This is a genomic window from Pantoea sp. AS-PWVM4, assembly GCF_000468095.1.
Classification (GTDB): Bacteria; Pseudomonadota; Gammaproteobacteria; order Enterobacterales; family Enterobacteriaceae; genus Pantoea; species Pantoea phytobeneficialis.
In genome coordinates, this window is the sequence record NZ_ASZC01000004.1 from 1 (window position 1) to 57,671 (window position 57,671).

Genomic DNA, 57,671 nt, shown 5'->3' on the forward strand with positions numbered 1-57,671 from the left:
CCCGCTTCTGCGGGCTTTTTTTTCTTCATATTTTGCACTGTACCGGCGTTGTCTGCGGTTGCTCACCCCGGTCACATACTCCGGTATGCTCCCGGGGATTCGCGCCCTTGCCGCCTTGCTACAGCACAAAATATTTCGAAAAAACCTGTTTACAACAACGTAGCGGCGTTGGCTGCGATTGCTCACCCCGGTCACATACTCAGGTATGCTCCCGTAGCGGCGCGATTTATCGCGCGCCTTTCCAAAACAGCGCGATAAATCGCGCAGCTACGAGTGGGACATGCGCGGGAGTTACCCCTCGTCCCGCACCTGAATCCCGTGCTTCTTCATCATCGCCCGTAGCTGGTGATAGGTCACCCCCAGCAAGTCGGCCGCACGGCGTTGATTATATTTCGCCTCTGCCAGGCTGCGATCGACCAGTTGGCGCTCCTGCTGATTTTGCCATTGACGCAAATCGAGTGGCAGGGCAGGCACGCCACTTTCTCCACTGACCACATCGGGCGCAGGCGTATTTCGCGGCGCAAACGGATTGATAATGATGTTATCCAGTTGAGCGTCGACGCTGTGATGGCGATAAACCGAACGTTCCACCACGTTTTTCAGCTCACGCACGTTACCCGGCCAGCCGTAATTTAATAGCGTCTGCTGCGCCTGTTCGGTGAAACCGGGAAACAGCGGTAAGCCCAGCTCACGGCACATCTGAATCGCAAAGTGCTCCGCCATCACCAGAATATCGCTGCGCCTTTCGCGTAGCGGCGGTAGCTGCACCACATCAAACGCCAGTCGATCCAGCAGGTCGGCGCGAAATTTTCCCGCCGCCGCCAGCGCAGGAAGATCCTCATTGGTGGCACACACCAGACGTACGTTTACCTGCAACGACTGGTTGCCACCCACGCGTTCCAGTTGGCCATATTCAATCACCCGCAGCAGTTTTTCCTGTACCAGCATCGGTGCTGTCGCCAGCTCATCCAGAAATAATGTGCCACCATCGGCACGTTCAAAGCGGCCAAGATGGCGCTTTTGTGCGCCGGTGAATGCTCCCGCCTCATGGCCGAACAATTCAGAGTCGAGCAGGTTTTCATTTAATGCGGCACAGTTCAGGGAGACAAACGGGCCTTGCCAACGGTCGGAGAGAAAATGCAGGCGGCTGGCAATAAGTTCCTTGCCGGTGCCGCGTTCACCAATCACCAGCACCGGTTTTTCCAGTGGGGCAAGGCGGGAAACCTGTTCCAGCACTTCAAGAAAGTTGTTAGATTCGCCCAACAGGTTGTCGTTGCCATTCGCCATGATGAATTTCACTATCAGTTAATCAATTTCACTACCTTAAGGGAAAAAGTGGAGAGTGTAAAATAATCAATTGCAGTTAATTCAATAAGATAAAAATTGGCACGCCTTTTGTATTAGTGATGAGCGCCTTGCGCCAACCTATGACACTTAGAGGAACATCATTATGGGTATTTTTTCTCGTTTTGCCGACATCGTGAACGCTAACATCAATTCACTGCTGGAGCGCGCCGAAGATCCGCAGAAACTGGTACGCCTGATGATTCAGGAAATGGAAGACACGCTGGTGGAAGTGCGTTCCACCTCAGCCCGGGCGCTGGCAGAGAAGAAACAACTGCTGCGCCGCATTGAGCAGGCAGATATTCAGCAGGCCGAATGGCAGGAAAAAGCCGAACTGGCGCTGCGCAAAGATAAAGATGACCTGGCGCGTTCGGCGTTGATCGAAAAACAGAAATTGACCGATTTAATCGCGGCGTTGCAGCAGGAAGTGACGCAGGTAGAAGAGACGCTGGAACGGATGAAAGGCGAGATTGGTGAGCTCGAGAAAAAACTCAGCGAAACCCGTGCCCGTCAGCAGGCGCTGACCCTGCGTCATCAGGCCGCCTCTTCATCGCGTGATGTACGTCGCCAGCTCGACAGCGGCAAACTGGACGACGCGATGGCACGTTTCGAATCATTCGAACGTCGTATCGACCACATGGAAGCCGAAGCTGAAAGCCAGCGTTTTGGTAAGCCGAAAAGCCTGGACCAGCAATTCGCAGAATTGAAAGCTGATGACGAAATCAGCCAGCAGTTGGCTGCACTGAAAGAAAAAATGAATCGCGGCGAATAATTGGGCTGCCCCCGCGACCGGTTAAATGATTAAGGAGAGTCAATGAGCGCACTTTTTCTGGCCATACCGCTGACCATCTTCGTGCTGTTTGTCGCACCGATTTGGTTATGGCTCCACTACAGCAACAAACGCAACGGCGGTGCGGAGCTATCATCAAACGATATGCAGCGTTTGCAGCAGCTGACCCAGGATGCACGCCGGATGCGCGAGCGTGTTGAAGCACTGGAAGCGATTCTGGATGCAGAACACCCGAACTGGAGGCAGCCATGAGCGGAAACAGCCTGAAGGGGCGCAAGCTGTGGCGTATTCCTCAGCAGGGCAAAGTGCGTGGCGTCTGCGCGGGCGTGGCCGAATATCTCGACATTCCGGTGACGCTGCTGCGAGTGATTGTGGTGTTGTCGATGTTTTTTGGTTTGTTCGGCTTCACCCTGATCATCTACTTTATTCTTGGCTTTGTGCTGGATGTGAAACCCGATGATGAACCGGCTGACCGCGCGCCGAGCGCCAGCCAGTTGCTGGATGAGCTGGATGACGCGCTCAAATTCGATGAACGCCATGTGCGGGATATTGAACGCTACGTCACCTCGGAAACATTCAGTGTGCGTAGTCGTTTTCGTCAAATCTGATGCTGGAGGTTGCCTTGTCTGACCAACGTTTTTCTACTCTGCGCCGCCGCGCAGCACCGGCGTTGAAGTCGGCGGGGAAATTTATCATTATCAGTGCAGTCACTTACGCGCCTGGCGGCATTGCGGGCTGGGCGGTAAAATCGGTGGCGCGTCGTCCGTTACGTCTGTTACTGGCGGTCGCGCTGGAACCGTTGCTGAGCAAGGTGTTTAACCGCCTGTCAGCACGCTTCATCAGGGAGAGCGATGAAAAGACTGCAAAATGAATTGATGGCGTTGGTGAATCGCGGTGTCGATCGTCATCTGCGCCTTGCCGTGACCGGTCTGAGCCGTAGCGGCAAAACCGCCTTTATTACTTCGCTGGTTAATCAGCTTCTCCATGTTCACAGCGGCTCCCGATTGCCGCTGTTCAGCGTGGTGCGCGAAGAGCGTCTGTTGGGCGTGAAACGGGTGCCGCAGCGCGAATTGGGTACGCCGCGTTTCACCTATGACGAAGGCCTGGCCCAGCTCTATGGCACGCCACCCATTTGGCCCACACCTACCCGGGGTGTCAGCGAAATCCGTCTCGCGCTGCGCTATCGTCCGGATGAATCGCTACTGCGGCATTTCAAAGATACCGCCACGCTGTACCTGGAAATTGTCGATTATCCGGGAGAATGGCTGCTCGATTTACCGATGTTGGCACAGGATTATGCGGGCTGGTCGCGGCAGATGCTCGGTTTGTTGCAGGGCGATCGCGCGATATGGGCGCAGCAGTGGCGCAGCCTGTGTGCCGATCTCGATCCCTATGCCCCTGCTGATGAAAACCGGCTGGCGGCGATTGCCGCTGCCTGGACCGATTATCTGAATCAATGCAAAAACCAGGGTCTGCATTTTATCCAGCCTGGCCGCTTTGTTTTACCGGGAGACATGGCAGGCGCACCGGCGTTGCAGTTTTTCCCGTGGCCGCAGGTGGAGGACATCCAGCGCCAGGCCCCGGCAGGCAGCAACTACGCGATGTTGCAGCAGCGATTTAACTACTATTGCCAGCATGTGGTGAAGGGCTTCTACAAGCATCATTTTCTGCGTTTTGATCGTCAGATTGTCCTGGTCGATTGTTTGCAACCGCTGAACAGCGGGCCGCAGGCGTTTAATGACATGCGACTGGCACTGACGCAACTGATGCAGAGTTTTCATTACGGTCAACGCACGCTGTTTCGCCGCCTGTTCTCCCCGGTGATCGATAAGTTGTTATTCGCGGCCACCAAAGCCGATCACATCACCGCCGATCAGCACGCCAATATGGTGTCGCTGTTACAACAACTGGTGCAGGATGCGTGGCAAAACGCGGCGTTCGAAGGTATCAGCATGGATTGTCTTGGCCTGGCCTCAGTGCAGGCGACCGAGAGTGGGCTGGTGGATCATCGGGGCGAAAAACTGCCAGCGCTGCGCGGGCATCGTCTTGAAGATGGCGAAGCCCTGACATTTTATCCCGGCGAAGTGCCGCCACGTTTGCCTGGCCACAGTTTCTGGCAGCAACAGGGATTTCAGTTTGAACAGTTCCGGCCGCAGCAGCTCGATGTTGATCGTCCACTGCCGCATATTCGCATGGATGCCGCGCTGGAATTTTTACTGGGAGATAAATTGCGATGAACGATGAAACCCCGTTAAAACCGCGGATTGATTTTGCCCGCCCACTGGAAAGCAACGTGGAGAAACCACTGCGTGCCGCGCAGACCTTCGACGCTGATGCCGAAGGAGCCTTTCTTGCTCTGCGTGAAGAGGAGCCGCTGGAGGAGGGCGCGGGTGAAAAAGCGGTGGAAGCCGCCCTGCGTCCGAAACGCAGCCTGTGGCGCAAAATGGTGGGGGCAGGCCTGGCGATTTTTGGTGTTAGCCTGGTGGCCCAGGGGGTGCAGTGGATGCATGATGCCTGGCTGACGCACGACTGGTTTGCGCTGGGCAGCGGCGTGGCGGGTGGCTTGATTGTCGCTGCGGGTGCCGGAGCGTTGGCTGGTGAGTGGCGTCGGTTGTATCGCTTGCGCCAGCGCGCGGAGGAGCGCGATGTGGGGCGCGAGTTGCTGCACAGCCACGGCATCGGTCAGGCGCGCGCGTTCTGTGAAAAACTGGCGCAGCAGGCCCAACTCGATCAAGCGCATCCGGCGTTGCAACGCTGGCACGCGGCGTTGCATGAAACCCATAACGATCGCGAGATCGTCACGTTGTATGCCCAACTGGTGCAACCGGTGCTGGACCGCCAGGCGCGGCGCGAAATCAGTCGCCATGCCGCAGAAGCGACGCTGATGATCGCCGTCAGCCCGCTGGCGCTGGTGGATATGGCGTTTATCGCCTGGCGCAACCTGCGGCTGGTGAACCGCATCGCCACTGTTTACGGCATTGAACTGGGCTATTTTAGTCGTCTGCGCCTGTTCCGTCTGGTGTTGCTGAATATGGCGTTTGCCGGTGCCTCTGAACTGGTGCGCGAAGTGGGTATGGATTGGGTGTCACAGGATATTGCCGCTCGCCTGTCAGCCCGTGCCGCACAGGGGATTGGTGCCGGGCTGTTGACGGCACGCCTTGGCATCAAAGCGATGGAGTTGTGCCGCCCGCTGCCGTGGCTGGAAGATGATAAACCGCGACTGGGTGACTTCCGCCGCGAGCTGATCGGCCAGTTGAAAGAAACCCTGAGCAAAAGTGAGGGCAAAGCAGGGCAGAGTGCTAAATAATCGCTGCCTGCTCACCTTTCACACTAAAAAGTCTGTGAAAGGTGAGATTTTCTTTGTTAATTGTGATTTTTGACGGGATTAATCGTGGTTGTTCCGTTACAATTTTGCCCATCGCCTGCCTCTGACTGTCAACTTTTCCTGACAGGCCCCTTCTGAGGCGTCGCAAGTTAGCGTATTATCACTAAAATCAAAACCTGATTAAGGCCATCGCAATGCGTTTGGAAGTTTTCTGCCAGGACCGTATCGGTCTGGCGCGCGAGCTGCTCGACCTGCTGGTTGCACGCAATATCGACCTGCGCGGCATTGAAATTGCCCCGCTTGGCCGTATCTACCTCAACTTTTCTGCCCTGGAATTCGAATCTTTCAGTTCGCTGATGGCGGAGATCCGCCGTACACCTGGCGTGACAGATGTTCGTACCGTGGCGTACATGCCGTCAGAACGCGAGCACCGTGCGCTCAGCGCCTTGCTGGTGGCGATGCCGGAGCCAGTGCTGTCTATCGACCTGAAATGCAAAGTCGAACTGGCTAACCCGGCAGCACAAAACCTGTTTAACCTCGACGAACAAAAGATCCGCAACCAGAATGCCGGTTCCTTAATCAGCGGTTTTAACTTCCAACGCTGGATTGAAAACGATCGCGTGGAAGCGGAAGTGCAACATGTGGTGATTCAGGGGCGTGATTTCCTGCTGGAAGCACGGCCAATCTATCTGGCGGAAGAAGAGGGCCAGAGCGATCAGCCGGTTGGCGCAATGATCACCCTGAAATCCACCGCCCGCATGGGACGTCAGTTGCAGAATCTGACTGTGACGGATGAATCGGAGTTTGATCATATCGTCGCGGTGACGCCGAAAATGCGTCAGGTGCTGGACCAGGCGCGCAAGCTGGCGATGCACGATGCCCCGTTGCTGATTGTGGGTGACACCGGCACCGGCAAAGATATGCTGGCGCGGGCCTGCCATCTGCGCAGCGCGCGCGGCAAGAAGCCGTTCCTCGCGCTGAACTGCGCCTCGTTGCCCGATGACGTGGCGGAAAGTGAACTGTTTGGTCACGCCGCAGGCGCTTATCCCAATGCGCTGGAAGGCAAAAAAGGCTTCTTCGAGCAGGCTAACGGCGGTTCGGTGTTGCTGGATGAAATCGGTGAGATGTCACCGCGTATGCAAACCAAACTGCTGCGCTTCCTTAACGATGGTACTTTCCGCCGGGTGGGTGAAGAACACGAAGTGCATGTGGACGTGCGCGTGATCTGCGCGACGCAAAAGAATCTGGTGGAACTGGTGCAGCGCGGCGAATTCCGTGAAGACCTGTTTTATCGTCTCAACGTGCTGACGCTCAATCTGCCGCCGCTGCGTGAGCGCCCGCAGGATATCCTGCCGTTGACCGAGATGTTTGTCGCGCGCTTCGCCGATGAACAGGGGTTGCCAAGACCGCGGCTGTCACCGCAACTGACGGCTTTCCTGACACGCTACAGTTGGCCCGGCAACGTGCGACAGCTGAAAAACGCGCTGTATCGCGCGATGACGCAGTTGGAAGGGTACGAGTTGCGCCCACAGGATATCGTCCTGCCGGAACAGGCGTTGGATGTGTCCATGGGGGAAGAGGCGATGGAAGGTACGCTGGATGAGATCACCAGCCGTTTTGAGCGTTCAATCCTGACGCGGCTGTATCTTTCTTATCCCAGTACGCGCAAGTTGGCGAAACGACTCGGTGTATCGCATACCGCGATTGCCAACAAGTTACGTGAATACGGCTTGAGCCAGAAGCGTAACGACAGCGAATAACCTGGAATGATCCCGTAACGGTGCGATTTATCGCGCGATTCTTTATCAGACGCGCGATAAATCGCGCCGCTACGGGTCAGTGCCGTGACTTAGTTCAGTGCAGCCAGCGCCGCATCGTAGTTCGGCTCGCTGGTGATTTCGTTCACCAGTTCGCTGTAAATCACTTTATCGTTTTCATCCAGTACCACCACCGCACGGGCGGTCAGGCCTTTCAGCGCGCCATCGGCAATCGCCACACCGTAATCTTCTTTAAATTCTGCACCGCGCAGCGTTGACAACGTCACCACGTTGTTCAGGCTTTCAGCACCACAGAAACGTGACTGCGCAAACGGCAGGTCAGCGGAGATGCACAGCACCACGGTGTTGTCAGCTTTGCCAGCCAGTTCGTTGAACTTGCGCACAGAAGCGGCACAAACGCCGGTATCAATGCTCGGGAAAATGTTCAGGACTTTACGTTTGCCTGCATACTGAGAAAGGGTCACATCAGCGAGATCTTTAGCTACCAGAGAGAACGGTTTAGCCTGTGCGCCTGCCTGTGGGAACTGGCCTGCTACTGGCACCGGGTTGCCCTGGAAGTGAACATTCTGAGACATACGATTTCCTTTTAACGATGAAAAAATCTGACTTTTACTTGGTCAGAACAGGTATAGCCGTTGTTTATGACATATTTTTTAAGGGTTTTCGAGGGCAAATCGTAGCGGAAACTGCGCCAGCTCGCATTTAAGTGATGGATTTAAGGAGAAATAATGAGAAAGGTAAAAAGTTATCCGGAAGCCTGGCCGCTGCATTCCCCTTTTGTGATTTCGCGTGGTAGCCGCACCGAGGCGCAGGTGGTGGTGGTGGAAATGGAAGAAAATGGCGTTCGCGGCATCGGTGAGGCCACGCCTTACGCGCGCTATGGCGAAAGTGAAGCCTCGGTGCTGGCGCAGATTGCCTCGGTGCTGACGCCGTTGCAGAACGGTATGACGCGCGCGGCGTTACAGCAGGCGCTGCCGGCTGGCGCAGCACGTAACGCGATTGATTGCGCCCTGTGGGATCTGGAGCGCCAGCAACAGCAGCAAAGCCTGGCTGAGTTATGTGGCGTCACTCTGGCATCGCGCATCGTCACCGCCCATACCGTCAGCATCGATACCCCTGACGCTATGGCCAGTAGCGCGCTGGCGCTGTGGCAACATGGCGCGCAGCTTTTGAAAATCAAGCTGGATAATAACTTTATCAGCGAACGTCTGGTCGCCATTCGCAGCGCGGTGCCGGAGGCCACGCTGATTGTCGATGCTAACGAATCGTGGCAGGCAGAAGGTCTGGCGGCGCGCTGCCAGTTGCTGGCCGACCTCGGGGTGGCAATGCTGGAGCAACCATTGCCCGCCGCGCATGACGCCACGTTAGCGAATTTTATCCACCCGCTGCCGATTTGCGCCGATGAAAGCTGCCACACGCGTGACAGCCTGGCAGCCCTGCGCGGGCGTTATGACATGGTGAATATCAAACTGGATAAAACCGGTGGCCTGACGGAAGCGCTGGCGTTGGCGGTCAGTGCGCGGCAGCAGGGCTTCGCTATTATGCTCGGCTGTATGCTGTGCACCTCGCGTGCAATTCGGGCGGCCTTACCGCTGACGCCGCTGGCGCAATTCGCCGATCTCGACGGCCCCACCTGGCTGGCCGCAGATGTGGAACCGTCGTTACGCTTTGCCAACGGTGTGCTTATGCCTGCGGCTGCCAGCGTAGCAGATTGATCATGGTTTCCAGATAGACTTCGGTGGCTTCGTCCACCGAAATCGGTGGCATTTCGGCGGTGATGCACAACAGGCCGATATCGTCGCACCAGCTACCGAAGGAACCTGGCGTGGCATAACCGACGCTGCTCACCACCGGCAATTGGGTTTGCTGCGACAGCCACTGCGCCAGCTCGCTGTGATGGGGATCGTCAATGCAGGCGAGTGGTTCATGCCATGTCACCACCCAGCGCGGTTTAAGTTGATGGATTAGCTGGCACAACGCCTGGGTTTCCGGTTCGGAAGAGGGATGCTCGCCAGTCGACAACACCACATCGCGCTCATCCGCCACGCTGTTCCAGCGATACACGGTGTCACCGCTTTGCCAGTTGGCGGCCGGGAAATTACGGTTGAGATCGACACCGCGTGCATTGGCGCGCAGCCCCAACTGACATCCGTCAGGATTCACCGCCAGAATAACGTGATGACGGCGCAGGGATTCCGGCAGGGTACGCATGGCACCGGACAAGGTGGCGACCGCCGCGTTCTCATCGCCGTGGGTACCGGCAATGATCAAACCGCTATCGGCGTCTGCCGCTGGCGCAGGAAACCACAGCAGCGGGGCACCCAATACCGATTGCCCATATTGTTGCCAGACAGCATCCAGCTTGCCGCGCAACGGGCGCGGGTGTAGTGACGACATAAGCAAACTTCCTCGTAGCAGCGCGGTTTATCGCGCGTGTTTTAATGTGCCAACAATTCAAGACATGACGCGAAGTGTGACCGTGGCTCCAGCCTCAACATAACGGTAAACAGCACATCAGAAAATAGCTATTTATCAATCATCAATCTGCGATAAAGTGCCAAAAGTCGCTGGCGGCGCCTCCCTTTTTCGCAGCCGCCTTTTTTCGGGTAAAAGGAGTGGTGATGAAAATAGCGTTTCGCAAGACCCTGGCCGCCTTAATGGTTATCGGTGCTATCACACCGGCGTTGGCCGCTTCCGTGCCATCCGGGGCGCAGTTGGCCCCGGTGCAGGAAATCGTGCGCCACATCAAAGATGAACCCGCCTCGCTCGACCCGATGAAGGCCGTCGGTCTGCCGGAAATCCAGGTGATGCGTGACCTGTTCGAAGGACTGACCAATCAGGATGCGCAAGGTCATATCGTGCCGGGTGTGGCGCAAAGCTGGAGCAGTAACGACAACAAAACCTGGATTTTCAACCTGCGTAAAGATGCGCGCTGGTCCAATGGTGATCCGGTGACCGCCCAGGATTTTGTGTACAGCTGGCAGCGCCTGGTTGATCCGAAAAACAGCTCCCCCTCCGCCTGGTTCGCGGCCCTGAGTGGTATCGAAAATGCCGAGGCCATCACCAAAGGCCAGATGAGTGCCGATAAACTTGGGGTGACGGCACTGGATGGCAATCGACTGAAGGTGACATTGTCACGACCAGTCCCCTGGTTCCCGAGCATGGTTGCCAATGCCGCTTTGTTTCCGGTGCCGGAAAAAGTTATCGCCGAGTCCGGTGATGGCTGGACGGCGCCGGGCAAGCTGGTCGGCAATGGTGCCTATCAGCTTCAGTCGCGGGTGGTGAACGAGAAAATTGTGCTGGTGCGCAACCCGCATTATTGGGATGACGCCCATTCGGTGCTGACCAAAGTCACCTTTATCCCCATCAATGAAGAATCAAGCGCCACCAAACGCTACCGTGCTGGTGATATCGATATCACCGAATCCTTCCCGAAAAACATGTATGCGTTGTTGAAGAAGGAGCTGCCGGGCCAGGTCTATACCCCGGACCAGCTAGGCACTTACTATTACGCCTTTAACACCGAAAAAGGCCCAACGGCGGATGTACGGGTGCGCAAAGCGCTGACATGGACTATCGATCGCCGCATCATCGCGGAAAAAGTGTTAGGTACCGGTGAGAAACCGGCCTGGCATTTCACGCCGGATGTCACCGCAGGTTTTACCCCGCAGCAGAGCTACCTGCAACAGCACAGTCAGCAGGAGTTAAACGCTCAGGCCAAAGCGCTGCTGAGTGCCGCCGGGTATGGTCCGGCTAAACCGCTGCACCTGTCGTTGTTGTATAACACCTCAGAAAGTCACCAGAAGATCGCTATCGCGGTGGCGTCGATGTGGAAAAAGAATCTGGGGGTTGATGTCACGCTGCAAAACCAGGAGTGGAAAACCTACATCGACAGCCGTAACAGCGGCAACTTCGATGTGATCCGTGCCTCCTGGGTGGGGGACTATAACGAACCGTCCACTTTCCTCAGCCTGCTGACCTCCAGTCATACCGGTAATATCGCGCGTTTCCGTAACGCGGATTATGATGCGGTGATGGCAAAAGCCAGTAACGAGACGAGCGCGCAGGCGCGTAATCAGGACTACAACCGCGCCGAGCAAATTCTGGCGATGCAGGCCCCGATTGCGCCGATTTATCAGTACACCAATGGGCGTCTGATTAAGCCGTGGGTGAAGGGCTACCCGATCACCAACCCGGAAGATGTGGCCTACAGTCGCGAACTGTGGATTGCTAAACACTAAGTTACCTTTCTGGCGGCCTTTCTGGCCGCCTGTCATGTTTGCTCACAGCCTGAAGATTGCAACTCGTCGCCGCCACGCTAGACTGTATCGTATTGATTTTGATAGAGAGGCGAGTACGTGAACGTCATTGAAGGTAAAGCATTGCAGGTTTCGGATGCCATTGTGGCTTGTCAGCTTGACGGTCAGGGGGGATTGATCGCCATTGAGGACACTGACGTCGTCAATTGTGAGCGCCCCTGCTGGTTGCACCTCAACTACACCCAGCAGCAAAGCGCTGAATGGTTGCAAAACACCCCGTTAATTCCCGACTCGGTGCGTGATGCGCTGGCGGGCGACAGCATGCGCCCGCGTGTTACACGTCTGGGTGATGGCTTTATGATTGTGCTGCGCAGCGTCAATCACAACAGCGACTCGCGCCCGGATCAACTGGTGGCGATGCGGGTGTTTATTAATGACAAACTGATTGTCTCGACGCGACGTCGCAAGGTGTACGCGATTGATGAAGTGCTTACCGATCTGCAAAACGGTAACGGTCCGGTGGACGGTGGTAGCTGGCTGGTTGACGTTTGTGATGCACTTACCGATCACGCCAGCGAATTTATTGAAGAGATGCACGATAAGATTATCGAGCTGGAAGATGCGCTGATGGATCAGCAGATCCCACCACGCGGTGAGCTGGCGCTGCTGCGCAAGCAATTGATTGTGATGCGACGTTATATGGCCCCGCAGCGCGATGTCTATGCGCGACTGGCGAGCGAGAAGCTCGGCTGGATGGATGATGATGAACGGCGGCGTATGCAGGATATCGCCGATCGCCTGGGTCGTGGACTGGACGATCTGGATGCCGGTGTGGCGCGCACCGCCGTGCTGACCGATGAAATTGCGTCGGTGATGGCGGAAGCGATGAACCGTCGTACTTACACCATGTCTCTGCTGGCGATGATTTTCCTGCCGACCACTTTTTTAACCGGCCTGTTTGGTGTCAACCTTGGTGGAATACCGGGTGGCGCGTGGCATATGGGCTTCAGCGTTTTCTGTTTTTTACTGCTGGTGTTGGTGGTGGGACTCGCCTGGTGGTTAAGACGGCGTAAATGGTTATAAGTGCATTGCGAATGTTAACAATGGGTTATCGAAAGGTAACTCGCTGTAAATTAAGGCCAGAAGGGCAAAAAAGCGGAAAAAAACTGATCGACGTCAATATCCGCAACCGACAACAGGGGCAAACTCTCTCTCGCAGGTGAATGCAACGTCAAGCGATGGGCGTTGCGCTCCATATTGTCTTACTTCCTTTTTTGAATTACTGCATAGCACATTTGATTCGTACAACGCCGGCTTATCCGCCGGCTTTTTTTTGCCCGTTTGCCAGTGCCGGTGACCTTTTCCTATGCTTAAAGGACATTCGCAACCAGGAGAAGGGCATGCAAACTTTCCACGCCACCGATCCCATTCCAACCGATCCACCTCCCATCCCGGAGCCGATTCCGCGTCCACAACCGTTGCCGGAACCTGATCCGCCATACGATCCCGAATATCCACCGATCATTGATCCACCGCCACATCGTTAATAAAAAAGGCGCGTAGCCGAAGCGACGCGCCTTTTTTTGTGCCGGGAGAAATTACTTAATCTGCAACACGTCGAGACGGGCGCTTAAATCGGGTGCGTCTTCCTCTTCCGGCTGCCAGCCCGCAGGTTGTACCGGCAGCGATTCGCGGTCAAACGCCAGATCGCCACCGTCAACCACCGCATCACCGTGCTGAATACCTTTGAAATCAAACAGATTAATATCGGCCATATGCGAAGGGACGATGTTTTGCATCGCGCTGAACATGGTTTCGATCCGTCCCGGATAGCGTTTATCCCAGTCACGCAGCATATCCGCCACCACCTGGCGTTGCAGGTTAGGCTGAGAGCCGCACAGGTTGCACGGAATAATCGGGAACTGACGGGCTTCGGCAAAGCGGATGATGTCTTTCTCGCGGCAGTAGGCCAGCGGGCGGATCACGATATGTTTACCATCGTCGCTCATCAACTTCGGTGGCATACCTTTCATTTTGCCGCCGTAGAACATGTTCAGGAACAGGGTTTGCAGGATGTCATCGCGATGATGTCCGAGCGCGATTTTAGTACAACCCAGTTCCGTCGCGGTGCGGTAAAGAATGCCACGACGCAGGCGTGAACACAGCGAACAGGTGGTTTTTCCTTCCGGGATTTTCTCTTTAACGATGGAGTAGGTGTCTTCGTTAACGATTTTATACTCAACGCCCAGTGCATCCAGATAAGCTGGCAGCACATGTTCCGGGAAACCGGGTTGTTTCTGGTCGAGATTGACCGCCACCAGGGAGAAGTTAACCGGCGCGCTTTGTTGCAGATTGCGCAGAATTTCCAGCAGGGTATAGCTGTCTTTACCTCCAGACAGGCACACCATGATGCGATCGCCTTCTTCAATCATATTGAAATCGGCAATCGCTTCGCCCACGTTACGACGCAGACGCTTTTGCAGTTTGTTCAGGTTGTACTGCTCTTTTTTTGTATTATCTTGATTATGTTGCATTATTTACTGTCTCAGCCAGCGATTTTCAGCAAAAGGGGCATGACGGGGGCACTATCCACTACCAGGCGACTGTAGCGTTCAGTATTTTAACCTGCTTGCTATTCATCTCTTCAATCCCCGTAGCATTAATCTGGTACACCCTCTGCGCATTCTCGAACCCCATCTGATTCGCAATAAACGACGGGACCGCACCTGCTGGCATCAGCCAGCAGGCAAAAAGTATGCCGCGTATGGTACGGATTACGGCGGCGAATGCCAGCACGTTTTATAGCAGCATTCCAGGCTGCCTCCGATCATGCTCGGTGCTGAAGGGTGACGTTAACGATAAGCCGTTTGGTAACGTGGAATACACCCTTGCAAAAAGTAATAAGTATCATTATCTTTCGCGATCTGCGCGCATAGAATGTAGTAGTAAAGCGAAAAATACAGGCAAAAAAAGCAAGGTTAATTTCAATTTGTCGATGATTGTCCGGCAAGGTAATCTCAATTTAAAGCAATGAAATATAAATATTTATTTGTATTGTTAACATCCATTTTGTTGCCAGAGGAGTGGAGAGGGCATCTGTAGCGGAAAAGCTAAAATTTATATTTACTACTACATCCCCTCATGTTTGAATGATTATCAATTACATTATCAACTGCGCCTTGTCTTGATAACAATACCGGACCTGCCGATCACGCACTTCCGCGCAACAACAGCCGGCAGCATGACAGGATTGCGTCAGAGTATGAAAAATCAGTTTGTGATAATTGCCAGGGAAAAAAATCAGAAATGAATGAATATAAAAATATTCAACACCACAAGCGCCCTTTGGGGAAAATATGGCTTGCGGTATATAGTGGTGCGTTAATTTCTTCAGGTGGCAGCTATGCCGCTACCGACAATAATACCTTGACGGTGACTGCCGCCCAACAGACCGAACAACCCGACACCGGATATTCCAGCCCAACTACGTCGGTCGCCAGTAAAACGCCCACCTCTAAACTGAATGAAGCGCAGTCGGTGAGCGTGGTGACAAATAAACAACTGAGTGATTATCAATCCACCACCCTGTCCGATGCTATGCGTTTTGTTAGTGGCGCTGCGCAGGCGAATACGCTGGGCCAGACGGAAGATGGTATTGTTCGCCGCGGTTTTGGTTCAAACTCCGATGGTTCTGTGTTCCGTGACGGTATCCGTAGTAGCCAGGGACTTAATCTTGATGCCACCACGGATCACGTTGAAGTGTTGAAAGGGTCGTCTTCGCTGTTATACGGTATTTTAAATCCCGGTGGGATGATTAATGTCGTGAGTAAAAAACCGCAATATGAGTGGCACACCATTGTTGGTGGACACTACAACAGTACTGGAGGCGGTGCAGGAAATATTGATATTACCGGCCCACTGGGCAATGGTTTTGCTTTCCGTCTGATTGCCGAAAAACAAGCGCAGAATTACTGGCGCGGATACGGCAATGAAAAGCATAATCTGCTGGCACCTTCATTACAGTGGTATGGCGAAAAAGCCAGTTTTAATATCAGCTATGAAAGTTATCAGTATGATATTCCGTACGATCGCGGCACGGCATTTATTAATGGGAAACCGATCAATATCGGTTATAAAACCCGGCTGGATGATTATTCCAACCATGCGTGGGGGCGTAATCAGACCTTCAACAGCTACTGGGATTATCAGTTCAATGACATTTGGTCGACCCGCGTTACCGTAGGGATGAACCAGCGCAAGTACAACAGCAATACCGTGACAACCACCGCCATTAATACAACCACCGGTGTCGTTACGCGACGTCCAGATGCCTTCCGCGGCTTTAACCACAAAACAAAATATGTTTCGTGGGATGCCATCGGTACGCCCGAAATATTTGGCATGACGCATAACCTGGTGGTCGGTACTGATTATGAAATGAACCAAACCTACCGTGCACACGCTTATAACGGTACAAAAAATACTGACTTCACTCTGAGCAACCCGGTTTATGGATTAGCAACCATCACCGACAGCAGTACGGAAAAAACTGCCGACAGTAATCTGCTCAATCGCATTCACAACCGCTCGGTCTATTTTAAAGACAATATTGACCTGACGTCGCAATGGACCGTGGTAGCTGGCGCCCGTTATCAGCACTTCGAACAACGCGAATCAAGAGGCAGTGATTCCACACTGACTTATAGCGATGAAGGTAATAAGTTTTTGCCTCAAACAGGGCTGATTTATAAGCTGACACCGACAGTATCTTTCTATGGCAGTTTGAGTAAATCGTTTACGCCATCGACTAATCCGGATGACAACGGCGACGTTGAAGCTCCTGAACAGGGTACGACCTATGAAGTCGGCAGCAAATGGCAGATGACACCGGCACTGCTTGCCACGGTTGCGCTCTACCGTATAGATGAGCGCAATGTTGCCTTAGCATTAAACGATGGAACCTATGCCGTAGATAAAGCTCGTTCCAGTGGCATTGAATTAGAGGTTAACGGTGAGATTTATCCTGACTGGGATATTAGCGCCAATTACAGTTACAACGAGGCGAAAATCGTTAACGATAAAACCGACCCGACTAATAATGGCAACCGTCTGCAAAACGCACCACGAAATTCCGGTGCGGTCTATTTAAGCCACGATCTGCGCTTCAATCTGTTGCCGGGCAGTTTCCGTATCGGCGGCGGGGTTCGTTATATGGGCACGCGTGCGGGTGATCCGAGCAACAGTTTCACCCTGCCTGCTTACACCGTCGCGGACAGTTTTATTGGTTGGGACAATCAACTGCTGGGTAAAAAAACGCATTTACAATTAAACCTCAACAACTTGTTTAACAAGCATTATTACACCTCCAGTGGTGGCAATTTGCGCGTTGCTGAAGGTGAAACGCGCAACCTGGTGCTCAGCGCAAGCGTCGAGTTCTGAGGCTGAGGTTCTTCACCGTTATTGCAAAATAGTTCAGGAATACCAAACGGCTCTGTCGGATCGGGAGCCGTTTATTATTACGACCATGACGTCATGGGTGGACATTAAGCCCCGCAGCACCAATCGCTATACACAAATGATAATTATTATCATAAACTCTGGTGGTGCTGACCAAGGAGCGATAATGAAGCCTGAAGCGAATGCGATCCTGAACACCGATTGCTGCATTGTTGGCGGCGGTCCGGCCGGGTTGATGCTGGGGTATCTGCTGGTGCGTGCCGGTCTGCGGGTGGTGGTGATTGAAAAACATGCCGATTTTCTGCGTGATTTTCGTGGTGATACCATTCATCCTTCGACCCTGGAGATCATGCATCAGCTTGGTCTGGTGGAGGAACTGCTGCAACTGCCGCATCAGCGTGCCGAAAAGTTACAGGCGGAAATCGCCGGTCAGGAAGTGACGATGGCCGATTTCTCCCGCCTTCCCGTCCAGTACCGTTTTATCGCCTTTATGCCGCAATGGGATTTCCTCAACTTTCTCGCACAGCAAAGCGCGCGCTTTGCCGGATTTACCTTGCTGCAATCCACCACGTTTGATCGCTTCATCGACAATCAGGGGCGCGTGGGTGGCATTCACGCCATCACCGAACAGGGGCCGGTGGAGATCCGATCGCAGCTGGTGGTCGGCGCTGATGGACGAAACTCCGCCGTCCGTGCCGCTGCCGGGTTAACCAGCCAGGCGTTTGGTGCGTCGCGCGATGTGGTTTGGTTCCGGCTGGATAAGCAGCAGGGCGATCCCACCTGGGGCATGGGGCATAAAGGGCCACGGCAAAACTTTATCGTTATAGACCGGGGTGAGTATTGGCAATGTGGCTACACCATCCCCAAAGGAGAGTTTGCTGCGCTGCAAACGGCGGGTCTGGAGCCATTCAAGGCGGCGATTGCGCAAGTCGCGCCCTTTGATGTGGCACGACTGTCTCAGATTGACGACTGGCAGCAATTTAAGTTGCTGTCGATCCGTATTGACCGCCTCGATAGTTGGATGAAACCCGGCGTACTCTGCATCGGTGATGCGGCGCACGCCATGTCGCCGATTGGCGGTGTTGGCGTGAATCTGGCGATACAGGATGCGGTCGCCGCCGCCAATTATCTGACGCAGCCGTTGCGCAGGGGAGATGTCACCCTGCGTGACCTGGCGAGAGTCCAGAAGCGGCGTCAGTTCCCGACGGTGGCCACCCAGTTCCTGCAAATTAAAATGAGCAGCAATAAACGCAACCCCGGTAAGAAAAGCCCGATGCCGACCCTTATCCGTCGTTTCCCGTTCCTGCGTTTTGTGTTTGGTCGCCTGATCGGGCTGGGATTCCGTATGGAGAAGCCGCGTTTTTCCGGTTAATCACCGCTCAGAATAAAGATCAGCATTCTTTGCCCGAATTATTTGTGCATTTATTGATCTGCGCGAAGATTTTGCATGCGCCACGCTGACAGGATGAAGGCATGAGTTACTTTAGTTTCTAAAGGGTGAGGAGAGGCGGATGCAAACTTACGATATGGTTTTTGAAGAAGCGTGCCGGTTAGTCGGTCAATGTTATCTGGAACTGGCACAGCGTGGCGTGGCAACAGAAAAAGATGTGTTGGCAACGGAGTTACAAAATCTGCAACTCCGTTACCGCGAATTAACCGGTTCCCCCAACCGGGCGGTGGAGATGGCAATCACCCAACTCAAGCCCTGTTAATCATCATCAAGCCCGGCCATCTGTGCCGGGCTTTGTTTATCACTCGCTTTTCTCCGCTTTGCCAGCCAGCTCCGCTAACCGCTGATAACGTTGGTTAGCGGCCTCGCTGGCATCCCGCCACAACTGCGCAGCGGCTTCCGGTTGTTCGGTTTGCAACTGGCGGAAGCGCTGCTCATTCATCAATGCCTGCTCCAGCTCGGAAGTCGGTGGGCGCGAATCCAGTGACAACGCAGCTTTTCCCTGTTCCGCGCGTTGCGGATCAAAACGATACAATGGCCAGAATCCACTGGTGGTCAGCAGGCGCATCTGTTCATGGCTATACGCCAGGTCATAACCGTGTTCTTCGCACGGGCTGTAGGCGATGATCAGCGAGGGACCGGGCCAGGCTTCGGCTTCCTGTATCGCTTTCATGGTTTGATTCAACTGCGCGCCGAGGGAAATCTGCGCCACATAAACATGCCCGTACAACAATGTCGCCATGCCGAGATCTTTACGTGCCTTGCGTTTTCCCTGCTCACCAAATTTGGTGACCGCGCCGAGCGGGGTGGCTTTTGACGCCTGACCGCCGGTGTTGGAATAACATTGCGTATCCAGTACCAGCACATTGACGTTCTCGCTCAGGCTCATCACATGATCCAGCCCGCCGTAACCGATGTCGTAGGCCCAGCCGTCCCCGCCGATTAACCACACCGATTTATCGACCAGCGCATCGGCCGCAGAGATTAACGCCTGAGCAGCGGCGTGCGGCGCATTCTTCAGCTCAGCACGTAGCTGACTAATCTGTTCGCGACGTTGCGATGTGGTGACATTGTCACTTTTCAGAGCCGCCACCAGCGCTGCTGGCAACGCAGAGGCGCACTGATCCAGCAAGCGCAGGGCACGCTGGCGCTGCTGATCAACACTCAGGCGGAAGCCAAGGCCGAATTCGGCGTTATCTTCGAACAGCGAATTGGCCCACGCCGGGCCGCGCCCTTCGGCGTTGGTGGTGTAAGGCGTGGAAGGCAAATTGCCGCCGTAGATGGAGGAGCAACCTGTTGCGTTGGCAATCAACAGTCGATCGCCATACAGCTGCGTGAGGATCTTGATATACGGCGTTTCACCGCAGCCGGAACAGGCTCCCGAATATTCAAACAGCGGGGTAATCAGCTGTGAGGTACGGATATCAATACGCTCCAGTTGTTCTGCGGTGATCTCCGGCAGGGCGAGGAACGCGTCATAATTGATTTTCTCCGTTTCAACGTGTTCCAGCCGCGATTGCATATTGATGGCTTTGATTTCCGGGTGCTGGCGGTCGCTGGCGGGACAGACTTCGACGCACAGATTACATCCGGTGCAGTCCTCGGGAGCGACCTGCAACACGTATTTTTGTCCGCGCATATCACGCGATTTGACATCCAGCGACGCCAGGCTGGCGGGGGCACCCTCCAGCGCTTCCGGTGCCACGACTTTAGCGCGAATGGCAGCATGTGGGCAGGCGGCGACGCAATGGTTGCACTGGGTACACAGGTCGGGCTGCCAGATGGGGATCGCTTCCGCAATATTTCGCTTTTCCCACTGCGTGGTGCCGGTAGGCCAACTGCCATCCGGCGGCAGGGCAGAAACCGGTAACTTATCGCCCAGTCCGGCCAGCATGGCGGCGGTGACGGTTTTAACAAAGTCGGGGGCATTGTCGGCAACCACCGGTGGGCGATGTGGGCTGCTCGCATCCACCGCCTGCAACGGCACTGCTTCCAGCGCCTGTTGTGCCATTGCCAGCGCCTGCCAGTTACGCTGCACCAGCTCCTCGCCTTTGCTGCGATAACTGCGGGCGATGGTGTTTTGCAGTTCGGTCAGGGCGCTGTCGCCTGGCAGAATTTGTGTCAGTTGGAAGAACGCCATCTGCATTACGGTATTGATACGCGCGCCGAGCTGGCATTCCCGCGCAATTCGCGCTGCATTAATCACATAAAAACGCGCCTGTTTATCGTTGAGCTGCGTCTGCACCTCCTGCGGCAGGCGATGCCACACTTCATCGGCGGCATAAGGGGTATTCAGCAGAAAAATGCCGCCTGGTTTCAGTTGATCGAGCATCGAATATTTGTCGATAAATTGTAATTGGTGGCAGCCAATAAAATCGGCCTGCTGAATCAGATAGGCCGACTGAATCGGTTGCTGGCTGACGCGTAAATGTGAAACCGTCAGCCCGCCTGCCTTTTTCGAGTCGTAAACGAAATAGCCCTGCACCTGCCACGGTGTGGCGTTGCCGATAATTTTCAGGTTGTTTTTGGTGGCACTGACGCTGCCATCGCTGCCCAGCCCGTAGAACAACGCTTCAAGATGGGCGCGATTCGGCACAATGTTGGCTTCAGGCGGCAACGAGAGATGGGTGACATCGTCATAAATCCCCACGGTGAAGCGTGCAGGCGGCTGTGGGCGTTGCAGAGCACGAAACACCGCCAGCACCGCGTCGGGGGCAAACTCTTTCGACGACAAGCCATAACGCCCGCCACACACCTGCGGCAGGGTGCTGCGCTCGCCACGACTAAAGGCTTCTGCCAGCGCGGTCATCACATCCAGAAACAGCGGTTCGCCCAGCGCGCCAGGTTCTTTGGTGCGATCCAGCACCGCCACACGTTGCGTCGTTGTCGGCAACACGCTTAACAGATGCTGAGCCGAGAACGGTCGATACAGACGTACCTTGACCAGCCCGACTTTCTCACCGCGTTGTAGCAACTCATCAATGGCCTCTTCAGCGGTACCGCAGCCGGACCCCATCATGACAATCACCTGTTCCGCCTGCGGATGGCCATAAAACTCAAAGGGTTGGTAGCGGCGGCCCGTTTGTTCCGCAAACGCCATCATGGCGTTTTCGACATGTCCGGTGCAGGCGTCATACCAACGGTTGGTTGCTTCACGCGACTGGAAGTACGTGTCCGGGTTGGCCGAGGTGCCGCGAACGGTGGGGTGATCCGGCGTCAGGGCGCGGGCGCGATGCTGCGCAATCGCCTGCTGCGGCATTAGCGCCAGCAATGTTTCGTCACTGAGCGGCACGATTTTGTTGATTTCGTGTGAGGTACGGAAGCCATCGAAGAAATGGATAAACGGGATGCGGCTGTTGAGTGACGCCATTTGGGCGATCAGGGCAAAATCCTGCGCTTCCTGCACGCTGGAGGCGCAGAGCAGCGCACAGCCGGTCTGGCGCACTGCCATCACGTCGGAGTGGTCGCCAAAGATGGATAACGCATGGGTGGCAACGGTACGCGCAGCGACATGCAGCACAAACGGCATCAACTGCCCGGCCAGTTTGTACAGGGTGGGGATCATCAGCAGCAAACCCTGCGATGAGGTGAAGGAGGTGGATAACGACCCGGTTTGCAACGCGCCATGCACGGTGGCTATCGCCCCCCCTTCGGATTGCATCTCAACCACGCGTGGCACATCGCCCCAGATATTGCGGCGGCCTTCCCCGGACCAGCCATCGGCCAGTTCAGCCATGGTTGAACTGGGGGTTATGGGATAAATGGCGATAACTTCGCTGGTGCGGAAGGCGACAGAAGCCACTGCGCCATTGCCGTCGACGGTAATCATAAATCGTCCTTTGCTTCGCTGAGAATGCCCGTAAACATTACGTCATGCTTTATCGCGCGATACGGATTGCCATAAAGTTTCCGGGGTTAATTATCTCAGTCTAGCAAAGCGGGCAGGCATCACTTTCTCATCCGTGTGATGTCAGTAGCTCGCCGCACCACTGACTAAGGTTGCTGCTTTTTACATCATGACGGGTGCGGATAAGAGGTGAAAAAAGGCTAATCAGGATAATTCTGGTTGCAAAGTGTGAAAGAAAATTTTGTAAAAAGCTGTGTCGCCTCTCGACCCCTTGCTGCGCCTGACATATGCTGGTTCGAATTTTTCCCCCGAACCGCCCGGAGCCTGATCGATGAAAGCCGCTTCCTTCCTGCTGGCCGGTGTTGCGCTGTTACTTTCCGCTTGCAGCAGCAATAGTGATAATGAACCGCCACAACAGGCGACCGCTGCGCATATTCAACCGCAGGTGGTGATGTCGTCATTGGCTGAAACTAACTGTGCCAATGCCGGGGGAACACTGGCGTTTTCACGCCAGTTAGATGGTTCGCGCATCGGCATGTGCCAGATGGCGAATGGCCGTCGCTGCGATGAGCAGGCGCTGATCGGTGGAAGCTGCGCCCGCTAACGCAGGCGCCGGGTGTCAGGCTTTCACCTGGTTAGGGCAAGTTTCACCGCGTTCCAGCTGCCCCAGATTGTTTAACGTGGTTTCGGAGATGGCGGTCAATGCTTCCGCCGTCAGAAACGCCTGATGGCCGGTAAACAGCACGTTATGGCAGGCAGAGAGACGACGGAACACGTCATCCTGAATCACATCATTCGATTTATCTTCAAAGAACAGATCGCGTTCGTTTTCATACACGTCCATCCCCAGTGAACCGATTTTCTGCTGCTTCAGCGCATCGATTGCCGCCTGTGAATCAATCAAGCCGCCACGGCTGGTGTTGATAATCATCACGCCATCTTTCATCTGGCTGAAGGCCGCGGCATTCAGCAGATGGTGGTTTTCTGGCGTCAGCGGGCAGTGCAGGGTGATGACATCCGATTGTGACAGCAGGGTTTTGAGATCAACATATTCGGCTCCCAATTCCAGTGCCTGGGCGCTGGGATAGGGATCAAACGCCAGCAGGCGCATACCAAACCCTTTCAGAATACGCATCGCCGCCACACCAATCTTGCCGGTGCCGACGATCCCGGCAGTTTTACCGTACATATTGAAGCCGGTTAAGCCATCCAGCGAGAAGTTCGCATCACGCGTACGTTGATAAGCGCGATGGATACGCCGGTTGAGCGTCATCATCAGGCCAACTGCATGTTCCGCAACGGCTTCTGGCGAATAGGCGGGAACACGCACCACCTGCAAACCGAGAGCGGCGGCAGCCTCCAGATCGACGTTATTAAAACCGGCACAGCGTAGCGCGATATATTTCACGCCCAGCGCGGCCAACTCCTCCAGCACCACTTTGCCGCCATCATCATTCACGAAGATGCACACCGCATCACAGCCTACGGCGTTCTTGGCTGTGGTTTCCGTCAGCAGAAAGTCGAAGAACACCAGCTCGAATCCATAGCTGGCGTTAACATGTTCAAGATACTTCTGGTCATACTGTTTGGTACTGTAAACCGCAACTTTCATTGTTTCGCTCCTGAAAAATGGCATGTTGGCAGAGGACAGGATAACGTTTTCTGGTCGAAACAGCGCGCAATGATCGCATGCCACCGGGTAAAACCTTCATTTACCCGGCATAACATGCCATCATCTTCGTCAGGATTTTGTAAGGAACAGGAACGTTAGCTGCCATGACGCGGGGCCTTCGCCGAACACTTGCTGCGCTACTGGCGCTGATACTGCTGCTACTGGGACTGCTGCTGACGGTGACGCAATGGTTACCCCGGCTGGCAGGCATCTGGCTGCCGGAAGATACCCGCGTGGAGCTGAACGGCGCGCCAGGCTGGCAGCAGGGTGGCCTCTATTTCCCGGCAGTGCGTTACCTGGCGGGCGATTGTGAGCTGGCGAAAGTCAGCAATGTCAGCCTCGGTTGGCATCAGCATCGCTGGCAACTGCACGCCCGGCAGGTACAACTCGACAGCAACTGCCTGCAATCGCTGCCGCAAAACACCACCCCGAACGATGCGCCACGTACGCTGGCGCAGTGGCAGGCATTGCTGCCCGGCGCGGATATCCACCTCGACCAACTGGTGTTACTGCCGTGGCAGCAATATGCCGGGCAGTTTGATCTCACTCTGGATAAATCCGCACAGCAACTGCGTTATCAGGGCGAGAATCTTACCGTTGACGCCCGTCTGCAAGGACAACAACTGCAACTCTCGCGGTTGACGCTAACGCAACCGTTGCTCCCCAAACCGCTGGATCTACAGGGTACGCTGACGCTGCCCACCTTTGCCGACGGCCTTCCGGTCGCGGGTGAGTTAACGGGGGATGCAAGTCTGAGCCAATGGCCGCAGCCACTGCGGCTGGCGCTGAACTGGCAGCAGCAGCAAGGGACGTTAACCGTGAGTCAGCAGGGCGACGATCAGCCGTTGCTGCAACTACCGTGGCAGGTCGATCAACAACACATTCGTATTACCCAAGGACACTGGCGCTGGCCACAGCCCGATCAGCCGTTGTCGGGCGGTCTGGCATTGACCTTAACCGACTGGCAGCAGGGACTGGATCTCACCCAGGTTCAGGGACGATTTAACCTGCTGACACAAGGCAAAGGGGGCAAGGGCAACCTGGTGTTGAGTGTCGGGCCAGGGACGCTCAGCCTGAATAACAGCGCCTTGCCGTTCCAGCTTACTGGCGAAAGCAAATTCGCCCGGTTGCAATTATATGGCGCCATCCCCGGCGAGTTGCAGGGGATGCTGACCGACCCGCAACTGGTGTTGAAACCGGGTGCCTTGTTGCGCCTGCGTGGTCGGTTGTTGTCAACGCTGGAGGTGGATGAGGCGCGCTGGCCGCTGGCGGGCGTGACCCTGAGCAGCAAGGGGATTAACGGACGTTTGCAGGCGATTCTGCAAGCCCATGACCCCAGCTTTGGCCGTTTGCGGCTGCACCTCGACGGGCGCGCCACGCAATTCTGGCCGGACAGTGGACGCTGGAACTGGCGCTACTGGGGCGATGGCATGATGCAGCCGCTCAACGCCAAATGGGATGTCAAAGGGACCGGCAGTTGGCAGGATACCCTGATTAGCCTGGATACGCTGGACACCGGATTTGACCAACTGGCATATGGTATGGCGCAGGTGAGCAAACCGCGTTTGACCCTGACCGCACCGGTACGCTGGCAGCGCGATGCGCAGCAACCCAGCTTTGCTGGTGGCTTTGTGTTGAAATCCGGCCAGACGCATTTCAGCTATGGCGGCTGGTTGCCGCCGTCAGAGCTTGAGTTTGCGGCCAAAGGCAGCGACCCCAGTCAGTTTATCTGGCATGGCCAGCTTAAGGCGGGTGAGATCGGTCCGTTGCGGGTGAATGGTCGCTGGGATGGTGAGCGTCTGCGCGGCCAGGCCTGGTGGCCAGCACAATCGCTGGCGGTATTTCAGCCGTTGCTCAGTAGCGATTTGAAGATGCGCATTCAGTCTGGTCAACTTCAGGCACAAGTGGCTTTCTCCGCCGCTACCGATCAAGGTTTCGAGGCGGGTGGTCACTGGACAGTGAAAAATGGCGGCGTCTGGATGCCGGATAGCGAAATCAACGGCATCGATTTCTCGCTGCCGTTTCGACTGAAGGCCGACCAGTGGCAGTTGGGACGACGTGGGCCGGTTTCTCTGCGCATTGCCGAGATAAAAAACCAGTTTGCCTTGCAGAACATCACCGCCGATTTACAGGGGCATTATCCGTGGCAGGAACGTCAGCCGTTGCGGCTATCTAACGTCAATCTTGACCTGCTGGGCGGCCATGTCAGCCTGCCAGAACTGCGCCTGCCGCAGCACGAAGCGGCGCTGATTTCTCTGCGTGACATTGATCTCAGCCGCCTGATCACCGCCATCAAACCAAAGCAATTTGCTATGTCCGGCAAGGTGAATGGCGAGCTGCCGCTGTGGGTCAACAATCCGCGCTGGCTGATTGAAAAAGGCTGGATTGCCAATGGGGGACCACTGACGTTTCGCATGGATAAAGATATGGCCGATGCCATCACCACAAACAACATTGCCGCAGGCGCGGCGATGGACTGGCTGCGCTATATGGAGATCTCCCGCTCATGGGCCACGCTGGATCTGGATAACTTTGGCAATCTGACTCTGCAATCTGAGGTAAAGGGCACCAGCCAGTTCAGCAACCGGCGGCAGTCGGTCAATCTTAACTACCGTCATCAGGAAAACCTGTTCCAGCTGTGGCGCAGCCTGCGCTTTGGCGATAATTTGCAATCCTGGGTGGAGCAAAACGCCACCCTGCCATCCAAGAAGGATCCCCAACCATGAGCCTGAGGGCATTACTGGTGCTGGCAGCCGGGCTGCCGCTGATCGGCTGTGTGCCGCGCATTGAAGTTGCTGCGCCGAAAGAGCCAATCACCATCAATATGAATGTGAAAATCGAGCATGAAATCCACATCAAGGTCGATAAAGATGTGGAAGCGCTGCTGAAAAATCAGAGCGGTTTATTTTGAGGAGGGCAGCGATGAAACAAAAAGGAATCGCGTGGTTGCTGGCGATGCTGTTGGTACCTTCCGCCTGGGCACTGACGCTTGATCAGGCACGTCAGCAGGGGCGCGTAGGCGAAACCCTGAGCGGTTATATTGCGGCGCGTCAGCAGGACAGCGAAACCCTGGCGCTGGTGAAACGTATCAATGAGGGACGCAGCCAGCAATATCAACGCGTGGCGCAGCAGAACAATCTCACCAGCGGTGAGGTGGCACGCATTGCCGGGGAAAAACTGGTGGATCGTGCCGGTGCTGGCGAATATGTGCAGGGCATCAATGGACAATGGTTGCGCAAATAGCCAAAAAAAACCGGGCACTCAGGCCCGGCAAAAAGATAGCATTCTTTTTTAAAGCTTACGCAGCAACAATCTCTTTGATCGCGTCTTTCGCATCGCTGGCCGCTTTGGTCGCCACTTCCGGACCGTAAGCGATACCTTCTGCGAACACGAAGTTCACATCAGTGATGCCGATGAAGCCGAGGAACAGCTTAACGTACGGCGTCAGCAGGTCAGTCGGGGTATCTTTGTGGATGCCGCCACGGCTGGACAGAATCACTGCACGTTTACCTTTCACCAGACCTTCCGGGCCTGCTTCGGTGTAACGGAAAGTCACGCCAGCACGGGCAATCAGGTCGAAGTAGTTTTTCAGCTGAGTCGGGATGTTGAAGTTGTACATCGGCGCAGCGATAACTACGACGTCATGAGCTTGCAGTTCAGCAATCAGTTCGTCTGACAGAGCCAGCGCTTCTTGTTGACGCGGAGACAGCGGTGCATCAGACGGACGCAGCGCACCCACCAGCTCACCGTCCAGAACCGGGATCGGATTCGCGGCCAGGTCACGAACGGTGACGGTATCACCTTTGCTCTGTGCCTGTTCAACATAGAAATCAGCCAGTTGGTTGGACTGAGAGTAACCGGCTAGGATGCTGGATTTCAGAACTAATACTTTGCTCATGGTGTTTTCCTGTTTGTTACGCGGAAGGCTTACCGCTCAATGCGTTACACTCTACGGAGATCCCCCTGCGGTGAAAAGCGCAATATTTCGAGAGCTATGTTCGAATTTATTGAATAAGGCCGCACGCGCGGTCAGGGCGGCAGGGGCAAATTATGCTATGATGCCGTCCATTATTTGATGGAATCCGCCGTGATTTTCGGCCGGCAGCGCACCGGTTGCCCTGCCACAACAGGTAACTCATTACTATGTCATCATCCGTTACTTCTCCTTTAGCGCCGCTCTGGACGCGACTTGATAACCTGATGTTACGCGATCGCCAACGGTTACAACGGCGACTCCAGGGCGCGACAAAAGTAAAAAATCCTGAAGCACAACAGGGGATTGCGACCGAACTGGCCGCCGAGTTCACCCTCGCGGAGCAGCGCGTGGCGCAACGTATGGCGGCTACGCCGCGCATTACCTTTCCGGAAAATCTGCCGGTCAGCCAGAAGCAGCAGGCGATCGCTGAAGCGATTCGCGACCATCAGGTGGTGATTGTTGCCGGTGAAACGGGTTCGGGGAAAACCACGCAGTTACCGAAGATTTGTCTGGCGCTGGGCCGTGGGGTTAAAGGGTTGATTGGTCATACCCAACCCCGCCGTCTGGCGGCGCGCACCGTAGCGAACCGCATCGCGGATGAACTGGAGACGTCACTCGGTGGTTGCATCGGCTACAAGGTGCGTTTTAATGATCAGGTCAGCGACACCACCCAGGTGAAGCTGATGACCGACGGTATTTTGCTGGCAGAAATCCAGCAGGATCGCCTGTTGTTGCAATATGACACCATCATCATCGATGAAGCGCATGAACGTAGCCTGAACATCGATTTTCTGCTCGGTTATCTACGCGAATTGCTGCCACGCCGTCCCGATTTGAAGGTGATCATCACCTCGGCGACCATCGATCCCCAGCGCTTTTCACGCCATTTTCACAATGCGCCGGTGATTGAAGTTTCCGGGCGCACCTTCCCGGTGGAGGTGCGTTATCGTCCTGTGGTTGAAGAAGCCGAGGATACCGATCGTGACCAGCTTCAGGCTATTTTCGATGCGGTGGATGAACTGGGACAGGAAAGTCGGGGTGATATCCTGATCTTTATGAGTGGTGAACGCGAAATTCGCGATACCGCCGATGCGCTGATGAAGCGCGACTTGCCGCATACCGAGATTCTGCCGCTGTACGCGCGATTGTCGAATGCCGAACAGAACCGGGTGTTCCAGTCGCACAGTGGACGCCGCATCGTGCTGGCGACCAACGTGGCGGAAACCTCACTGACCGTGCCGGGTATTAAGTACGTTATCGACCCCGGCACGGCACGTATCAGCCGCTACAGCTACCGCACCAAAGTGCAGCGCCTACCGATTGAGCCGGTTTCCCAGGCATCGGCTAATCAGCGTAAAGGCCGCTGTGGTCGCGTCTCGGAAGGTATCTGTATCCGTCTCTACTCAGAAGACGATTTCCTCAGCCGTCCTGAGTTTACCGACCCGGAGATTCTGCGTACCAACCTCGCGTCGGTTATTTTGCAGATGACTGCGCTCGGGCTGGGCGATATCGCTGCCTTCCCGTTTGTCGAAGCACCGGATAAGCGCAATATCCAGGACGGGGTGCGTCTGCTGGAGGAGCTGGGGGCGATCACCGTCAATGAGGATGGTCACTACAAACTGACGGCATCAGGACGGCAACTGGCGTTGCTGCCGGTCGATCCGCGTCTGGCGCGCATGGTGCTGGAAGCGCAGAAATTTGGCTGCGTACGTGAAGCGATGATCATCACCGCTGCGCTGTCGATTCAGGATCCGCGTGAGCGTCCGGTGGAGAAACAGCAGGCATCGGACGAAAAACATCGGCGATTTGCTGACAAAGAGTCAGATTTTCTCGCTTTCGTTAATTTGTGGAACTATCTCCAGGAACAACAAAAGGCGCTGTCGGGCAATCAGTTCCGTCGCCAGTGTAAAAGCGACTATCTCAACTATCTGCGTGTGCGTGAATGGCAGGATATTTATACCCAGTTGCGTCAGGTGGTGCGTGAACAAGGTATGCCGGTCAACAGCGAACCTGCGCTTTATCGAGAAGTACACTGCGCGATGCTGACGGGCTTGCTATCACATATCGGGCAGAAAGACGCAGAAAAACAAGAGTTTACCGGAGCCCGCAACGCCCGCTTCTCCATCTTCCCCGGTTCCGGGCTGTTTAAGAAGCCGCCCAAGTGGACCGTGGTGGCGGAGCTGGTGGAAACCAGCCGTCTGTGGGGACGCATTGCGGCACGCATCGATCCTGAATGGATCGAACCACTGGCGCAGCATTTGCTGAAGCGCAGCTACAGCGAACCGCACTGGGAAAAAGCCCAGGGCGCGGTAATGGCCAGTGAAAAAGTGACGCTGTACGGTTTGCCGATTGTACAGGCGCGCAAGGTCAACTACGGCCAGATTGATCCGCAGCTAAGTCGTGAATTGTTTATCCGTCACGCGCTGGTGGAGGGGGACTGGCAGAACCGTCACGCCTTCTTCCGCAGCAACCAAAAACTGCGTAGCGAAGTGGAAGACCTGGAACATAAATCACGCCGCCGCGACATCCTGGTTGATGATGAAACCTTGTTTGCTTTCTACGACCGACGTATCGGCAGCGAGGTGGTTTCCGCGCGCCATTTTGACAGTTGGTGGAAAAAGGCCAGCAAAGAAAACGCGGATTTGCTCAGTTTTGATAAGCAGATGCTGATCAAAGATGGCGCGGAAAAGGTCAGCCAACTCGATTACCCGAATTTCTGGCATCAGGGCAACCTGAAGCTGAAACTCAGTTACCAGTTTGAACCGGGCGCAGATGCTGACGGGGTGACGGTGCATATTCCGCTGCCGCTACTCAATCAGGTGGAGGAAGGTGGCTTTGAGTGGCAGATCCCGGGCGTACGCCGCGAGCTGGTGATTGCGTTGATTAAGTCATTACCGAAACCGGTTCGACGTAATCTGGTGCCCGCCCCGAACTATGCTGAGGCCTTCCTGGGACGCGTTACGGCGCTGGAGCTGCCGTTGCTGGATGCGCTGGAGCGTGAGTTCCGCCGCATGACCGGTGTCACCATTGACCGCGAAGCCTGGCAGTGGGATCAGGTGCCCGATCACCTGAAAATGACATTCCGCGTGGTTGACGAACACAACCGTAAGTTGCAGGAAGGCAAGGACCTGCATCAGTTGAAGCAGGCGCTGAAAGGCAAAGTACAGGAAACCCTGTCGAAAGTGGCGGATGACGGGCTGGAGCAGAGCGGCCTGCATATCTGGAGCTTTGGTGATTTGCCACAAAGCTATGAACAGAAGCGGGGCAGTTATCAGGTCAAAGCCTGGCCTGCGCTGGTGGATGAAAAAGACAGCGTTGCCATCCGCCTGTTCGACAGTGAACAGGAACAACAAAAGATGATGTGGCGCGGTCAGCGGCGTTTGCTGCTGCTCAATATCCCGTCACCGATCAAATATCTGCATGAGAAGCTGCCGAACAAAGCCAAGCTCGGTCTGTATTTTAACCCTTACGGCAAAGTGCTGGATCTGATTGATGACTGCATCGCCTGTGGCGTGGATAAGCTGATGGGTGAAGCCGGTGGTCCGGCGTGGCAGCAGGAGAATTTCGAGCAGCTACGTGACAAAGTGCGTGCCGAACTGAATGAAACGGTGGTCACCATCGCGAAGCAGGTGGAGCAGATTCTGACCTGCGTATTCAATATCAACAAACGCCTGAAGGGCCGGGTGGATATGTCGCTGGCGCTGGCGTTGGCTGATATCAAAAATCAGATGAATGGCCTGGTATACCGTGGTTTCGTCACCGGCAATGGCTGGCAGCGGCTGGCGGATACCTTACGCTATTTGCAGGGCATCGAACGCCGTCTGGAGAAGCTGCCGGTGGACCCGCACAGCGATCGGGCGCGGATGTTGAAAGTGCAGGCGGTGGAGCAGGCGTGGCAGAGCTGGCGTAACAAGCTGCCGCCGCAACGTCAGGATGATGCAGAGGTGCTGGCGATTCGCTGGATGCTGGAAGAATTACGTATCAGCTACTTTGCCCAGCAACTGGGCACCCCTTATCCGATTTCGGATAAGCGTATTGTGCAGACTATGGAGCAGATGGGATGACCTTCGTATCGGCGCGATTTATCGCGCCGATACGGGGCATTAGCGCAATGCTATTGCGCTAATGCTTCCAGCTTGTCCCGGAACGAGGTGACGGCAATCGCACGGTTATCCGCACGATAACGGTCGGCCGGGGCAGGTGCCGAGCTTTGTACCGCAATCAGCTGCCAGCCATCATCTTTCTTCAGCAACAACGGTGAACCGCTGTCGCCGGGCAGGGTATCGCATTGATGCGATAGCACCGCGCGTTGCGCCCAGCCAGTCACCAGGCAATCGCTGTGTGAATACAGCGTATCCAGATGATCTTCCGGGTAACCCGCCTGTGTCACTTTACGACCGGTGGCTTTCAACGCATCGGTTAAATCGCCGCGTGATCCATCAAACAAGGGAATCGGGGTAATCGCCGAGGGTGGATTGTGCAGAATCACCAAACCGTAATCATAAGGGGCGGCGTCAGGCGGGACGATCCAGCCTTCGCCATCGGCTTTTAACTTACGCGCCAGCGACGGTTCGACGCGGGCGTCGATATCATGGATTTCATAACGCCAGCCTTTGCTGCCTGCCATAAAACGCAACGCCACCGGTTTATCGAACTTACCGGGCGGGGTGAGCAGGCAATGACCGGCGGTGAGCGCCAGATGGGCAGAGATCAGCGTCGCGGTGCACAGGTTGCCACTTTCGGTCTCCAGTTGACCAATGGCGTCCCAGGGGGCAGCGCTGACATCGCTGATCGCTTTGCGGTGATCCTTGCCAAAGAACAGGGTTTTGATGTCATCAGGGCTTGGCCCGTCTTCATCATCGGCATGTGCTGCGAGGTTAAAGCTGAAAATACCAACAAATAACAGGATAGCCAGGCGCATAGTTCTCTCAATGGCGAGAATAAGTAGAGGTTTTTGTCATCACGCTTGAGCGATAACTATAGTCGGAGAGCGGTAAAAAAGGGAGAAATATTGGAATAATCAGCACGCTACAACGACTAAATAAAAAAACTGGCTGCGACAATGCCGCACAGGATCACCACAATCAAAATGATTTCGAAGCGATAGCGACGCACCATATTCCGCTACTCCAGTAAACAAACACCCGGCAGAACCGGGTGTTTTCAATCATTAATGCAAGGTCGGGCGCGCGAAGGCAACCTTATTTAGCGGCTTTTTTGGTCGCTTTTTTGTGGTGCTTTTTAGCAGCCTGAGCTTTCTGTGCAGCTGGTTTAGTTACTTTTTTGTGGTGCTTTTTAGCAGCCTGGGCTTTCTGTGCAGCCGGTTTGGTTGCTTTTTTGTGGTGCTTTTTAGCAGCCTGGGCTTTCTGTGCAGCTGGTTTGGTTGCTTTTTTGTGGTGCTTTTTAGCAGCCTGAGCTTTCTGTGCAGCCGGGGCTTTCTTAGCTACTTTTTTGTGCTTCTTGGCAGCCTGAGCTTTCTGAGCAGCGGCTTTCTTGTGTTTGTGCGTAGTTGCTTTGTGCTTAACCGGTGCAGCAGTAGTGGTTGCAGCAGCAGCCGGAGCCGGAGTAGCAGTGGTTTCAGCTGCGAAAGCTACAGAAGACAGACCCATAGCAGCGGCGATCACCAGCGCAAATAATTTTTTCATTGCAAATTCCTCGAACTATTTTTTCATGTGTAGCCCACTGCGGGGCCGGTGAAATGACTATATGTAATCGCAACAGTTCTTTCCGTGAGGGATTGGTATCGGCGTGTAACGGAATGTACAAAGGTAGCGGCGCGATTTATCGCGCGGGTGTTTATACGGCGAAAAAGGCGCGATGAATCGCGCCGCTACGAAAACGCCGCGCAGTTTAATCAGTCAGGTAACGTTGTTCAAGATGCTGACGGAAATAGGCCGGATTTAAGGTTTCTCCGGTGGCGTTCACCAGTAACTGTTGGGTGGGGAAACGACTGCCGTGTTGCCAGATGTTTTGTTGCAGCCAGTCAAACACCGGTTGCAGCTCGCCGTGCTGAATCAGCTCGCTAATCTGTGGAAGCGCGCGTTTAACCGCCTGGAACAGTTGAGCGGCATACATTGCGCCCAGGGTGTAAGTCGGGAAGTAGCCAAAGGCACCGTCTGTCCAGTGAATATCCTGCATGCAACCGTCGCGGTAATTACCCCGGGTGTCGATACCCAGCGACTGCTGCATCTTTTCGTCCCACAGCGCCGGAATGTCATCAACTTCAATCTCGCCTTCAATCAATGCGCGTTCGATTTCGTAACGCAGGATGACATGCGCCGGATAGCTCAGTTCATCGGCATCGACGCGAATGAAACCAGGCTTCACGCGTTGGGTCAGCCGAATAAAGTTTTCACTGCTCAGGGCAGGTTGATCACCTATCAGGGCAATAACCTGCGGCTGGATATGCTGGAGAAACTCGCGGCTGCGTCCAAGTTGCATCTCCATAAACAGGCTCTGCGATTCATGCATCGCCGTGGAACGCGCAAGCGCGACCGGCTGGCCGCGCCACTGCTGCGGCAGGTTTTGCTCATAACGGGCATGACCGGTTTCGTGGATCACCCCCATCATGGCGCTGAGGAAGTCATTCTCGTTGTAGCGCGTGGTGATACGCACATCTTCGGGTACCCCGCCACAAAACGGGTGAGCGCTGACGTCGAGGCGGCCATGATTAAAATCGAAGCCCAGCGTCGCCATCAGGCTCAGGCCAAGCTGCTTTTGTGCCTCAATGGCAAAGGGACCAACCGGGGCGAGGGTGGTCTGATGCTGTTGCTTTGCCACCACCTTTTGCAGCAGATCCGGCAGCCAGCTTTTTAAATCACCAAACGTCTGGTCGAGTTGGGCGCTGGTCATCCCCGGTTCGAACACATCCAGCAGGGCATCGTAGCGCGAGATACCTGACGCTTCGGCGCGCAGTTGCGCTTCTTCGCGGCTTAATTTCACCACTTCCTTCAGATTGGCGGAGAAACCTTGCCAGTCGTTGGCCGGACGCTGGGTACGCCAGGCATGTTCGCAGCGTGATCCCGCGAGAGACTTGGCTTCCACCAACGAGGCGGGCAGCAGGGTAGCCTGCTGCCAGGCACGCTGCATTTCCGTCAGGTTTGCCTGCTCAACATCGTTGAGCGACTCCTGCTGCGCCGCCGCGAACAGGCCACCAAGGCGTTTATCGGTCAGCAGTTCGTGCATAAACACGCTCAGTTCCGCCATCGCTTCACCCCGGGCACGGCTGCCTCCGGCTGGCATGGCGGTTTGCATATCTACGCCAGCAATGGCACCTAAATGACCAAAACGAGACAGGCGCAGAAAAGTGCGGCTAAGTTCCTGATAAGCTGAGGACACAGGCAAACTCCTTGTTAAGTTAAGCGCGAGGGGATTTCCCGCAACGGTAAGTCAACCGGCCAGCAAAAGCGAACGCTGGCTCCGCCCAGCGGGCTGCTTTCAATGGTGACGTTGCCCTGCAACGCCAGCGCGATGGAGTGGACAATCGCCAGCCCCAGACCACAACCCCCGGTGGCGCGATCGCGGCTGGGATCGAGTCGTACAAAGGGTTCAAACACGCGTTCGCGTTCTTCCTGCGGGATGCCGGGGCCATCATCCTCCACCTGCAAACAACCAACGCTGCCGTCAAACCACAGGCTGACACGCAACCGTGACTGGGCGTAGCGCAGCGCATTGTTGACCAGGTTATCCAGTACGCGTTCCATCAAACGGGTGTCGGCAACGCCGTAGTTTTCACGTTGCGGAATGTCGAGATCGATTTGCGCCTGCGGATTGATCGCCTGTACATCTTCAATATGCAGCCGCAGCCATTCGGCAAGATCGAACGATTTCAGGCTCAGGTCGACCCGAGGGCGGTCAAGACGTGCATAGGTGAGCAACTCTTCAATTAGACTCTCCAGCTGCCCGATGTCACGATTAAGCGCGGCAGATTCGCTTTCGCTGAGGTTTTCGCTCATCTCCAGGCGGTAACGCAGGCGTACCAGCGGGGTGCGTAATTCGTGGGCGATGCCGTCAATCAGCTGCTTTTTGCTGGCGACCAGCGTGTTGATGTTATCAGCCATCTGGTTGAAAGCCACGCCGAGACGGAACAGGCTGGAGGTGCTGTCGAAATGGGTACGTACGTCCAGCTCGCCGCGGCCGAAGCGCTGCGCGGCTTTTTCCAGCCGCAGCATCTCTTTCCAGTGCGGGCGCATCCAGATAAACACCGGCAATGCCAGCGACATGCCGATAAACGCCAGCAGCGCGATATCCAGCAGGCGCATCTGGTGCAGATAAAACAGATAAGGGATCGGGCCGACCGACAACACATAGTGGCTGCGCGGGATGTGTTGCAGGAAGGTGTATTGATCGTCGAGCGCGACGATTTCCCCCGCGCGCAACCGCTTCATATTCAGCTCATCAAGTTCATATTTACTCATTGGCTCGATGTGCAGGTCAAACGAGAGGTTGAGATCGAGACTACGAATGGTTTTGTTCCAGTCATGCGGCGGGATCTCGCGCAACTCGCTGCGCATCAGAAACAGTGAGCTGGCCATCAAATCGTTCATCGACTGGCGTCCGGCGCGTTCGGCCGTGAATTTGTACACCAGCCCAACCAGCAGGGTCATCACCAGAAAACAGACAAACAGCAGCAGATAGAACTGGATAAAGAGCTTTCTCATGCGGTTCGGGTATCCCAGGCCTGCGGCGCGAACAGATAACCTTTGTTACGGATGGTTTTGATGCGAAACGGCTCGGTTGCGCTGTCGTACAATTTTTTGCGCAGGCGCGAAATTGCCACATCAATGCTGCGATCCATCCCGTCATAGCTGACGCCACGCAGGGTTTGTAACAGCGCATCGCGATTGAGGATCTGTCCGGCGTGGTTCGCCAACTCCCACAGCAGATCGAAATCAGCGGTCGACAGGGTGATGTTTTCATCAAACAGCGTGACCTGACGATTCAGCGCATCGATGGTCAGCGAGCCAAAGCGCAACACTTTTTGCGAGCTTTGGACCGCCGGCGTGATTTCCGGCTGGCCGATATGCGCCTGGCGTAAATGGAGACGCAGGCGTGCCAGCAGCACAGCGGGTGGGGTGGTTTTGAGAATATAGTCGTTGGCACCCATTTCCAGCGCCAGAATGTGGTTCATATCGCTATCCAGCGAGGTCAGCAACACAATCGGGCCTTGCCAGCTGGCGCGTAAGTCGCGACACAGGGTCATACCGTCTTTCCCTGGTAACATGATATCCAGCATCACCAGGTCAGGATCCGCAGCGGCAATGGTGGCTTCAGCGCGATCGCCGCGCGTTTCCACGATCACGTCAATATCATGACGCCCAAGGTAGGCGGCAATCAGTTCGCCGACTTCCGGTTCATCTTCCACATATACAATCTTGTTCATAATCCACTGCGACTGGTGAGTATGGACAGCAGCATAGCTTTTTCGGCCTTTCAGCTCTATGCTACAGCACGAAATATCCTTTGCTCTCTGGTATCCGCACGGTGAAATGTGCCATTATTACCGACGCGTTGTAGCGCAAGGTTCGGAACCGTAATGAAAAACAGGAGGAGTGCGAGGGTGTCTGATAAAGAGCTGGCTTCAGCCGGATACAGTGACCGCATCTGCTTCAATTACAGTGATTTCCTTTCCGCCTCGTGTAAAAAACGCTGGAGCTTCGTCGACGCTATCTATGGCGTGTTGCCGATTTTCGGCATGGTCACCCGTAAATCAGCGCACAGTTTACAGGCCAGCGATGACCATCTGAAAGAATTAGCATTACAAATCATTTCAACCCAGGTCAGTGACGAGATTAACATTGCTCGCCTGATTACCCTTGCTGAACAGCAGCACATCAGCCGCTTTGATATCCAGTTACCTTATCCGCTGTCGGCGGAGCAGCTTGACGCTATCCATCATGAATACCGTAAGCCGCTCAACCTGACACAGCAGGGCGACCTGCTATGTGTCACCATTCCCGGCAAGCCGCATTAATTCGCCAGCTGCCACACGGCGGGCAGGGACGCGGCCATCAACATCATAATCGCGATACGTTCCAGCTGTGACAGCGCGTTGCTGGCACGGCCGCCACGGCGCGCATAGAGAAACAGCAACACGCCCGGCGCGTACAGCACCACCGAAAGCAGCAGATGCAGTGGACCAGAGGCGTACAGCAGCCAGATGCCATACAGGCTGGCACCGATGCCGGTCAGCATCAATAACGGTTTCTGCTGGCCGCGTACCACCTTGATCAGGTAAAGGCCAACCAGCAGATAGGGCACGAGGATCATCTCGGACGCGATGGTCAGCAAGGTATTGTAATCGGCGCCGGTGACGGCAATCAGAATCAGACAGACCTGAACGCTAGCGTTGGTGAGCCATAGCGATGCCGCAGGCGCGTTGTGGCGATTCTGGCGGGCGATGCTGCGCGGGAAGGCCCCTTGCTGCGCCGCGAGGAACGGCACTTCGGCTGCCATAATGGTCCAGCTCAGATAAGCGCCGCACACCGAGATAATCAACCCGATGGCAATCACCGCGTCACCCCAGTGGCCGATCAGATGCTGCATTAAGCCCGCCATCGAGGGATTGCGCATCTGCGCCAGTTCGGCACGCGGCACCACGCCAAGCGACAGCAACGTCACCAGCAGATAAACCAGCAGCGCCGCCAGCACTGCCAGCAGGGTGGCGCGTCCGACATCTTTCTTATGGCGGGCGCGAGCTGACACCACCACTGCACCTTCCACGCCGATAAATACCCACAAGGTAATCAGCATGGTCTGCTTCACTTGTTCCCACAGCGGTTTGCCCAGGGCAACGCCAGTGAAATCGAGACGGAAACGGTCGAGGTTAAACGCCAGCACAGCCAGCACCACAAACAGCAGCAACGGCACCAGTTTACCCAGAGTTGCCAACAGATTGATGCTGGCTGCCGTCTGCACCCCGCGCAGCACCAGGGCGTGGACCAGCCACAGCAGCACCGATGCACCGAGCATCGCCTGCCAGGTGTTACCGTCACCAAAGACCACATGACCCGGACTGTCAGTGAAAAAACTCAGGGCGGAAAAGACAATCACCAGATAGGAGACATTGGCTATCACTGCGCACAGCCAGTAGCCCCACGCCGAGCAGAAGCCCATCAACTCGCCAAATCCGGCACGCGCATAGGCGAAGATGCCGCCATCCAGTTCCGGTTGCAGACGCGTCAGAAACAGCATCGCCAGTGAGAGCAACAGAATTCCGACGCCAGTGATTAACCAGCCAATCAGCAATGCCGCAGGACCGGCAACTGCGGCCATATTTTGTGGCAGGCTAAATACCCCTGCGCCGAGCATTGAACTGAGCACCAGCGCGGTGAGCGCGCTAAGACCTAATTTTTTATCCAAAACGCCATTCCTGAACAGCAGAGTCTGCTGGGTAAAAACGATTCCGCTGGAGATTAATGCGACGAATTGCCGTCATTAACACGGAATACCCTGAAAATCAGGCGGCAGATTCTACGGAGTGCAACACGGGAAGGCAATGCATGATGATGCAGAGATGCTCAGCATTTATGCAAATAGCAGGGCGACGGGTGTCGCCCTGTGGGGAGATTACTTGAACAGATCAGCCGTGACGGTCAGGTTACCGCCGCTCTGGTTCTGCCACTGACGGGTGACATGGTAGAACTTCGCCCCTTTATCCGCGGCGCGTTTTGCCACTTCTTCAGAGATCTCAGTCGGTGAACCGAAGTGGCCAGTAAAGGTCACGGTATCAAACGGCTGCATTTGCGCTGCCGTGATAGCGTTCACTTCCTGAATTTTGGTGCCGTTTGGCAGGGTGACGGTATAGCGCTGCCCGGTGGAGGATTGGGTTTCAAAGAAACGACCTACACTGTTGCTTGGCGTTTCTGATGAAGCAACACCCGGGATCTCCACTTTCTTCGCTTCTGCGCCACCGGCTGCCAGCGCAGCTTTACCGGCTTCAGAATCGGCCGGAATCAGGTTCGGGCTTTGTACCTTACGTTCTTTGGCATCGGCCTTGTAGACATAGGCCGTCACGTACTGGTTGCCGCCGTTGTTGGCGTCAATTTGACGAATAATAAAGAAGGAAGCCGCACCTTTCTCTTTGGCCGCTTTTGAAATGGCATCGTTGACGTCCGGCTGGCTGGAAAAGAAGCCGTTGACGGAAACGGTATCGAACGGTTCCAGACGGTAGGCTTCCGCTTTCGGCAGCGCTTTAACGCCATTGTAGGTCAGGTATTCCGTCGTTTTGGACGCTTCTGGGGCATCGGCATGATACAGGTCAGCCGTCACACGCCAGTTACCACTGTTACCGGTGGCATCATTGATACCCTGGATATAAAAAGAGGCTGCGCCCAGTTCGTCTGCACGTTTTGAGACAGCGTCAGCAGCGTCGCCAATGGCGTTGAAACGGCCGGTGATATTAATACGTTCGAATGGCTTCAACGCGGCCGCTTTTTCCGGCGTCAGTTCCTGCGCAGCAAACGCATTGGCTGCCAGCAGAGATAACAAGGTGGACGCCAGAATGGTGTTCTTCAGCTTCATAAAAATGATCCTTCGCCTTACGCAAAAATGAGTACGAAAACGTGCTGGACTCTTGATGTATAACAGATTAGCCGCTGATTATTGCATGTAATAATCAGCCTGTCTCAGCCAATTTATGCGGCCTGAATTGACAATCATCCCGAATTATTCATTTGGTTGTCATCACTATCTGCTATGGCGTTTTTTTGTGCGCGTTACCACTAAATCTGGTAACACTTAGTACCGCAATAGTTAAAGTATTGTTAAATAAAGGTTTTTAATAACACTTAATTCGCCGTGACACGATTTTGCTCAGCATATAATTTTTTATTATGGCCGAAATCTAGTGGCAAAACGCGGCAATCAATCTTTGCTTCTGAATATTTGTGTGAATGTCATAAGTATGCATTATCGCTGTGGATCGCTATTCATATTTTCAGTAGGTTATAAAGACTTTGTTACATTGCGCATTTCGCTCATAAGTAGCTGAAACATTGTTTCAGTTGCATGAGCTTGTGCCGCTTACAGACCCTCATCCTTTAACCGATGAAAGGAAACAGTATGTTAATTGGGATACCCAAAGAGCGGTTAGCCAACGAATCGCGCGTGGCTGCCACGCCGAAAACCGTTGAGCAACTGATCAAGCTGGGATTCAGCGTAACCATCGAACAGGGCGCAGGTATTCGGGCCAGCTTCGATGATGACAGTTTTGTTGCCGCAGGCGCGACCATCAGCAACACCGAAACGGTGTGGCAGTCTGATATCGTGCTGAAAGTGAATGCACCTGATGATGACGAGATTGCCCTGACGCGTGCAGGTAGCACGCTGGTGAGCTTTATCTGGCCTGCGCAGAACCCGGCGCTGCTGGAGAAACTCGCGGCACGTAACGTGACCGTAATGGCAATGGATTCAGTACCGCGTATTTCGCGTGCTCAGGCACTGGACGCACTCAGCTCTATGGCGAATATTGCGGGCTATCGCGCTATCGTTGAAGCCGCCCACGAATTTGGCCGCTTCTTTACCGGACAGATCACCGCCGCAGGTAAAGTGCCGCCCGCCAAAGTGATGGTGATTGGTGCAGGCGTGGCGGGTCTGGCTGCGATCGGTGCGGCGGGCAGTCTTGGCGCTATCGTGCGTGCCTTTGATACCCGTCCGGAAGTGAAGGAACAGGTGCAGAGTATGGGCGCCGAGTTCCTTGAGCTGGACTTCGAGGAAGAAGCGGGCAGCGGCGACGGTTACGCTAAAGTGATGTCAGAAGCCTTTATTAAGGCAGAGATGGAGCTGTTTGCTAATCAGGCGAAAGAGGTCGACATCATTGTCACCACCGCCCTGATCCCTGGCCGTCCGGCACCGAAACTGATCACCAAAGAGATGGTCGCCAGCATGAAACCGGGTAGCGTGATCGTCGATCTCGCGGCACAAACCGGCGGTAACTGCGAGCTGACCGTGGCGGATCAGGTCACACTGACCGAAAACGGCGTGAAGATCATCGGTTATACCGATCTGCCAAGCCGTCTGCCGACCCAGTCATCCCAGTTGTACGGCACCAACCTGGTGAACCTGCTGAAGCTGCTGTGTAAAGAGAAAGACGGTCAAATCACCGTTGATTTCGAAGACGTGGTGATTCGCGGTGTCACCGTCATCCGTGAAGGCGAAGTCACCTGGCCGGCTCCGCCGATTCAGGTATCTGCTGCGCCAAAAGCGGCACCGGCTGCCGTCGCGCCGAAAGAGAAAGTCGAGCAGAAACCGGCGTCACCGTGGCGTAAGTTGGTGCTGCTGGCGCTGGCCGTGGTGTTGTTCGCCTGCCTGGCGAATGTAGCGCCACCGGAGTTCCTGTCGCACTTTACCGTGTTTGCGCTCTCCTGCGTGGTGGGTTACTACGTGGTGTGGAACGTCAGCCACGCGCTGCACACGCCGTTGATGTCGGTCACCAATGCGATTTCCGGCATTATCGTGGTCGGTGCGGTGTTGCAGATGGGCCACGGTGGTTGGGTTACGCTGCTGGCGTTTATCGCGGTGCTGATCGCCAGTATCAACATCTTTGGTGGCTTTACCGTCACCCAGCGCATGCTGAAAATGTTTCGTAAGAATTAAGGGGTAACAACATGTCTGGCGGATTAGTCACTGCAGCATACATTGTTGCCGCGATTCTGTTTATTTTCAGCCTTGCAGGTCTCTCGAAACACGAGACGTCAAAGCAGGGTAACATTTTTGGTATGAGCGGGATGGCGATTGCGCTGCTCGCTACGATCTTTGGCCCCAACAGCGGCAACGTTGCGTGGATCCTGCTGGCGATGGTGATCGGTGGTGCGATTGGCGTACGTCTGGCGAAGAAAGTCGAGATGACCGAGATGCCGGAGCTGGTGGCGATTCTGCACAGCTTCGTGGGTCTGGCGGCGGTACTGGTGGGCTTCAACAGCTACCTCGACCACGCACCGGGTCTGTCGGCGGTGATGGAAAATATCCATCTGACCGAAGTGTTCCTCGGTATCTTTATCGGTGCGGTGACCTTCACCGGTTCGATTGTCGCCTTTGGTAAGCTGCGCGGTAAGATTTCATCTCGCCCGCTGATGCTGCCACATCGTCATAAGCTTAACCTGCTGGCGTTGGTGGTATCGTTCCTGCTGCTGGTGTGGTTTGTTCGCACCGAAAGTACCGGCGCACAGGTGTTCGCGCTGTTGCTGATGACCGTGATTGCGCTGGCGTTTGGCTGGCATCTGGTGGCTTCTATCGGTGGTGCCGATATGCCGGTCGTGGTGTCGATGCTGAACTCCTACTCAGGCTGGGCAGCCGCAGCCGCCGGTTTTATGCTGAGCAACGATCTGCTGATCGTCACCGGTGCGTTAGTGGGGTCGAGCGGTGCCATCTTGTCGTACATCATGTGTAAGGCGATGAACCGTTCCTTTATTAGCGTGATTGCCGGTGGTTTTGGTACTGACACCAGCGTCGGTGGTGAAAGCGAAGAAGCCGGTGAACACCGCGAAATCAACGCAGAAGAAACCGCTGAACTGCTGAAAGCGTCATCTTCGGTGATCATCACCCCAGGCTACGGCATGGCAGTGGCGCAGGCGCAGTATCCGGTGGCGGAAATCACCGAGAAACTGCGTGCGCGCGGCATCAAGGTGCGTTTCGGTATCCACCCGGTGGCAGGGCGTCTGCCTGGTCATATGAACGTGTTGCTGGCGGAAGCGAAAGTACCGTACGACGTGGTGCTGGAGATGGATGAAATCAACGATGATTTCAGCGATACCGACACCGTACTGGTTATCGGCGCGAACGACACCGTCAACCCGGCCGCGCAGGAAGATCCGCGCAGCCCGATTGCGGGTATGCCGGTCCTGGAAGTGTGGAAAGCGCAGAACGTTATCGTGTTTAAGCGTTCCATGAATACCGGCTATGCCGGGGTGCAGAACCCGCTGTTCTTCAAAGACAACACCCAGATGTTGTTTGGTGATGCGAAGGCCAGCGTAGAAGGCATTCTGCGCGCGTTATAAAACAAAAAGGGCGACATACCGTCGCCCTTCATTATCCGTAACGGCGCGATAAATCGCGCACCTTAATCCGTAGCTGCGCGATTTATCGCGCGGCTTTTTCTGCCAGCGAGCACAGCACGTTAGTCGTCATCATCCTCTTCGTCATCATCATCAAGCTCGATCGGCGATTTAAAGTCATCAGGTTTGATGGCCAACAGATCGCAGCGCAGATGATCAATCACCTGTTCCGCTGTATTTCCCAGGAACGCCGCCGACAACCCGGTGCGACCGATGGTGCCAAGCACCACAATACCGGCACTAAGATGGCTGGCGATATCCGGGATGACTTCTTCCGGTAAACCTTTCGCGACGTGGGTAAACTCTTCGCTAATCGAGAACTTCTGCCGCAGCGCTTTCATCGCCACCAGATGCTGACCGCGAATGGCGTCGTTATATACGCTGGGGTCAAAATCCGGCAGTTCGATAGCGATATTGATTGGGGTAATCGGGTAAGCACCGACCAGATGCACTTCGGTATGGTTGACCATTTCGGCCAACTGGGTGGTTTCGCGAATCAATTTTTGATTGAGGGCGTCATGATGGGGTTCTTCGCTGGCGAGGTTCACCGCCACCAGCGCTTTACCGCCTTCCGGCCACGGCTGATCTTTTACCATCCATACCGGGCAAGGGCATTTACGCAGCAGATGCCAGTCGGTGGGGGTAAAAATTACCGCTTCCAGCCGATCGTGCTGATGCGCCATCTTCAGCACCAAATCGTGATGATGGGTCATCACCTCATGAATAATCGCTTCGTACGGACGGTTGTGCCAGATAACCTTAATTTCAATATCAACGCCCGCCTCCAGATAAGCGTGGGCCTGCTCGCGGATCCATTCGGTACGCTGGCTGATCACGCCTTTACGCATGTTGGCGCGCTCATCCGGCGACAGTAGGGTGGTCATTTCGTAGGAGAAATCATAGATAGGCAGGAAAGCTTTGATTTTTCCGCCGATACGTTGATTGAGATAAACCGCACGCCGCAGCGCGGGTTGATCATCCTGTTGTGCGTCAATCGCGACCAGAATATTTTGGTACCGGGACATAGGGCAATCTCCTCAAAACCAAAGCAAGTTGGGTTAAAGATAGCCTAAGTTATGACAGTGCTGAAAGGAAAAAGTTGTTGCCGGATCAATAAAATAACAATTATTGATCCGGCTGAGTATCAGGCGGCTTGCTCAGTCTGACCAGCAAGTTCTGCCAGCATTGAGTGGTTTTCGATAGTGATATATTTGCCTTTTACCGCCAGCATGCCACTTTTCTGGAAACGACCGAGTAAACGGCTGATGGTTTCTACGGTTAGTCCCAGATAGTTACCAATATCGCCACGCGTCATGGTTAAGCGGAACTCACGTTGGGAGAAGCCACGTTGACCAAAACGGCGCGACAGGTTCCAGATAAAGGCGGCGAGACGCTCCTCAGCATTCTTCTTGGACAGCAACAGAATCATGTCCTGGTCGCCTTTGATCTCACCACTCATCAGACGCATCATCTGCTGACGCAGTGCGGGCATTTTACCGGAGAGATCATCCAGGGTTTCGAACGGGATTTCGCACACCATCGCGGTTTCCAGTGCTTGCGCAAAGCTGGGATGATGGGCGCTAACAATGGCGTCAAAACCGACCAAATCACCTGCCAGATGGAAACCCGTAATTTGCTCGTCACCCTGTTCGGTGATGGTGTAGCTTTTGATGGTGCCCGAGCGAATGGCATACAACGATTTCAATTCATCACCGGCTTTGAACAACGTCTGGCCTTTTTGAATTGGCTTTTTGCGTTCAATAATATTATCCAGCTGATCCAGTTCGTGTTCGTTCAGCGTGAAGGGAATACACAACTGGCTGATACTGCAATCCTGGCAATGGATGGCACAACCGCCAGACTGAATACGTCGAATGCTGCGTTTTTCCGGGATCATAATATGTACGCTCGATGATTATTGACTGCCGTCAATTTTAACATTTTTTCATGCAAAGGGCACTCGTCCGAGCTGTAATAATCCTCAAAAAAAGTGTGGCTGGCGCAAAAATAGTTGATCAGCGCTAACTCCGCTATTTGCGGATAATTTCTACAACGGGAATATTGATCTGGAACGTTTTGTTGACACCGGGTGCGCAAAACGCGCGGATATTTAGCGCGAAAAGTGACAGATGTGATGCCAGAAAGCATTTGCTAAGCTTGCATCGCAAAATTGTACTGTGGGAGAAGACCATGAACCTCGATGATGATGACCTTTTCCGGGATGCCATGGGTGACGTAACCCCGTTGAAAGATTGCGCCAACACCCAGTGGTTGCGCGATCCCTCGACAAAAGCGCCGCGCGCGCTGCAACGCAATGATGCAGAAGAGAACTTTTTAACGCGGGGTTTTCTGGAGATCATTCCGTTAGCGACGCCGCTGGAGTACAAAGCAGATGGGATCCAGCAGGGGGTGCTGGACAAATTGCGGTCAGGGAAATATCCGCTGGACGCCAGCCTGAATCTGCTACGTCAGCCGGTTGAAACCTGCCGTCAGTCGCTGTTCAACTTTATGATGCAGGGGCGCAAGCAGGGGTTGCGTAATTTGTTGATCATCCACGGCAAGGGACGTGATGACGAGTCACATGCCAATATCGTGCGCAGCTATGTGGCGTGCTGGCTGACACAATTCGACGAGGTGCAAACCTTCTGCGTCGCGCAACCCCACCACGGTGGGGCCGGGGCGCTGTATGTTGGCTTGCGTAAAACCGAACAGGCCCGCCTGGATAACCGCGAACGGCACGCCAAGCGCAGCCGTTAGCTGTGGAACTTACGGATGGTGGCCATCAACACCTCTGCGCTCAGGCTCAGGGTATTGCCGGTTCGGGTGATAATACCGACCGGCTCGCCTGGCCCGGCTGACGAGATGGGCAGGGCGCACAACGCATTATGATTTAAATCCTCTTTAACCGCCCCGGAAGGCACAAACCAGACATAGTCGTAGCGTAGCGCCAGTTGGCGTGCCAGGGACGTTGAGGACGTTTCCACGCAGTTGGCGGGGAGTGAACAATCTTGTTCATCCAGCATTTGTTGCGCGATACGACGAGGGGCCGTGCCCTCCGGGGAGATCACCACGGGCCACTGCATCGCGCGCGATAGCGTGACGTTGTCACTTAACAGCGGATGCTCCGGGCGTACCACCAGCTTTAACGATTCAAGAAACAGCAACTCGTAAGTCAGGCCCGCCATCATTTCACTGTCGGCCATACGGCCAATACCGATATCAAATTCGCCAGCCCGCAGGCCCGCTAACAACACATTATTATGCAGCGTCGCCACCTGTACCGTGGTGTTGGGTTGCTGCTGGTGAAAGCGATCTAAAATTTGCGGCAGCATACCCATTGCGGCGGTGGTCAGCGCGCCGAGGCGGATGACCATCGGGCGTCCGGGTAACGGTGAGTTAAAGCTTTGTCCGGCATGATTCAGGGCATCCAGCACCTTAATCGCGTGGGTCAGGAATTGTTCGCCCAGGGTGGTCAGTTGGGCGCCGAGACGACCGCGTTCAAATAAACGTGCTCCAGCCAGTTCCTCCAGCTCATTAAGGGTTTTCGAGAGTGCAGGCTGGCTCAGGTTCAGCGTTTCTGCTGCCCGACCCAGCGTGCCTTGTTGCGCGACGGCAACAAAGGTATGTAAATGGCGCAAGCGAATGCGCTGATTGAAAAGGATATTTTTGTCCATAACCTCACACTTAATGAGATTTCCGGGTTGCAGGCAACTGGCAAAACGAAATTTTGTTAACTTACCTGCAAAATTATATTAACAATTTTAGCTTGCGATACGGCAAACGCATAAGCTGCTGTTATCACAATAAATCCCGAATATTCATCTAGTTGAGTCGTTATCAGCTTCTTAAGTTTCAGATGCTTAAGATGGCTAAGCCTGAATAATTCTCAGTTACATCCAAAAATCCTGCCCGTTATTATTAACAATGCGCTATCATAAGCGCCGTTTTTTTTACCAAAACTGATGTTTAAAAGCAGGAGTTCGGCCGTGACCAGCGTTGAAGCAGTAGATGTACGCCAGCTGATTAATCAGAGCACGCTGAGTCGCTGGCAAAAGCGCTTAATTGCGCTCTGCTTCCTCGTCGTGGCGCTGGATGGCATGGACATCGCGCTGATGGGATTTATCGCGCCGACGCTGCGCGCGGCCTGGGGTGTCAGTAATCATCAACTGGGTATGGTGATCAGTGCGGCATTGATTGGACTGGCGCTGGGCGCGGTGTTCGCCGGGCCGCTGGCGGATCGCTATGGCCGCCGCATGATGATTCTGCTTAGCGTCCTGTTCTTTGGCTTGTGGACGTTGGCCACAGCGATGGCGCAGAACATCGAACAGATGATGCTGTTTCGTTTTCTCACCGGGCTGGGATTAGGCGCGGCGATGCCGAATGTCGGTACCCTGGTGGCGGAATACGCGCCGGAACGCCGCCGCTCCTTCATTATTACCGTGGTGTTCTGCGGGTTTACCTTTGGCGCGGCCTCCGGTGGTTTTGCCGCTTCCTGGCTCCTGCCTCGTTATGACTGGCACTCGGTGATGTTGTTGGGCGGCTTGCTGCCGCTGGTGGTGTTGCCTTTTCTGCTGCGCGGCCTGCCGGAGTCGGTACGTTTTCTCATCAGTCGTCAGGCCCCGGCGGCACGTATCCACGCCATTCTCGACCGCATGTTGCCGGGCGCGGTGCAGGCCAACAGCCATTTCCACAGCGTTGAACCCACCACCGTGCGTGCTGGCGCAATTGCCACCGTCCTCTCACGCCGTTATTTGTTTGGCAGCCTGATGCTATGGGGCGGCTACTTCATGGCGCTGTTTCTGGTCTACCTGGTCGGTAGCTGGTTACCGTCGCTGGTCCATACCCTTGGCATGTCAGTGACCGCAGCCGCGATCATCACCGCGATGTATCAGGCGGGCGGCACCCTCGGCTCGCTGTTTACCGGTTGGCTGATGGACCGTGTTAACGCGAATCTGGCGCTGGCGGTGATCTACTTCTGTGGCGGCATCGCCATTGTCGCGATGGGTTTCTCACCGGCGCGGGTCGACCTGATGAGCGCCATCGCTTTTTGTAGCGGTTTTTGTTTTAACGGTGCCAACACCGGGATGAATGCGTTATCCGCCAGCTATTATCCCACGCATGCACGCGCCACGGGTTCCAGTTGGATGCATGGCGTGGGGCGGGTCGGGGCGATCCTCAGTGCCTTTATCGGCGCGGAACTGCTTTCCCTCGGCTGGTCATTCAGCCATATCTTCCTGATGCTGGCGCTACCGGCGCTGCTGACCACCGTGATGCTGTTGCTGAAATGTCGCTTTGGTGACCCGCGAGCCGCCGACGAGTGACAGCGCGATCACACTTCGAGGAAATTGTTACCCGGCGCTAAAGGGTTGATCTACATTAGCATCACCCCCGTAGCACAAGGTGATGACCATGGACAATTTCCTCACCAGCGATGCCATCCGCACGCTGTTTTCCCAGGCCATGTCGGCGATGTACCAGCAGGAAGTGCCGCAGTACGGTGTGCTGACCCAACTGGTCAGCGCCGTGAATGAACGCGTGCTGGAAGCCAATCCTGATCTGAAAAACCGTCTGGCGGCGGCGGATGAACTGAGCCGCCTGAGTGTGGAGCGCCACGGCGCGATTCGCGTGGGCACCGCAGCAGAGTTAAGCATGTTGCGCCAGATGTTTGCGGTGATGGGGATGTATCCGGTGGGTTATTACGACCTGTCGCAGGCCGGTGTTCCGGTGCATTCCACCGCGTTTCGTCCGGTCAGTGACAGCGCGCTGCGACGTAATCCGTTCCGGGTATTTACCTCGTTGCTGCGGCTGGAGTTGATCAATGATGAGGCGTTGCGTGCGAAAGCCGCCGACATTCTGGCGGTACGCGACATCTTCACGCCACGTTGCCGGGCGTTAATCGCCCAACATCAGCAGCAGGGTGGTCTTAACGCGGCGGATGCGGCGCAGTTTGTCAAAGAGGCGCTGGAAACCTTCCGCTGGCACGCCGATACCACGGTCGATAGCGCCACCTATCTGGCACTCAGCCATCAACACCGTTTGATAGCCGACGTTGTCTGCTTCCGCGGCTGTCATATCAACCACCTGACGCCCCGCACCCTGGACATTGACCGGGTGCAGACGCTGATGCCGACACGCGGTATCGATCCCAAAACCCTGATTGAAGGTCCACCACAACGTCAGGTGCCGATCCTGCTGCGTCAGACCAGCTTTAAAGCGCTGGAGGAACCGGTGCATTTTCGCGATGGTTTTCAGGGTACCCACACCGCCCGCTTTGGTGAAATCGAACAACGTGGTGTGGCGTTAACGCCGAAAGGTCGCGCCCTGTACGACAAACTGCTGGCGGAAGCAGGTACCGGTAAGGACAACCAGCAGCATCAGCAGCATCTGGCGGAGGTGTTTCGCGCCTTTCCCGATGATGAAGTCAGCCTGCGCCGCGAACAACTGGCGTGGTTCAGCTATCGGCTGACGGAAAAGGGGATTCAGTCACCGCCCGGAGCTGAAGAGAGTATGGAACAGTTGATGGCAGAAGGGCGCTTGCTGGCGGAACCGATCACCTATGAAGATTTTTTGCCGGTCAGCGCGGCGGGGATTTTTCAGTCCAACCTGGGTGATGAGGCGCACGTCCGCAGTGCCGGTCATGCCAGCAAGGCGGCGTTTGAAACGGCGCTCGGTGCGACTGTGCAGGATGAAATGGTGTTATATCAACAGCTGCAACAGCGCAGCCTGGCGCGTTGTGGCCTGGCATAAGATAAAAAAAAGCCGGTCTGCGTCAGGCAGACCGGCGGTTTTTTTCATTATTGCAGGCGCGGGTTGCGCACCAGCGTATACTTCCCGGCACCCAAAAACATAATGGCGAGTGCGCCTAGCGTGTAAAGGGCTTCCGTCTCCAGGGACCATGCACCGACATCCGTCAGATGCCAGACAACCCCCATTTTTACCAATAGCGTGGCGACAATCATGTTGATCACAATAATGAAGGCCGCAGGGCGCGTCATTAAGCCAACGATCATCATAATGGGTGCCAAAATTTCCCCGATGTAAGCACCGTAAGCGATGAAACCTGGCATGCCTCTGACGGTGAGCAGATGTTCGATCCATGCCACTCCGTGGACCACTTTAAATTCACCGTGGAACAGCAGCAAACCGCCAAATGTCAGGCGGAGCAGCAGCTTAGCGAAATCCGGGTGATCACACATCCGGGTAAACAGTTGGTTAATTCCACCAAACATCGCGCTTCTCCGTCTCGCCAGGTTAACGTGTAACCTTAATGTAGACTGCCAAACGTTTGCCAGCCAAAAAATTTGAACGAGATGTTCAGCATTTCGCGTGATGATTCAGCTTAATCTGCAAATTCCTGAGCGACATGGACATTCGCCCCGGTCCTGCAAATAATGGAGAAATGATGATCAGGGAAGCCGAAATGAAAAACCAACGACGTCTGAGGATCTTGACTGCGGAAGGAGAACTCAGAGGCTCAATGGATGATGAGCTGTTTGTCTTCAAAGGTATACCCTATGCCGCGCCCCCGGTTGGCGCGTTGCGCTGGCGGCCGCCGCAGGCGCTGCAACCCTGGCAGGGCGAACGTGACGCCACGGCATGGGGGCCGGCCAGCTGGCAAAATCGGGACTATTGTCTGCTTGCCGGTGGTGGCGACCCGGGTCATTTCAGCGAAGATTGTCTCTACCTTAATGTCTGGACGCCAGATATTGAACCCGTGCGCCCGCTCCCGGTGATGGTGTGGCTGCACGGCGGTGGATTCAGCATCGGCGCAGGCAGCCTGGATCCTTATCGCGGCAAGGCGCTGGCAGCGCAGGGCGCGGTGGTGGTGACGCTCAACTATCGCCTCGGCCATTTCGGCTTTTTTGCCCATCCGGCGCTGGATGCAGAGTATCCCGGCGACAGCGTGGTGAATAATTTCGCCCTGCTTGATCAGATCGCGGCGCTGCAATGGGTGCAACGTAATATCCCGGCGTTTGGCGGCGATCGCCGCAATATCACGCTGTTTGGCGAATCGTCAGGCGCGCGTAGCGTGCTGTCCTTGTGCTGCTCGCCATTGGCGGAGGGGTTATTTCATAAGGGCATAGTACAGAGCGCCTACAGCCTGCCAGATACGCCGCGCGTGCAGGCGCAGCAGGTAGGTCAACAGGTGGCGGCCCATTTTGGACTGGCTGCGAATGCCAGCGCCAGCGATCTCCGTGCGTTACCGGCGGATGGATTCTGGCCGCTGCAACGCCCGCTGGCGCTTGGTCCGGTGCCGATCAGCGGCGATATCGTCCTGCCACAACCGATGTTGGCGACCTTTATGGCTGGCAGGCAGCATCGGGTTCCCTTGATGATCGGCAGCAACAGCGATGAAGCCAGCGTTCTCGATTTTTTTGGTGTGGATGCCACCCAGGTTCTGCAACAGCTACGCCAAAAAAATCGCCTGAGTTATCAGTTGATTAAATGGTTATATGATATCCACGATGATGCCCTGCTCGGGCGCGCCGTGGCCCGTGATATGGCCTTTTCCGTGCTGCCATTATTGGTGGTGCAGGCACAACACAATATTGGTATGTCTGGTTGGCGCTATTGGTTCGATTACGTTTCCGAACAGTCGCACGACCTCTATCCTCACGGTGCCTGGCACGGTAATGAAGTCCCCTATGTGTTTAATACCTTAGATACGCAGACGCCAGCCGAGGGCCGCAGTTACACCGCCGCTGATTATGCTGTTGCGACGCGCCTAAGCGCCCTGTGGATCACCTTTGCCCGCGATGCCAGCGAATTCAGTTACCAGTTGCGCAGTGAGATTGACTGGCCGGTGTGGCGTTCAGATAACGATGTCACCCTGATGGTTGGCCGTGATGCGGAAAAACCGTTCAGTTTGCAGCACCGGTTTATGCGCGGGCGGCTGCGTCTGTTCCGCCTGATGATGCGCAGCATGGTGAAACTTTAGTTCACTGGCTAATGGTTAAATTTCGCAAACCTTTTTTTAAAACAAATTTTCCTGCATCCCCCTGATTTCATTAATACAATCTTTTCCTTTGCCCGTGCGAACCAGCAATTTATTAGCTTACGAAAGCGGTACATTTTCTGAATCTGCTGCCGATAAACGCAATATGCCCGATTTTATCGGGCCTCCATTGCGGTTCACATCAAGGGATTTCGTATGGGTATCTTAAAAAATTTTACTATTCGCGCCGTTATGCTGACCATTCTCGGGCTGTTTTGCCTGTTATGGTGTGCCGTCGGCTTATTTAGCGTCCATTCTCTCAATGCTCTGGGTGAGGGTAACGAAGTGGATCGTCAACTGGTGAATCAGATGACGGTGCTCAGTAAAGGTAATGATCAATATTTCCGGGTGGTGACGCGTCTTTCTCGCGTGATGGAAATGCGTGCGGCGGGCACCGAGTTGCCTGCTGATGCGTTTGCTACGGTCCAGCAGGCGCTGGACAGCATGAAGCAGCAGCTCGAACAATTCAAAGCGATGGCACCCGGTCCGATGGATGCCGACACCGCCAATAGCGTGATTGCCAACTGGCAAAAGTTGTTGGATGAGGGGATTGCCCCGCAGGTTTCACTGGCCCAGCAAGGGACGCTGGACGCTTACCGCGCCCAGGCCAATAAAGTGACCCCGGCCCTGAGTCGTGCCTTTGGTGCCAGCGCCGAGAGTTTCAACCAGGCGGCAGGCATCAAGCTGGATGACACGCGCGTCACCGTGGACAAACTGACCAATGTCACTAAGGTGATCATTCTGTCAGCGGTGGTGGTGGGACTGCTGATTCTGCTGTTCACTGACCGCTACCTGGTTGCCATGCTGGTGAAACCGTTGGATCGCATCCGCGATCACTTTGCGATTATCGCGCAGGGCGATCTCAGCCAGCCGGTGCAGGAGTTTGGTCGTAACTGTGTCGGTAAACTGGTGCCGTTATTGCGGGCGATGCAGGACAGCCTGCGTGAAGCGGTCAGCGCGATTCGCAGCGGGACAGAAAATATCTATCGCGGCGCGGCAGAAATCTCGGCAGGTAACAACGATCTCTCCTCGCGTACCGAGGAACAGGCTTCCGCCCTGGAGCAGACGGCGGCCAGCATGGAACAGTTAACCGCCACGGTGAAATTCAACGCCGATAACGCGCGTCAGGCCAGTTCACTGGCGGAAACCGCCACCGGCACCGCACAACAGGGTGGCCGTCTGGTGGGTGAAGTGGTCACCACGATGGCTGGCATCTCCGGCAGTTCGAAGAAAATCGCCGAAATCACTAACGTCATCAACAGCATCGCTTTCCAGACCAATATCCTGGCGCTCAACGCCGCGGTAGAAGCGGCGCGTGCCGGTGAACAGGGCCGCGGCTTCGCGGTGGTGGCAAGTGAAGTGCGTAACCTCGCACAACGCAGCGCCAACGCGGCGAAGGAGATTGCGACCCTGATTGAAGATTCGGTGCAGCGTGTCGAAAAAGGCTCGGATCTGGTGAACAGCGCCGGTCATACCATGAACGACATTCTGAAGTCGGTGCAGGATGTGAATGAGATCATGAAGCACATCGCCTCGGCGTCAGAAGAACAAAGCAAAGGCATTTCCCAGGTGGGCACGGCGGTGACGGAGATGGACAGCGTCACCCAGCAGAATGCTTCGTTGGTGGAAGAGGTGTCGGCGGCGGCCAGCGCCCTGGAGCGTCAGACGGAAGAACTTCAGGCATCGGTCGCCAAATTCCGTCTCGCACCCGCGACGGCGGCTATCGCCTCTGCCACGCCACCTGCGGCACCGTTACGTCGCCCGACGTTAAGCGCACCGCCTGCCAATCAGCCTAAATCGGCCAGCGCAGACGAGTGGGTTTCTTTCTGAGGCTGACAAAGCCACGCCACCAGTTCCTCAAGGAACGGTGGCGCATCCCGCTCTGCACGATGGAGCAAGCTGTAACTCGCCCCGGTAGTGACGCAGTGGTCAAACGGGGCGATCAGTCGGCCATTCGCCAGATCGTTCTGTACCAATGACATATCCGCCACCGTTACGCCAAATCCCTGAATCGCCGCGCTGATCGCCAAATCCATAGTGGCAAAGTGTTGGTTACGTGCCATCGGGACGCTGACCTGCTGCGCATTCAACCACAACTGCCAGTCACGCGTGTCATTAGTGGGGTGCAGAAAGGTAAAACGCGCTAACCCGGCCACGTTAGCGGGTGGCGTCACGCTGCTGGCCAGCACCGGTGTCAGGCGCTCATCAAACAAGAGGATGGCCTCCGCCGGCGCACTGCCATAGACGATTGCCGCATCAAAATTATCCAGTTGCGAGGCATGGTCGAGGGTGGTGGTGAGCGCCACATGGATCTCCGGCCGTTCCTGCTCCAGCGCCACGAGGCGCGGCACCAGCCAGCGCATCGCGCAGGTTGGGGCTTTCAGCCGAATCGACACATTGCTGCGGCTGGCTTTCTCTGTTGCATTCACCAGCATCGCAAAACCTTGTTGTAACTCCGGTAGCAGGGCTGCGCCTTGCGATGTCAGATGCAAACCTCGCGCATGGCGCTCGAATAACGCAAAGCCCAGCCAGCTCTCCAGGGATGCAATTTTGCGGCTCACCGCCCCCTGGGTGATGCATAACTCGTCGGCGGCACGCGTCAGATTGAGGTGACGTGCCGTGACCAGAAAGGCGTGAATGGCGTTGAGCGGCAGAGCGGAGCGGGACATAACAGCCTCAGCTATGATTAAAAGTCATGGCTATTATGACAACAATTCGCTTGTCGACTCAAGTGACAGACCGTTGAATAGAAATCTGATTTCCTTACGTGGTTATGCAATCCTTTAGGCGGAGTTACCATGTCCATCCAATCCAGTGTTCAGACTTCTTCAAAATTACCCGATGTTGGTACCACCATTTTCAGCGTGATTGGGCAGCTTTCGGCACAACACAAAGCCATCAACCTGTCCCAGGGCGCGCCTAACTTCCCGTGCGATCCGCAACTGGTTGAACTGGTCAGCAACGCGATGCGCGAAGGACATAACCAGTATGCGCCGCTTACCGGTTTGCCGGCGTTGAAAGAAGCGCTGGCGCAGAAAGTACACACCCTGTATGGCCAGCAATATGATGTGGGCAGCGAAGTGCTGATCACCGGCAGCGCCAGCCAGGGTATCTACATGGCGATCTCCGCGCTGGTGCATCCGGGCGATGAAGTAATTTTCTTCGAGCCGGCATTCGACAGCTATGCGCCCGTGGTGCGTTTACAGGGCGGTAAGCCGATCGGCCTGAAATTGCAGGTGCCGGATTTTGCCATCAACTGGGACGAACTGCGCGCCACCATCACGCCACGTACCCGGATGATCATCATCAACACGCCGCACAACCCGAGTGCGCAGGTGTTAACTCCAGCGGATCTGGATCAACTGGCTCAACTGACGCGTAATACCGATATCGTGGTGCTGTCGGATGAAGTCTATGAACACATCGTGTTTGATGGACGTCCTCATTGCGGCATGGCGACACACCCGGAGCTGGCGCAGCGCAGCGTTATCGTCTCATCATTTGGCAAAACCTTCCACGTTACCGGCTGGCGCGTTGGCTATGCGTTGGCACCTGCCGCGCTGATGACCGAAATCGTCAAAGTGCATCAGTTTATGATGTATGCCGCTGATACGCCGATGCAGGTTGGTTTCGCCCATTACCTGCAGCGGCCGGAAAACTATTTGCAGCTGTCTCCGTTCTATCAGCAGAAACGCGATCGTCTGATGTCGCTGATGAAGGATTCGCCGTTTAAGCTGCTGCCGTGCGCCGGTTCCTTCTTTGTTTTAGCCAGTTATGGACATTTCAGTGACGAGAGCGACAGTGAAATGGTAAAACGTCTCATCGTCGAACACGGTGTGGCAACCATTCCGTTGTCGGCGTTTTATATGGACGGCACAGACAATAAATTAATCCGTTTGTCGTTTGCCAAAGACGATGCGACATTACAGGCCGGTGCAGAAGCGCTCTGCCGGGTCAAAGGGTAACTCAAGGGTATAACAATGAAAAAATTAAACGCACTTTTTATCGCGCTGGGTATGCTGACCTCTGCTCATGCGTTGGCGCAGGAAACATTACGCTACGGCCTGGAATCACAATATCCGCCGTTTGAAAGCCGTAATGCACAGGGCGAGCTGGAAGGTTTCGATATCGAGCTGGGTAAAGCCATTTGCCAGACCGGCAACTTCAAATGTAGCTGGGTAGAAAGCAGCTTTGACGCGCTGATTCCTGCGTTGCAGGCGAAGAAGTTTGACGCCATCAACTCGGCGATGAACATCACCGAAGCACGCGCGAAAAGCATCGATTTCACCAAACCGATCTACCGTATCCCAACCATGCTGGTGGCAAAAGCGGGCCAGGGCCTGCTGCCGACCGCGGAGTCACTGAAAGGGAAAAACATCGGCGTGTTGCAGGGTTCCATTCAGGAAACCTATGCCAAGAAGCACTGGGAATCACAGGGCGTTACCGTCACCTCTTACCAGGATCAGAACCAGGTTTATAACGACATGGTCGCCGGTCGTCTGGATGGCACACTGGTGATGTCAGCCGCAGGCCAGTCAGGCTTCCTCGATAAGCCGCAGGGCAAAGGTTTTGCGTTTGCCGGTAAACCGGTGGAAGACGACACCATCCTGGGTTCAGGCATCGGTTTTGGCCTGCGTAAGGGTGATGCCAAACTGAAGCAGGAGCTGGATGCAGCCATCACCAAGGTGCAGGCTGACGGCACGGTTACCAAGCTGGCCGCCAAGTT

Annotated in this window: 48 protein-coding genes and 1 pseudogene (1 of these 49 running past the window's edge); 29 read left to right on the forward strand and 20 right to left on the reverse strand. The window is 55.2% G+C overall.

The features are described 5' to 3' along the window. Positions 1-291: 291 nt before the first annotated feature. Positions 292-1,287, reverse strand: coding sequence for a phage shock protein operon transcriptional activator (pspF, locus tag L579_RS04660; protein WP_036625167.1), 996 nt, complete (start codon positions 1,285-1,287; stop codon positions 292-294). Positions 1,288-1,450: 163 nt separating this feature from the next. Here pspF and pspA point away from each other — a divergent pair, with 163 nt between their 5' ends. The 7 genes from pspA to tyrR all read left to right on the forward strand — a co-directional run bounded on the left by pspA (position 1,451) and on the right by tyrR (position 7,219). Then, positions 1,451-2,116: a phage shock protein PspA gene (gene pspA / locus L579_RS04665; protein ID WP_021183125.1), complete on the forward strand. Its 666-nt coding sequence runs from the start codon at positions 1,451-1,453 to the stop codon at positions 2,114-2,116. Between the two features lie 42 nt (positions 2,117-2,158). Next, on the forward strand, positions 2,159-2,386 hold the full coding sequence (pspB, locus tag L579_RS04670; protein WP_013509216.1) for an envelope stress response membrane protein PspB: 228 nt from the start codon (positions 2,159-2,161) through the stop codon (positions 2,384-2,386). Beyond that, positions 2,383-2,742 (forward strand): envelope stress response membrane protein PspC, encoded by a 360-nt coding sequence (gene pspC, locus L579_RS04675; RefSeq protein ID WP_021183126.1) that lies wholly within the window; start codon positions 2,383-2,385, stop codon positions 2,740-2,742. The genes pspB and pspC overlap by 4 nt, the downstream gene beginning before the upstream one ends. After that, positions 2,742-3,005, forward strand: coding sequence for a phage shock protein PspD (gene pspD / locus L579_RS04680; protein WP_036625170.1), 264 nt, complete (start codon positions 2,742-2,744; stop codon positions 3,003-3,005). The genes pspC and pspD overlap by 1 nt, the downstream gene beginning before the upstream one ends. Next, entirely contained in the window at positions 2,986-4,371 is a 1,386-nt protein-coding gene (locus L579_RS04685) for a YcjX family protein (RefSeq protein ID WP_021183128.1), read from the forward strand. The genes pspD and L579_RS04685 overlap by 20 nt, the downstream gene beginning before the upstream one ends. Further along, a complete protein-coding gene (locus L579_RS04690; protein ID WP_021183129.1) occupies positions 4,368-5,441 on the forward strand; it encodes a YcjF family protein in 1,074 nt (357 codons plus the stop codon). The genes L579_RS04685 and L579_RS04690 overlap by 4 nt, the downstream gene beginning before the upstream one ends. A 212-nt stretch (positions 5,442-5,653) precedes the next feature. Then, positions 5,654-7,219: a transcriptional regulator TyrR gene (gene tyrR, locus L579_RS04695; RefSeq protein WP_021183131.1), complete on the forward strand. Its 1,566-nt coding sequence runs from the start codon at positions 5,654-5,656 to the stop codon at positions 7,217-7,219. Positions 7,220-7,308: 89 nt separating this feature from the next. Here tyrR and tpx read toward each other — a convergent pair whose 3' ends face one another. Next, on the reverse strand, positions 7,309-7,812 hold the full coding sequence (gene tpx / locus L579_RS04700; protein ID WP_021183132.1) for a thiol peroxidase: 504 nt from the start codon (positions 7,810-7,812) through the stop codon (positions 7,309-7,311). Between the two features lie 153 nt (positions 7,813-7,965). On the opposite strand from tpx, the gene ycjG reads away from it, so the two are divergent. Continuing rightward, entirely contained in the window at positions 7,966-8,952 is a 987-nt protein-coding gene (gene ycjG / locus L579_RS04705) for an L-Ala-D/L-Glu epimerase (protein ID WP_021183133.1), read from the forward strand. Here ycjG and mpaA read toward each other — a convergent pair. Then, complete coding sequence (gene mpaA / locus L579_RS04710) at positions 8,921-9,634, reverse strand: murein tripeptide amidase MpaA (protein WP_021183134.1); 714 nt, start codon at positions 9,632-9,634, stop codon at positions 8,921-8,923. The genes ycjG and mpaA overlap by 32 nt on opposite strands. A gap of 224 nt (positions 9,635-9,858) precedes the next feature. On the opposite strand from mpaA, the gene L579_RS04715 reads away from it, so the two are divergent. The 3 genes from L579_RS04715 to L579_RS24010 all read left to right on the forward strand — a co-directional run bounded on the left by L579_RS04715 (position 9,859) and on the right by L579_RS24010 (position 13,043). Continuing rightward, positions 9,859-11,478 carry a peptide ABC transporter substrate-binding protein gene (locus L579_RS04715; protein ID WP_021183135.1) on the forward strand — a complete coding sequence of 540 codons (1,620 nt, stop codon included), beginning with the start codon at positions 9,859-9,861 and terminating at the stop codon, positions 11,476-11,478. Between the two features lie 117 nt (positions 11,479-11,595). Then, the gene (zntB, locus tag L579_RS04720; RefSeq protein WP_021183136.1) at positions 11,596-12,579 is read left to right on the forward strand and encodes a zinc transporter ZntB; all 984 of its coding nucleotides are present in this window, start codon (positions 11,596-11,598) and stop codon (positions 12,577-12,579) included. A gap of 317 nt (positions 12,580-12,896) precedes the next feature. Next, complete coding sequence (locus L579_RS24010; protein WP_021183137.1) at positions 12,897-13,043, forward strand: hypothetical protein; 147 nt, start codon at positions 12,897-12,899, stop codon at positions 13,041-13,043. A gap of 51 nt (positions 13,044-13,094) precedes the next feature. Here L579_RS24010 and ttcA read toward each other — a convergent pair whose 3' ends face one another. Both ttcA and L579_RS24320 read right to left on the reverse strand, forming a co-directional pair. Then, positions 13,095-14,030 (reverse strand): tRNA 2-thiocytidine(32) synthetase TtcA, encoded by a 936-nt coding sequence (gene ttcA / locus L579_RS04725; RefSeq protein ID WP_021183138.1) that lies wholly within the window; start codon positions 14,028-14,030, stop codon positions 13,095-13,097. A 58-nt stretch (positions 14,031-14,088) separates the two neighbouring features. Further along, positions 14,089-14,317 (reverse strand): annotated as a pseudogene (locus L579_RS24320) (site-specific integrase); the annotation flags it as partial. A 485-nt stretch (positions 14,318-14,802) separates the two neighbouring features. Between L579_RS24320 and L579_RS04735 the strand changes: the two are divergent. The 3 genes from L579_RS04735 to L579_RS04745 all read left to right on the forward strand — a co-directional run bounded on the left by L579_RS04735 (position 14,803) and on the right by L579_RS04745 (position 18,665). Beyond that, complete coding sequence (locus tag L579_RS04735; RefSeq protein ID WP_021183140.1) at positions 14,803-16,935, forward strand: TonB-dependent siderophore receptor; 2,133 nt, start codon at positions 14,803-14,805, stop codon at positions 16,933-16,935. Positions 16,936-17,119: 184 nt separating this feature from the next. After that, entirely contained in the window at positions 17,120-18,325 is a 1,206-nt protein-coding gene (locus L579_RS04740) for an FAD-dependent oxidoreductase (protein WP_021183141.1), read from the forward strand. A gap of 139 nt (positions 18,326-18,464) precedes the next feature. After that, positions 18,465-18,665, forward strand: a complete 201-nt coding sequence (locus L579_RS04745) for a DUF2767 family protein (RefSeq protein WP_013509199.1) — start codon at positions 18,465-18,467, stop codon at positions 18,663-18,665. Positions 18,666-18,704: 39 nt separating this feature from the next. On the opposite strand, the gene nifJ is transcribed toward L579_RS04745, so the two are convergent. Beyond that, entirely contained in the window at positions 18,705-22,232 is a 3,528-nt protein-coding gene (gene nifJ, locus L579_RS04750) for a pyruvate:ferredoxin (flavodoxin) oxidoreductase (RefSeq protein ID WP_021183142.1), read from the reverse strand. Between the two features lie 349 nt (positions 22,233-22,581). Here nifJ and L579_RS04755 point away from each other — a divergent pair, with 349 nt between their 5' ends. Further along, positions 22,582-22,854 (forward strand): putative hemolysin, encoded by a 273-nt coding sequence (locus L579_RS04755; protein ID WP_021183143.1) that lies wholly within the window; start codon positions 22,582-22,584, stop codon positions 22,852-22,854. 15 nt (positions 22,855-22,869) lie between these two features. On the opposite strand, the gene L579_RS04760 is transcribed toward L579_RS04755, so the two are convergent. Continuing rightward, a complete protein-coding gene (locus L579_RS04760; protein WP_021183144.1) occupies positions 22,870-23,862 on the reverse strand; it encodes a 2-hydroxyacid dehydrogenase in 993 nt (330 codons plus the stop codon). 164 nt (positions 23,863-24,026) lie between these two features. On the opposite strand from L579_RS04760, the gene L579_RS04765 reads away from it, so the two are divergent. From L579_RS04765 to L579_RS04775, 3 genes are read left to right on the forward strand one after another with little or no spacing between them, the layout of a single operon-like run. Then, positions 24,027-26,648: a YdbH family protein gene (locus L579_RS04765; protein ID WP_021183145.1), complete on the forward strand. Its 2,622-nt coding sequence runs from the start codon at positions 24,027-24,029 to the stop codon at positions 26,646-26,648. After that, positions 26,645-26,833: a YnbE family lipoprotein gene (locus L579_RS04770; protein WP_013509194.1), complete on the forward strand. Its 189-nt coding sequence runs from the start codon at positions 26,645-26,647 to the stop codon at positions 26,831-26,833. Before L579_RS04765 ends, L579_RS04770 begins: the two co-directional genes overlap by 4 nt. Before the next feature lie 11 nt (positions 26,834-26,844). Beyond that, entirely contained in the window at positions 26,845-27,165 is a 321-nt protein-coding gene (locus L579_RS04775; protein WP_021183146.1) for a YdbL family protein, read from the forward strand. A 55-nt stretch (positions 27,166-27,220) separates the two neighbouring features. Here the strand turns inward: L579_RS04775 and azoR are convergent, their stop codons facing one another. Beyond that, positions 27,221-27,820: an FMN-dependent NADH-azoreductase gene (gene azoR / locus L579_RS04780; RefSeq protein WP_021183147.1), complete on the reverse strand. Its 600-nt coding sequence runs from the start codon at positions 27,818-27,820 to the stop codon at positions 27,221-27,223. Between the two features lie 245 nt (positions 27,821-28,065). On the opposite strand from azoR, the gene hrpA reads away from it, so the two are divergent. Then, entirely contained in the window at positions 28,066-31,962 is a 3,897-nt protein-coding gene (hrpA, locus tag L579_RS04785) for an ATP-dependent RNA helicase HrpA (RefSeq protein WP_021183148.1), read from the forward strand. Positions 31,963-32,012: 50 nt separating this feature from the next. Here the strand turns inward: hrpA and L579_RS04790 are convergent, their stop codons facing one another. From L579_RS04790 to rstA, 5 genes are all read right to left on the reverse strand, one after another. Further along, entirely contained in the window at positions 32,013-32,819 is an 807-nt protein-coding gene (locus tag L579_RS04790; RefSeq protein WP_021183149.1) for a trypsin-like serine peptidase, read from the reverse strand. Positions 32,820-33,099: 280 nt separating this feature from the next. Beyond that, entirely contained in the window at positions 33,100-33,543 is a 444-nt protein-coding gene (asr, locus tag L579_RS04795) for an acid resistance repetitive basic protein Asr (protein ID WP_021183150.1), read from the reverse strand. A 205-nt stretch (positions 33,544-33,748) separates the two neighbouring features. After that, a complete protein-coding gene (locus tag L579_RS04800) occupies positions 33,749-35,236 on the reverse strand; it encodes a carboxypeptidase M32 (RefSeq protein ID WP_021183151.1) in 1,488 nt (495 codons plus the stop codon). Positions 35,237-35,250: 14 nt separating this feature from the next. Beyond that, positions 35,251-36,558: a two-component system sensor histidine kinase RstB gene (gene rstB, locus L579_RS04805; RefSeq protein WP_021183152.1), complete on the reverse strand. Its 1,308-nt coding sequence runs from the start codon at positions 36,556-36,558 to the stop codon at positions 35,251-35,253. After that, positions 36,555-37,280 carry a two-component system response regulator RstA gene (gene rstA / locus L579_RS04810; RefSeq protein WP_021183153.1) on the reverse strand — a complete coding sequence of 242 codons (726 nt, stop codon included), beginning with the start codon at positions 37,278-37,280 and terminating at the stop codon, positions 36,555-36,557. The genes rstB and rstA overlap by 4 nt, the downstream gene beginning before the upstream one ends. A 177-nt stretch (positions 37,281-37,457) precedes the next feature. Between rstA and L579_RS04815 the strand changes: the two genes are divergently transcribed. Next, positions 37,458-37,871 carry a hypothetical protein gene (locus L579_RS04815; RefSeq protein WP_021183154.1) on the forward strand — a complete coding sequence of 138 codons (414 nt, stop codon included), beginning with the start codon at positions 37,458-37,460 and terminating at the stop codon, positions 37,869-37,871. Here the strand turns inward: L579_RS04815 and L579_RS04820 are convergent. Beyond that, positions 37,868-39,259, reverse strand: a complete 1,392-nt coding sequence (locus tag L579_RS04820; protein WP_021183155.1) for a basic amino acid/polyamine antiporter — start codon at positions 39,257-39,259, stop codon at positions 37,868-37,870. The genes L579_RS04815 and L579_RS04820 overlap by 4 nt on opposite strands. A 207-nt stretch (positions 39,260-39,466) precedes the next feature. Next, entirely contained in the window at positions 39,467-40,420 is a 954-nt protein-coding gene (gene ydgH / locus L579_RS04825; RefSeq protein ID WP_021183156.1) for a DUF1471 family protein YdgH, read from the reverse strand. Positions 40,421-40,960: 540 nt separating this feature from the next. On the opposite strand from ydgH, the gene pntA reads away from it, so the two are divergent. Then, positions 40,961-42,493, forward strand: a complete 1,533-nt coding sequence (gene pntA, locus L579_RS04830; RefSeq protein WP_021183157.1) for a Re/Si-specific NAD(P)(+) transhydrogenase subunit alpha — start codon at positions 40,961-40,963, stop codon at positions 42,491-42,493. An 11-nt stretch (positions 42,494-42,504) separates the two neighbouring features. After that, on the forward strand, positions 42,505-43,893 hold the full coding sequence (pntB, locus tag L579_RS04835) for a Re/Si-specific NAD(P)(+) transhydrogenase subunit beta (protein WP_021183158.1): 1,389 nt from the start codon (positions 42,505-42,507) through the stop codon (positions 43,891-43,893). Between the two features lie 119 nt (positions 43,894-44,012). Here the strand turns inward: pntB and uspE are convergent, their stop codons facing one another. Continuing rightward, positions 44,013-44,975: a universal stress protein UspE gene (gene uspE, locus L579_RS04840; RefSeq protein WP_021183159.1), complete on the reverse strand. Its 963-nt coding sequence runs from the start codon at positions 44,973-44,975 to the stop codon at positions 44,013-44,015. 119 nt (positions 44,976-45,094) lie between these two features. Continuing rightward, positions 45,095-45,847, reverse strand: coding sequence for an FNR family transcription factor (locus L579_RS04845; RefSeq protein ID WP_021183160.1), 753 nt, complete (start codon positions 45,845-45,847; stop codon positions 45,095-45,097). A gap of 293 nt (positions 45,848-46,140) precedes the next feature. Here L579_RS04845 and smrA point away from each other — a divergent pair, with 293 nt between their 5' ends. Beyond that, a complete protein-coding gene (gene smrA, locus L579_RS04850) occupies positions 46,141-46,707 on the forward strand; it encodes a DNA endonuclease SmrA (RefSeq protein WP_021183161.1) in 567 nt (188 codons plus the stop codon). Here smrA and L579_RS04855 read toward each other — a convergent pair. After that, entirely contained in the window at positions 46,704-47,624 is a 921-nt protein-coding gene (locus L579_RS04855; protein ID WP_021183162.1) for a LysR substrate-binding domain-containing protein, read from the reverse strand. The two genes, smrA and L579_RS04855, sit on opposite strands and share 4 nt — an antisense overlap. Before the next feature lie 312 nt (positions 47,625-47,936). Between L579_RS04855 and L579_RS04860 the strand changes: the two genes are divergently transcribed. Beyond that, entirely contained in the window at positions 47,937-49,271 is a 1,335-nt protein-coding gene (locus L579_RS04860; RefSeq protein WP_021183163.1) for an MFS transporter, read from the forward strand. An 88-nt stretch (positions 49,272-49,359) separates the two neighbouring features. Then, complete coding sequence (locus L579_RS04865; RefSeq protein WP_021183164.1) at positions 49,360-50,697, forward strand: 2-oxoadipate dioxygenase/decarboxylase HglS; 1,338 nt, start codon at positions 49,360-49,362, stop codon at positions 50,695-50,697. Between the two features lie 47 nt (positions 50,698-50,744). Here the strand turns inward: L579_RS04865 and L579_RS04870 are convergent, their stop codons facing one another. Beyond that, positions 50,745-51,179, reverse strand: coding sequence for a DoxX family protein (locus tag L579_RS04870; RefSeq protein WP_021183165.1), 435 nt, complete (start codon positions 51,177-51,179; stop codon positions 50,745-50,747). A 191-nt stretch (positions 51,180-51,370) separates the two neighbouring features. Between L579_RS04870 and L579_RS04875 the strand changes: the two genes are divergently transcribed. Further along, complete coding sequence (locus tag L579_RS04875; protein WP_036625313.1) at positions 51,371-52,888, forward strand: carboxylesterase/lipase family protein; 1,518 nt, start codon at positions 51,371-51,373, stop codon at positions 52,886-52,888. A gap of 213 nt (positions 52,889-53,101) precedes the next feature. Then, positions 53,102-54,775 carry a methyl-accepting chemotaxis protein gene (locus L579_RS04880; protein WP_021183167.1) on the forward strand — a complete coding sequence of 558 codons (1,674 nt, stop codon included), beginning with the start codon at positions 53,102-53,104 and terminating at the stop codon, positions 54,773-54,775. On the opposite strand, the gene L579_RS04885 is transcribed toward L579_RS04880, so the two are convergent. Beyond that, positions 54,733-55,614, reverse strand: coding sequence for a LysR substrate-binding domain-containing protein (locus L579_RS04885; protein ID WP_021183168.1), 882 nt, complete (start codon positions 55,612-55,614; stop codon positions 54,733-54,735). The genes L579_RS04880 and L579_RS04885 overlap by 43 nt on opposite strands. A gap of 129 nt (positions 55,615-55,743) precedes the next feature. Here L579_RS04885 and L579_RS04890 point away from each other — a divergent pair, with 129 nt between their 5' ends. Further along, positions 55,744-56,910, forward strand: a complete 1,167-nt coding sequence (locus tag L579_RS04890; RefSeq protein ID WP_021183169.1) for a methionine aminotransferase — start codon at positions 55,744-55,746, stop codon at positions 56,908-56,910. Positions 56,911-56,925: 15 nt separating this feature from the next. Next, a protein-coding gene (locus tag L579_RS04895) for a transporter substrate-binding domain-containing protein (RefSeq protein WP_021183170.1) crosses the window boundary here: on the forward strand, positions 56,926-57,671 show its 5' portion. 34 nt of this gene lie beyond the right edge of the window; only the first 746 of its 780 coding nucleotides appear in the window; its start codon is at positions 56,926-56,928; its stop codon lies beyond the right edge, outside the window.

What these genes read in the sequence shown, in the direction of transcription:
- L579_RS04740 (WP_021183141.1), top strand. Translation starts at nt 17,120, where the DNA reads ATGAAGCCTGAAGCGAATGCGATCCTGAACACCGATTGCTGCATTGTT.
- L579_RS04855 (WP_021183162.1), bottom strand. Translation starts at nt 47,624, where the DNA reads ATGGACAAAAATATCCTTTTCAATCAGCGCATTCGCTTGCGCCATTTA.
- L579_RS04885 (WP_021183168.1), bottom strand. Translation starts at nt 55,614, where the DNA reads ATGTCCCGCTCCGCTCTGCCGCTCAACGCCATTCACGCCTTTCTGGTC.
- L579_RS04745 (WP_013509199.1), top strand. Translation starts at nt 18,465, where the DNA reads ATGCAAACTTACGATATGGTTTTTGAAGAAGCGTGCCGGTTAGTCGGT.
- mpaA (WP_021183134.1), bottom strand. Translation starts at nt 9,634, where the DNA reads ATGTCGTCACTACACCCGCGCCCGTTGCGCGGCAAGCTGGATGCTGTC.
- L579_RS04865 (WP_021183164.1), top strand. Translation starts at nt 49,360, where the DNA reads ATGGACAATTTCCTCACCAGCGATGCCATCCGCACGCTGTTTTCCCAG.
- L579_RS24010 (WP_021183137.1), top strand. Translation starts at nt 12,897, where the DNA reads ATGCAAACTTTCCACGCCACCGATCCCATTCCAACCGATCCACCTCCC.
- L579_RS04845 (WP_021183160.1), bottom strand. Translation starts at nt 45,847, where the DNA reads ATGATCCCGGAAAAACGCAGCATTCGACGTATTCAGTCTGGCGGTTGT.
- L579_RS04790 (WP_021183149.1), bottom strand. Translation starts at nt 32,819, where the DNA reads ATGCGCCTGGCTATCCTGTTATTTGTTGGTATTTTCAGCTTTAACCTC.
- ttcA (WP_021183138.1), bottom strand. Translation starts at nt 14,030, where the DNA reads ATGCAACATAATCAAGATAATACAAAAAAAGAGCAGTACAACCTGAAC.
- pspA (WP_021183125.1), top strand. Translation starts at nt 1,451, where the DNA reads ATGGGTATTTTTTCTCGTTTTGCCGACATCGTGAACGCTAACATCAAT.
- L579_RS04870 (WP_021183165.1), bottom strand. Translation starts at nt 51,179, where the DNA reads ATGTTTGGTGGAATTAACCAACTGTTTACCCGGATGTGTGATCACCCG.
- L579_RS04765 (WP_021183145.1), top strand. Translation starts at nt 24,027, where the DNA reads ATGACGCGGGGCCTTCGCCGAACACTTGCTGCGCTACTGGCGCTGATA.
- nifJ (WP_021183142.1), bottom strand. Translation starts at nt 22,232, where the DNA reads ATGATTACCGTCGACGGCAATGGCGCAGTGGCTTCTGTCGCCTTCCGC.
- L579_RS04770 (WP_013509194.1), top strand. Translation starts at nt 26,645, where the DNA reads ATGAGCCTGAGGGCATTACTGGTGCTGGCAGCCGGGCTGCCGCTGATC.
- tyrR (WP_021183131.1), top strand. Translation starts at nt 5,654, where the DNA reads ATGCGTTTGGAAGTTTTCTGCCAGGACCGTATCGGTCTGGCGCGCGAG.
- L579_RS04880 (WP_021183167.1), top strand. Translation starts at nt 53,102, where the DNA reads ATGGGTATCTTAAAAAATTTTACTATTCGCGCCGTTATGCTGACCATT.
- tpx (WP_021183132.1), bottom strand. Translation starts at nt 7,812, where the DNA reads ATGTCTCAGAATGTTCACTTCCAGGGCAACCCGGTGCCAGTAGCAGGC.
- uspE (WP_021183159.1), bottom strand. Translation starts at nt 44,975, where the DNA reads ATGTCCCGGTACCAAAATATTCTGGTCGCGATTGACGCACAACAGGAT.
- pntA (WP_021183157.1), top strand. Translation starts at nt 40,961, where the DNA reads ATGTTAATTGGGATACCCAAAGAGCGGTTAGCCAACGAATCGCGCGTG.
- ycjG (WP_021183133.1), top strand. Translation starts at nt 7,966, where the DNA reads ATGAGAAAGGTAAAAAGTTATCCGGAAGCCTGGCCGCTGCATTCCCCT.
- pntB (WP_021183158.1), top strand. Translation starts at nt 42,505, where the DNA reads ATGTCTGGCGGATTAGTCACTGCAGCATACATTGTTGCCGCGATTCTG.
- azoR (WP_021183147.1), bottom strand. Translation starts at nt 27,820, where the DNA reads ATGAGCAAAGTATTAGTTCTGAAATCCAGCATCCTAGCCGGTTACTCT.
- pspB (WP_013509216.1), top strand. Translation starts at nt 2,159, where the DNA reads ATGAGCGCACTTTTTCTGGCCATACCGCTGACCATCTTCGTGCTGTTT.
- L579_RS04875 (WP_036625313.1), top strand. Translation starts at nt 51,371, where the DNA reads ATGAAAAACCAACGACGTCTGAGGATCTTGACTGCGGAAGGAGAACTC.
- L579_RS04735 (WP_021183140.1), top strand. Translation starts at nt 14,803, where the DNA reads ATGAATGAATATAAAAATATTCAACACCACAAGCGCCCTTTGGGGAAA.
- L579_RS04760 (WP_021183144.1), bottom strand. Translation starts at nt 23,862, where the DNA reads ATGAAAGTTGCGGTTTACAGTACCAAACAGTATGACCAGAAGTATCTT.
- rstB (WP_021183152.1), bottom strand. Translation starts at nt 36,558, where the DNA reads ATGAGAAAGCTCTTTATCCAGTTCTATCTGCTGCTGTTTGTCTGTTTT.
- pspC (WP_021183126.1), top strand. Translation starts at nt 2,383, where the DNA reads ATGAGCGGAAACAGCCTGAAGGGGCGCAAGCTGTGGCGTATTCCTCAG.
- L579_RS04775 (WP_021183146.1), top strand. Translation starts at nt 26,845, where the DNA reads ATGAAACAAAAAGGAATCGCGTGGTTGCTGGCGATGCTGTTGGTACCT.
- L579_RS04690 (WP_021183129.1), top strand. Translation starts at nt 4,368, where the DNA reads ATGAACGATGAAACCCCGTTAAAACCGCGGATTGATTTTGCCCGCCCA.
- L579_RS04890 (WP_021183169.1), top strand. Translation starts at nt 55,744, where the DNA reads ATGTCCATCCAATCCAGTGTTCAGACTTCTTCAAAATTACCCGATGTT.
- pspF (WP_036625167.1), bottom strand. Translation starts at nt 1,287, where the DNA reads ATGGCGAATGGCAACGACAACCTGTTGGGCGAATCTAACAACTTTCTT.
- L579_RS04755 (WP_021183143.1), top strand. Translation starts at nt 22,582, where the DNA reads ATGAAAGCCGCTTCCTTCCTGCTGGCCGGTGTTGCGCTGTTACTTTCC.
- L579_RS04715 (WP_021183135.1), top strand. Translation starts at nt 9,859, where the DNA reads ATGAAAATAGCGTTTCGCAAGACCCTGGCCGCCTTAATGGTTATCGGT.
- asr (WP_021183150.1), bottom strand. Translation starts at nt 33,543, where the DNA reads ATGAAAAAATTATTTGCGCTGGTGATCGCCGCTGCTATGGGTCTGTCT.
- hrpA (WP_021183148.1), top strand. Translation starts at nt 28,066, where the DNA reads ATGTCATCATCCGTTACTTCTCCTTTAGCGCCGCTCTGGACGCGACTT.
- L579_RS04685 (WP_021183128.1), top strand. Translation starts at nt 2,986, where the DNA reads ATGAAAAGACTGCAAAATGAATTGATGGCGTTGGTGAATCGCGGTGTC.
- rstA (WP_021183153.1), bottom strand. Translation starts at nt 37,280, where the DNA reads ATGAACAAGATTGTATATGTGGAAGATGAACCGGAAGTCGGCGAACTG.
- pspD (WP_036625170.1), top strand. Translation starts at nt 2,742, where the DNA reads ATGCTGGAGGTTGCCTTGTCTGACCAACGTTTTTCTACTCTGCGCCGC.
- smrA (WP_021183161.1), top strand. Translation starts at nt 46,141, where the DNA reads ATGAACCTCGATGATGATGACCTTTTCCGGGATGCCATGGGTGACGTA.
- ydgH (WP_021183156.1), bottom strand. Translation starts at nt 40,420, where the DNA reads ATGAAGCTGAAGAACACCATTCTGGCGTCCACCTTGTTATCTCTGCTG.